The 57,492-nt window shown below is 61.3% G+C and carries 53 protein-coding genes (1 of these 53 cut by a window edge); 20 read left to right on the forward strand and 33 right to left on the reverse strand.

What is annotated here, in order from left to right; all coding sequences use genetic code 11:
• Positions 1-188: 188 nt before the first annotated feature.
• The 3 genes from NL154_RS18535 to NL154_RS18545 form a co-directional block, all read right to left on the reverse strand.
• Positions 189-1,136, reverse strand: a complete 948-nt coding sequence (locus tag NL154_RS18535) for a substrate-binding domain-containing protein (RefSeq protein WP_011426857.1) — start codon at positions 1,134-1,136, stop codon at positions 189-191.
• Between the two features lie 87 nt (positions 1,137-1,223).
• A complete protein-coding gene (locus NL154_RS18540; protein ID WP_434733168.1) occupies positions 1,224-2,228 on the reverse strand; it encodes an ABC transporter permease in 1,005 nt (334 codons plus the stop codon).
• A 77-nt stretch (positions 2,229-2,305) separates the two neighbouring features.
• Positions 2,306-3,832: a sugar ABC transporter ATP-binding protein gene (locus NL154_RS18545; protein ID WP_434733169.1), complete on the reverse strand. Its 1,527-nt coding sequence runs from the start codon at positions 3,830-3,832 to the stop codon at positions 2,306-2,308.
• 256 nt (positions 3,833-4,088) lie between these two features.
• Here NL154_RS18545 and NL154_RS18550 point away from each other — a divergent pair, with 256 nt between their 5' ends.
• Positions 4,089-5,120, forward strand: a complete 1,032-nt coding sequence (locus NL154_RS18550) for a LacI family DNA-binding transcriptional regulator (protein ID WP_097597195.1) — start codon at positions 4,089-4,091, stop codon at positions 5,118-5,120.
• 61 nt (positions 5,121-5,181) lie between these two features.
• On the opposite strand, the gene xylA is transcribed toward NL154_RS18550, so the two are convergent.
• From xylA to NL154_RS18575, 5 genes are all read right to left on the reverse strand, one after another.
• Positions 5,182-6,492, reverse strand: a complete 1,311-nt coding sequence (gene xylA / locus NL154_RS18555; RefSeq protein ID WP_434733170.1) for a xylose isomerase — start codon at positions 6,490-6,492, stop codon at positions 5,182-5,184.
• A gap of 202 nt (positions 6,493-6,694) precedes the next feature.
• Positions 6,695-8,149, reverse strand: coding sequence for a xylulokinase (gene xylB, locus NL154_RS18560; protein ID WP_434733171.1), 1,455 nt, complete (start codon positions 8,147-8,149; stop codon positions 6,695-6,697).
• Positions 8,150-8,169: 20 nt separating this feature from the next.
• Positions 8,170-9,192: a LacI family DNA-binding transcriptional regulator gene (locus NL154_RS18565; protein ID WP_210629779.1), complete on the reverse strand. Its 1,023-nt coding sequence runs from the start codon at positions 9,190-9,192 to the stop codon at positions 8,170-8,172.
• Between the two features lie 201 nt (positions 9,193-9,393).
• Positions 9,394-10,995, reverse strand: a complete 1,602-nt coding sequence (locus NL154_RS18570) for a DHA2 family efflux MFS transporter permease subunit (RefSeq protein ID WP_210629778.1) — start codon at positions 10,993-10,995, stop codon at positions 9,394-9,396.
• 44 nt (positions 10,996-11,039) lie between these two features.
• The gene (locus tag NL154_RS18575) at positions 11,040-12,248 is read right to left on the reverse strand and encodes an HlyD family secretion protein (protein WP_221124202.1); all 1,209 of its coding nucleotides are present in this window, start codon (positions 12,246-12,248) and stop codon (positions 11,040-11,042) included.
• Positions 12,249-12,400: 152 nt separating this feature from the next.
• On the opposite strand from NL154_RS18575, the gene NL154_RS18580 reads away from it, so the two are divergent.
• From NL154_RS18580 to lysS, 5 genes are all read left to right on the forward strand, one after another.
• Positions 12,401-13,081, forward strand: a complete 681-nt coding sequence (locus tag NL154_RS18580) for a TetR/AcrR family transcriptional regulator (protein WP_221124201.1) — start codon at positions 12,401-12,403, stop codon at positions 13,079-13,081.
• A gap of 107 nt (positions 13,082-13,188) precedes the next feature.
• Entirely contained in the window at positions 13,189-14,028 is an 840-nt protein-coding gene (locus NL154_RS18585) for an AraC family transcriptional regulator (protein ID WP_221146362.1), read from the forward strand.
• A 99-nt stretch (positions 14,029-14,127) separates the two neighbouring features.
• Entirely contained in the window at positions 14,128-14,877 is a 750-nt protein-coding gene (locus NL154_RS18590) for a TerC family protein (protein WP_210629774.1), read from the forward strand.
• Positions 14,878-15,119: 242 nt separating this feature from the next.
• Positions 15,120-16,586, forward strand: coding sequence for a glutamate--tRNA ligase (gltX, locus tag NL154_RS18595; RefSeq protein WP_221146361.1), 1,467 nt, complete (start codon positions 15,120-15,122; stop codon positions 16,584-16,586).
• A gap of 22 nt (positions 16,587-16,608) precedes the next feature.
• Entirely contained in the window at positions 16,609-18,105 is a 1,497-nt protein-coding gene (gene lysS, locus NL154_RS18600; RefSeq protein ID WP_210629772.1) for a lysine--tRNA ligase, read from the forward strand.
• A 67-nt stretch (positions 18,106-18,172) separates the two neighbouring features.
• Here lysS and NL154_RS18605 read toward each other — a convergent pair whose 3' ends face one another.
• Positions 18,173-18,934, reverse strand: coding sequence for a hypothetical protein (locus tag NL154_RS18605; protein WP_210629771.1), 762 nt, complete (start codon positions 18,932-18,934; stop codon positions 18,173-18,175).
• A gap of 179 nt (positions 18,935-19,113) precedes the next feature.
• Here NL154_RS18605 and NL154_RS18610 point away from each other — a divergent pair, with 179 nt between their 5' ends.
• From NL154_RS18610 to NL154_RS18640, 7 genes are all read left to right on the forward strand, one after another.
• Positions 19,114-20,022: a LysR family transcriptional regulator gene (locus NL154_RS18610; protein WP_210629770.1), complete on the forward strand. Its 909-nt coding sequence runs from the start codon at positions 19,114-19,116 to the stop codon at positions 20,020-20,022.
• 118 nt (positions 20,023-20,140) lie between these two features.
• Positions 20,141-21,301 (forward strand): ABC transporter substrate-binding protein, encoded by a 1,161-nt coding sequence (locus tag NL154_RS18615; protein ID WP_210629769.1) that lies wholly within the window; start codon positions 20,141-20,143, stop codon positions 21,299-21,301.
• Between the two features lie 215 nt (positions 21,302-21,516).
• Positions 21,517-22,503, forward strand: a complete 987-nt coding sequence (locus tag NL154_RS18620; protein WP_210629768.1) for an ABC transporter ATP-binding protein — start codon at positions 21,517-21,519, stop codon at positions 22,501-22,503.
• Positions 22,500-23,462, forward strand: coding sequence for an ABC transporter permease (locus NL154_RS18625; protein WP_210629767.1), 963 nt, complete (start codon positions 22,500-22,502; stop codon positions 23,460-23,462). The genes NL154_RS18620 and NL154_RS18625 overlap by 4 nt, the downstream gene beginning before the upstream one ends.
• Positions 23,452-24,264 carry an ABC transporter permease gene (locus NL154_RS18630; protein WP_210629766.1) on the forward strand — a complete coding sequence of 271 codons (813 nt, stop codon included), beginning with the start codon at positions 23,452-23,454 and terminating at the stop codon, positions 24,262-24,264. The genes NL154_RS18625 and NL154_RS18630 overlap by 11 nt, the downstream gene beginning before the upstream one ends.
• Positions 24,265-24,277: 13 nt before the next feature.
• Positions 24,278-25,705 carry a gamma-aminobutyraldehyde dehydrogenase gene (locus NL154_RS18635; protein ID WP_434733172.1) on the forward strand — a complete coding sequence of 476 codons (1,428 nt, stop codon included), beginning with the start codon at positions 24,278-24,280 and terminating at the stop codon, positions 25,703-25,705.
• 118 nt (positions 25,706-25,823) lie between these two features.
• The gene (locus NL154_RS18640) at positions 25,824-25,997 is read left to right on the forward strand and encodes a DUF1328 domain-containing protein (protein WP_004678026.1); all 174 of its coding nucleotides are present in this window, start codon (positions 25,824-25,826) and stop codon (positions 25,995-25,997) included.
• An 82-nt stretch (positions 25,998-26,079) separates the two neighbouring features.
• Here the strand turns inward: NL154_RS18640 and NL154_RS18645 are convergent, their stop codons facing one another.
• The 3 genes from NL154_RS18645 to NL154_RS18655 form a co-directional block, all read right to left on the reverse strand.
• Complete coding sequence (locus tag NL154_RS18645; RefSeq protein WP_434733173.1) at positions 26,080-26,523, reverse strand: DoxX family protein; 444 nt, start codon at positions 26,521-26,523, stop codon at positions 26,080-26,082.
• A gap of 62 nt (positions 26,524-26,585) precedes the next feature.
• Positions 26,586-27,050, reverse strand: coding sequence for a tetratricopeptide repeat protein (locus NL154_RS18650; RefSeq protein WP_221122968.1), 465 nt, complete (start codon positions 27,048-27,050; stop codon positions 26,586-26,588).
• A gap of 20 nt (positions 27,051-27,070) precedes the next feature.
• Complete coding sequence (locus NL154_RS18655; protein WP_221122967.1) at positions 27,071-28,045, reverse strand: MBL fold metallo-hydrolase; 975 nt, start codon at positions 28,043-28,045, stop codon at positions 27,071-27,073.
• Positions 28,046-28,345: 300 nt separating this feature from the next.
• On the opposite strand from NL154_RS18655, the gene NL154_RS18660 reads away from it, so the two are divergent.
• Positions 28,346-29,089: a sigma-70 family RNA polymerase sigma factor gene (locus tag NL154_RS18660; protein WP_434733174.1), complete on the forward strand. Its 744-nt coding sequence runs from the start codon at positions 28,346-28,348 to the stop codon at positions 29,087-29,089.
• Positions 29,086-29,883 carry an anti-sigma factor family protein gene (locus NL154_RS18665; RefSeq protein ID WP_434733175.1) on the forward strand — a complete coding sequence of 266 codons (798 nt, stop codon included), beginning with the start codon at positions 29,086-29,088 and terminating at the stop codon, positions 29,881-29,883. The genes NL154_RS18660 and NL154_RS18665 overlap by 4 nt, the downstream gene beginning before the upstream one ends.
• Here NL154_RS18665 and NL154_RS18670 read toward each other — a convergent pair.
• Together NL154_RS18670 and tal are read right to left on the reverse strand one after the other, a co-directional pair.
• On the reverse strand, positions 29,880-30,554 hold the full coding sequence (locus NL154_RS18670) for a DUF1345 domain-containing protein (RefSeq protein WP_210629760.1): 675 nt from the start codon (positions 30,552-30,554) through the stop codon (positions 29,880-29,882). The genes NL154_RS18665 and NL154_RS18670 overlap by 4 nt on opposite strands.
• A 92-nt stretch (positions 30,555-30,646) precedes the next feature.
• The gene (gene tal / locus NL154_RS18675; RefSeq protein WP_210629759.1) at positions 30,647-31,612 is read right to left on the reverse strand and encodes a transaldolase; all 966 of its coding nucleotides are present in this window, start codon (positions 31,610-31,612) and stop codon (positions 30,647-30,649) included.
• A gap of 426 nt (positions 31,613-32,038) precedes the next feature.
• Between tal and NL154_RS18680 the strand changes: the two genes are divergently transcribed.
• A complete protein-coding gene (locus tag NL154_RS18680; RefSeq protein WP_434733176.1) occupies positions 32,039-33,022 on the forward strand; it encodes a sugar-binding transcriptional regulator in 984 nt (327 codons plus the stop codon).
• 65 nt (positions 33,023-33,087) lie between these two features.
• Here NL154_RS18680 and NL154_RS18685 read toward each other — a convergent pair whose 3' ends face one another.
• Both NL154_RS18685 and NL154_RS18690 read right to left on the reverse strand, forming a co-directional pair.
• Positions 33,088-33,960 (reverse strand): methylated-DNA--[protein]-cysteine S-methyltransferase, encoded by an 873-nt coding sequence (locus tag NL154_RS18685; protein WP_210629757.1) that lies wholly within the window; start codon positions 33,958-33,960, stop codon positions 33,088-33,090.
• Positions 33,961-34,038: 78 nt separating this feature from the next.
• Positions 34,039-34,536: a DUF2244 domain-containing protein gene (locus NL154_RS18690; RefSeq protein ID WP_210629756.1), complete on the reverse strand. Its 498-nt coding sequence runs from the start codon at positions 34,534-34,536 to the stop codon at positions 34,039-34,041.
• On the opposite strand from NL154_RS18690, the gene nth reads away from it, so the two are divergent.
• Positions 34,535-35,332, forward strand: coding sequence for an endonuclease III (gene nth, locus NL154_RS18695; RefSeq protein ID WP_434733177.1), 798 nt, complete (start codon positions 34,535-34,537; stop codon positions 35,330-35,332). The genes NL154_RS18690 and nth overlap by 2 nt on opposite strands.
• Here nth and NL154_RS18700 read toward each other — a convergent pair.
• Entirely contained in the window at positions 35,297-35,875 is a 579-nt protein-coding gene (locus NL154_RS18700; RefSeq protein WP_210629754.1) for a TetR family transcriptional regulator, read from the reverse strand. The two genes, nth and NL154_RS18700, sit on opposite strands and share 36 nt — an antisense overlap.
• 78 nt (positions 35,876-35,953) lie before the next feature.
• Between NL154_RS18700 and NL154_RS18705 the strand changes: the two genes are divergently transcribed.
• Positions 35,954-36,379 carry a VOC family protein gene (locus NL154_RS18705; protein WP_210629753.1) on the forward strand — a complete coding sequence of 142 codons (426 nt, stop codon included), beginning with the start codon at positions 35,954-35,956 and terminating at the stop codon, positions 36,377-36,379.
• 3 nt (positions 36,380-36,382) lie between these two features.
• On the opposite strand, the gene NL154_RS18710 is transcribed toward NL154_RS18705, so the two are convergent.
• Positions 36,383-37,096 carry a sulfate transporter family protein gene (locus NL154_RS18710; RefSeq protein WP_210629752.1) on the reverse strand — a complete coding sequence of 238 codons (714 nt, stop codon included), beginning with the start codon at positions 37,094-37,096 and terminating at the stop codon, positions 36,383-36,385.
• A 230-nt stretch (positions 37,097-37,326) separates the two neighbouring features.
• On the opposite strand from NL154_RS18710, the gene NL154_RS18715 reads away from it, so the two are divergent.
• Entirely contained in the window at positions 37,327-38,181 is an 855-nt protein-coding gene (locus tag NL154_RS18715) for a MurR/RpiR family transcriptional regulator (RefSeq protein WP_011426888.1), read from the forward strand.
• A 10-nt stretch (positions 38,182-38,191) separates the two neighbouring features.
• Here NL154_RS18715 and NL154_RS18720 read toward each other — a convergent pair whose 3' ends face one another.
• From NL154_RS18720 to NL154_RS18760, 9 genes are all read right to left on the reverse strand, one after another.
• Positions 38,192-39,775: an FGGY-family carbohydrate kinase gene (locus NL154_RS18720; RefSeq protein WP_434733178.1), complete on the reverse strand. Its 1,584-nt coding sequence runs from the start codon at positions 39,773-39,775 to the stop codon at positions 38,192-38,194.
• Positions 39,775-40,464 carry an HAD family hydrolase gene (locus NL154_RS18725; RefSeq protein ID WP_210629750.1) on the reverse strand — a complete coding sequence of 230 codons (690 nt, stop codon included), beginning with the start codon at positions 40,462-40,464 and terminating at the stop codon, positions 39,775-39,777. The genes NL154_RS18720 and NL154_RS18725 overlap by 1 nt, the downstream gene beginning before the upstream one ends.
• A 98-nt stretch (positions 40,465-40,562) precedes the next feature.
• Positions 40,563-42,044 (reverse strand): mannitol dehydrogenase family protein, encoded by a 1,482-nt coding sequence (locus NL154_RS18730; protein WP_434733179.1) that lies wholly within the window; start codon positions 42,042-42,044, stop codon positions 40,563-40,565.
• An 80-nt stretch (positions 42,045-42,124) separates the two neighbouring features.
• Positions 42,125-43,123 carry an ABC transporter ATP-binding protein gene (locus tag NL154_RS18735; RefSeq protein WP_210629748.1) on the reverse strand — a complete coding sequence of 333 codons (999 nt, stop codon included), beginning with the start codon at positions 43,121-43,123 and terminating at the stop codon, positions 42,125-42,127.
• A 16-nt stretch (positions 43,124-43,139) separates the two neighbouring features.
• Positions 43,140-43,970 carry a carbohydrate ABC transporter permease gene (locus NL154_RS18740; protein WP_085860523.1) on the reverse strand — a complete coding sequence of 277 codons (831 nt, stop codon included), beginning with the start codon at positions 43,968-43,970 and terminating at the stop codon, positions 43,140-43,142.
• Position 43,971: 1 nt separating this feature from the next.
• On the reverse strand, positions 43,972-44,844 hold the full coding sequence (locus NL154_RS18745) for a carbohydrate ABC transporter permease (RefSeq protein ID WP_434733180.1): 873 nt from the start codon (positions 44,842-44,844) through the stop codon (positions 43,972-43,974).
• Between the two features lie 135 nt (positions 44,845-44,979).
• Positions 44,980-46,290, reverse strand: coding sequence for an ABC transporter substrate-binding protein (locus tag NL154_RS18750; protein ID WP_434733181.1), 1,311 nt, complete (start codon positions 46,288-46,290; stop codon positions 44,980-44,982).
• Positions 46,291-46,435: 145 nt separating this feature from the next.
• Positions 46,436-47,389, reverse strand: a complete 954-nt coding sequence (locus NL154_RS18755) for a sugar-binding transcriptional regulator (RefSeq protein WP_064805109.1) — start codon at positions 47,387-47,389, stop codon at positions 46,436-46,438.
• A 113-nt stretch (positions 47,390-47,502) separates the two neighbouring features.
• Positions 47,503-48,081, reverse strand: a complete 579-nt coding sequence (locus tag NL154_RS18760; protein ID WP_434734115.1) for an exopolysaccharide biosynthesis protein — start codon at positions 48,079-48,081, stop codon at positions 47,503-47,505.
• 306 nt (positions 48,082-48,387) lie between these two features.
• On the opposite strand from NL154_RS18760, the gene NL154_RS18765 reads away from it, so the two are divergent.
• On the forward strand, positions 48,388-49,305 hold the full coding sequence (locus NL154_RS18765) for an ROK family protein (RefSeq protein ID WP_221122965.1): 918 nt from the start codon (positions 48,388-48,390) through the stop codon (positions 49,303-49,305).
• Here NL154_RS18765 and NL154_RS18770 read toward each other — a convergent pair.
• From NL154_RS18770 to NL154_RS18795, 6 genes are all read right to left on the reverse strand, one after another.
• Positions 49,302-51,212, reverse strand: coding sequence for a beta-N-acetylhexosaminidase (locus tag NL154_RS18770; RefSeq protein ID WP_434733182.1), 1,911 nt, complete (start codon positions 51,210-51,212; stop codon positions 49,302-49,304). The genes NL154_RS18765 and NL154_RS18770 overlap by 4 nt on opposite strands.
• Positions 51,213-51,393: 181 nt before the next feature.
• The gene (locus tag NL154_RS18775) at positions 51,394-54,537 is read right to left on the reverse strand and encodes an efflux RND transporter permease subunit (protein ID WP_434733183.1); all 3,144 of its coding nucleotides are present in this window, start codon (positions 54,535-54,537) and stop codon (positions 51,394-51,396) included.
• An 83-nt stretch (positions 54,538-54,620) separates the two neighbouring features.
• Positions 54,621-55,760 carry an efflux RND transporter periplasmic adaptor subunit gene (locus NL154_RS18780; RefSeq protein ID WP_210629743.1) on the reverse strand — a complete coding sequence of 380 codons (1,140 nt, stop codon included), beginning with the start codon at positions 55,758-55,760 and terminating at the stop codon, positions 54,621-54,623.
• Positions 55,761-55,809: 49 nt separating this feature from the next.
• Positions 55,810-56,418 carry a TetR family transcriptional regulator gene (locus tag NL154_RS18785; protein ID WP_085860528.1) on the reverse strand — a complete coding sequence of 203 codons (609 nt, stop codon included), beginning with the start codon at positions 56,416-56,418 and terminating at the stop codon, positions 55,810-55,812.
• A 202-nt stretch (positions 56,419-56,620) separates the two neighbouring features.
• Complete coding sequence (locus NL154_RS18790) at positions 56,621-57,052, reverse strand: OsmC family protein (RefSeq protein ID WP_011426902.1); 432 nt, start codon at positions 57,050-57,052, stop codon at positions 56,621-56,623.
• 145 nt (positions 57,053-57,197) lie between these two features.
• Positions 57,198-57,492, reverse strand: partial view of an SDR family oxidoreductase gene (locus tag NL154_RS18795; RefSeq protein ID WP_434733184.1) — the 3' portion only. 485 nt of this gene lie beyond the right edge of the window; only the last 295 of its 780 coding nucleotides appear in the window; its start codon lies off the right edge, out of view; the stop codon is at positions 57,198-57,200.

The raw sequence follows: 57,492 nt of genomic DNA on the forward strand, positions 1-57,492 counted from the left end.
GACGGGTGCAAGGCGCTTCCTTGTCCTGCCTCGCGGATTTGGCGCGAGGCCAGATGCGATATGGTTGCGAGCTAATCATGATGGGCATTGGCGGGCAAGAGGTACGTGCAGCATTTTCAGCGCCGCGCCGCATGCGCGCATAAAAATGCGCCCGTCCTTTCGAACGGGCGCGTCTTTCGGTCGTCGGATCAGAACGGAGAATCCGGGAAGTAGAAGTTCTTGGCATTCTCCTTGGTGACGAGCGTTGCGTCGAGGATGTAATTGCCGTGAACCGGGACCTGATCGTAGAGCGCCGCCGCCGTCAGCTCCATTGCCGTGCCGACCATTGCCGGCGGATAGAGAACGTCGACCGGGATCAGCTTGTCGCCGTCCATGACCTTCTTGACCATGTCCTTGGAGCCGGCGCCGGCGACGACATATTGAATGTCGGTGCGCTTGGCCTGCTCGATCGCCTGCAGTACGCCGACGGCCATATCGTCGTCCTGGCACCAGACGACGTCGATTTTCGGGTACTTCGTCAGGTAGTCCTGCATTACTTTGAAGGCGTCGTCGCGGTTCCAGTTGCCGTACTGGCGGTCGAGAACCTTGACCTTGGAGCCGGCGATACCCTTGTCGAAGCCATCCTGGCGCTGCTGATCGATCGGGATCGGCAGACCGCGGATAACGACGACCTCGGCTTCCGGCGTCTTTTCGGCAATGTACTTGCCGGCGACTTCGCCGAGTGCCGGGTTGTTGCCGGCGACGTAAAGATCACGCACGGAATTATCGTTGTTCGACGGCGCGCGGTCGACAAGTGCTACGAACTTACCCTTGTCCTTGACTTCCTTGATGGCGTTGACGAGCGGATCCGGGTCCGACGGCAGGATGACCAGCGCGTCGATGCCCTGTGTATCGAGGTCCTGCACGGCGTTTGCCTGCGTCGCGGCATCCGGTGAAGTCTTGACGATGACGTTCAGGCCCGGATGTTCGGCCATCAGTTTCTTGGCGATACGCTCGGCATGGAACACGACGCCAGAAGTCCAGCCGTGGTCGGCGGCCGGAATGGACACACCGATCGTGTAGTTCTTGTCCTGGGCGTAGGCTGCGCCGGCAAAAGCCACCCCCGCAACAGCCAGACCCAACATGAGCTTGCGCATGCTTATTTCCTCCCAAAAATATCAGGGACTTGTCCAATTCGAGCCGGGTGCCCCGTGAAGCCCGGCCAATCCGAGAAGCTCTTTGCCTTAGGATTTGCGAACCAGCGACCGCTGCACCAGCATGGCGATGATGATGATTGCACCCTGGATCGCGCCGATGAGATACTCGCTGATGAAGTTCGAAAGCAGCATGATGTTGCCGACGAGTTCGAGAATGAAGGCGCCGCAGATGGTCCCCCAGACCCGGCCGGCGCCGCCCTTGAGCGCCGTGCCGCCGACGACGACGGCGGTGATGGCCTGCAACTCCCACAGGATACCGGTCGTTGCCGAGGTGGAACCGAGACGCGGTACATAGAGCAGCACAGCGATCGCCACGCAGAGACCCTGGATAACGAAGGCAATCGTGCGCACGCGGTTGACTGCAATGCCCGAATAGCGCGCGACGTCGCTGTTCGAACCGACAGCCACGACATGGCGGCCGTAACGGGTGCGATAGAGGATAAAGGCTGCAATCGCGGTGACGACGAGGATTACCACGATCGGCACGGGAACGCCGAGAATATTGCCGAAATAGGCTGGGCGGTAGAGCGTCTGGATTTCACTCGAGCGCAACGTGATCGCGCCGCCCTGCGACAGCCAGGTGGTCAGGCCGCGATAAATGCCCATTGTGCCGAGCGTGGCAATGAAAGGCTCGATCTTGCCGACGGTGGTGATGAGGCCGTTTGCGAGGCCGCAAAGAGCCCCCGCCATCACCGTAAAGACCACCGCTGCCGTCAGCATCAGCACCGGATCGGCAATGACGCCTGAATTAATGAGCAGGATCATCAGACTGGCGACGAAGGCGACCATCGAGCCGACGGAAAGGTCGAGGTCTCCGGACGAGATCACGAAAGTGGCGCCGACCGCGATGATGGCGATGAAAGCGCAGCGCGTCGCGACGTTGGCAAGATTGGTGATGCCGATGAAGTTCGGATTGACCAGTGCGCCGACGACGAGAAGCAAGGCCAAGGCGGCAAACGGTGCAACCGCGCGCAGATCAACGTCACGCCAGGACCTGCGCCGGATCGCCTTGGTCTCCTCGTTAATGCTCATGTCCAAAACCAACCTCCCGTCCCAGATCGTCTGGGTATCCTATTTATTGTCCGCGTCGGCGAAGTCTTGCTCCGCCCTCACGCAGCCACCTTCTTTTTGAGCCCGGCGGCGTAACGCATGATCTCCTGCTCGGAAATCTCGTCGCCCTCGAGCACGCCGACGATCCGCCCCTCGCGCATGACGGCCACTCTCGTGCAGAGGCCGATGACTTCAGGCATTTCCGACGAAACGACGATGATCGACCGGCCGTCCCGGGCGAGCGCCGAAATGAAATGATAGATCTGCTGCTTGGTGCCGACATCGATGCCGCGCGTCGGCTCGTCGATGATGATGATGTCGGGATCGGTCTCCATGACTTTGGCGAGCAGCAGCTTCTGCTGGTTTCCGCCCGACATGCGGCCCGCGACGATAGCGCTGTCGCGAACCCTGATGTCGAAACGACGTTTGGCTTTCGCCAGTGCGGCCGCCTCGCTGCTCGGGCTGAGATAGCCGTGGCGCGAATGCCGTCCGAGCGATTGCAGCGTCAGATTGGTCGCCATGCCGGAGCGCAGCAGCAGACCCTTCGACTTGCGGTCTTTGGTCATATAGGCGAGGCCGCAGCGATTGGCCGCGTGCACGTCGCCGGAGGGAACCGTTTGCCCTTTGATGACCACCTCGCCCTCGAGGCGGGGCCGCAGTCCCGCAATCGCCTCCATCAGCTCGGTACGGCCGGAGCCGATCAGGCCGGAAAACCCGATGATCTCGCCCTTGCGCACTTCGAAGCTCGCATCCCTGACATATCCCGTCGACACCGAAGAGACGCTGAGGACGATCTCCTCGTCGACATTGGGCTCGACCTTGGCCGGATAGAGGCTGGAAAGCTCGCGGCCGACCATCAGCTGCGCGATCGATTCGCCATCCAAAATGGCGGTCGGCGACGTCTTGATCCACTGGCCGTCGCGCAGCACCGTCACCCGGTCGGTCAGCTCCATCACCTCGTCGAGCTTATGGGACACGAAGACGAAGCTCGTGCCCTGGTCGCGAAGCTTGCGGACCTGCTTGAACAGCATATTGGCCTCTTCCCGCGACAACACGGCGGTTGGCTCGTCCATAAAGACGACACGGGCATCGCGACTGATCGCCTTGGCAATCTCGACCATTTGCTTGTCGGCGATGGAAAGCGTGCTGATCAAGGCATTCTCATCGACATGCGAACCGAGCACGTCGAGGACCTTGCGCGTTTCAGCCCGCATATACCTACGGTCGAGCACGCCGAGACGCGTAACCTCGCGACCGAGGAATAGGCTCTCGGTCACGGTCAGATGGTCGGCGAGGTTGAATTCCTGATGAATGATGACGATGCCGAGCGCTTCCGCAGCGCCATTCGCCGGCAGCACCAAAGGCTTGCCGTCGAGCAGGATTTCGCCGGAACTCGGCTGTTCGAAACCCGAGAGCACCTTGACGAGGGTGGATTTGCCGGCGCCGTTTTCGCCCATGAGCGCATGGATTTCGCCGGCGCGGAGATCGAAGTTGACGCTGAAGAGGACCTGCACGCCGCTGAAGGATTTACATATGCGCCTGGCGGACAGCACCACGGGTGCGGTGTCGGCGATCTCCACGGTCATTATGCCCTCCCCTAGAGCGCCGCACCCGGCAACGCTCCGCTTTGAACTAGCGCACATTTTCCTTGTGAAAACCGCCTTGGGCTCTCAAACAGGCACGCGCATGCGGCTCCCGACCGCTTCGAGCCTTATGTAAACCTTTACATAAAGCATGTAAAGGTTTACATCGTGGATTAACACAGATGAGTTGACGCTTACCTTTGACCTCTCGACAAGTCTGTGTAGTGTCGCGGCGAAGACAGCCTTAAGGCAGAGCCCAGTGTCGAATTCCACGCCCGCAACAATCGAAGACGTCGCCCGGATCGCCGAGGTCTCTATCGCGACGGTTTCCCGGGCGATCCACACGCCGGAGAAGGTCGCCAACTCGACGCGGCTCAAGGTCAACCAGGCGATCGCCATCACCGGTTATACGACTAATGCCATGGCGCGCAGCCTGAGGCTCGGCCGCTCCAACATGATCCTCGTGGTGGCGCCCGACATCGGCGATCCCAATTTCTCCAACATTCTCGTCGGACTGGAGAACGAGGCTCGCGCCCACGGCTACGGCGTCCTGATCGGCCACACCCAGAACGATGCCCAGCGCGGCTTGGAATATCTGAAATTCTTCAACTCCAACCAGGCGGCTGGGCTCATCCTCTTCACCGGCATCCTGCCCTTCGGTCACCAGACCATGACGGCGCGCCTACCGCCGAGTGTCGGGGTCTTCGAACCGGTCTTCAACGGCGGCATTCCCTATGTCGGCGTTGACGATACCGAGGGCGCGCGAAAGGCCGTGGATCTGCTGCTGGCCGAAGGCCATCGCAAGATCGCCTTCATCGGCGATTCCCGCACTCGGCTCGCCTATACCAGGCGCCGCATGGGTTATGATGCCGGTCTCGACGCTGCCGGCGTCCCGCCCGATTTGCGGATCGTGCTCGAAGGCGACGGCACGATCGAAAGCGGACGGCATGCGGTCGAGCAGCTTTTCATGCGCGACACGCTTCCGACCGCCTTTATGTGCGTGAACGACCAGACGGCGATCGGCGTCATGATCGGACTCGGCGCGCGAGGCTATGATATTCCGCGGGATTTCTCGGTGACCGGCTTCGACGATGTGCCGCAGGCCGTCTTCATATCCCCATCGCTGACGACGATCCGTCAGCCGAGAACGGCGATCGGCAAACAGGCGATGGCGCTGCTGCTGGAGCTCCTGTCCGACGGACAGCCAGCCGAGACGGAAATCCTGCTTAGGCCGGATCTGGTGGTGCGAAACTCCGTCTCAGCGCCGTCGCGCAACTGGTTGAAGCGCTGAACGGAGATGGCATAGCCGGCTAACAAATGCGCCGGCGACCGATGGCCGCCGGCGCCTGTCATCAGACGTAACGGTTGACGACGTTTTCGAGCAGTTCCTGCTTGCCGGATTTCGGCTGCGGGTTGACGTCCTTGCTCTCGACCCAGTTCGTGATCTCATCGAGCGAATACTCGCCGCGGAAGAGCTTCTGCGCCTCGGCCGTTTCCCAACCGGCATAACGGTCGGCAAGCGGCTGCGACAGAGCCTTGTCCTCGATCATCTTGGCAGCCGCCTTCAGGCCGCGGGCGCAGCAATCCATGCCGCCGATATGACCGATCAAGAGGTCTGCCGGATCGAGCGACTGGCGGCGCAGCTTCGCATCGAAGTTGGTGCCGCCGGTCTTGAAGCCGCCGCCCGCCAGAACGTGGTAATAGGCGAGCGCCATTTCCGGAACGTTGTTCGGGAACTGGTCGGTGTCCCAGCCGGACTGGTAGTCGTTGCGGTTCATGTCGATCGAGCCGAAGATGCCAAGCGCATTGGCAAGCGCCAGCTCGTGCTCGAATGAGTGGCCGGCAAGGATCGCATGGCCCTGCTCGATATTGACCTTCACTTCGTTTTCGAGACCGTGCTTCTTGAGGAATCCGTAGACAGTCGCAACGTCGTAATCATACTGGTGCTTGGTCGGCTCCTGCGGCTTCGGCTCGATCAGGATCGTGCCCGTGAAGCCGATCTTGTGCTTGTATTCGACGACGAGGTTGAGGAAGCGGCCGAGCTGGTCGAGCTCGCGCTTGAGATCGGTGTTGAGCAGCGTCTCGTAACCTTCGCGGCCGCCCCAGAGCACGTAGTTCTCGCCGCCGAGCTTCTGCGTAGCGTCGATGCAGGTCTTGACCGTCGCAGCTGCGAAAGCAAAGACGTCCGGATCGGGGTTGGTCGCCGCACCCGACATGTAGCGGCGGTTGGAGAAGAGGTTCGCTGTGCCCCAGAGCAGCTTGGTGCCGGTGGCTGCCTGCTTCTCGGCGAAATAATCGACGATCTCGTTGAGGTTCTTGGTGTTCTCGGCAAAGTTCTTGCCTTCAGGGCGCACGTCGGCGTCGTGGAAGCAGTAATAGGGCGCACCGAGCAGCGAGAAGAATTCGAAAGCGACGTCGGCCTTGAGCTTGGCGGCCTTCATCGTGTCTTCGAACCAGGGACGCAGGAAGGTCTGGCCGCCGAAGGGGTCGCCGCCGGGCCAGGTGAAGGTGTGCCAATAGGCCACCGCAAAACGCAGATGGTCTTCCATGCGCTTGCCGAGAACAATCTCGTCCGGCTGGTAATAGCGGAAGGCCAGCGGATTGGTGCTGTCAGGGCCTTCATATTTGATCTTCTGGATATCGCCGAAAAATCCGGTGCTCATATTGGGGTCTCCTTTGGGTTCGTATCTCTTGGCAGTTCTGAATTCTTGTCTGCGGAGGCAGCCCCTCATCCGCCTACCGGCACCTTCTCCCCGAGGGCAGAAGGGACTTGCCGCTACGTTGCAGCTCTTTCAAAGCCATTGCTGCGAACTCCCCCTCTCCCCCGGGGAGAGGGTAGGGTGAGGGGGCCGCCGGCTCGAGTTCTCAATGCGCCAGCGACTTGATCGCCGGATAGAGCGCCCGATAGCGCTTGTAAGCGTCCTCGTAAGCGCCCTTAAGCGCCGCGACCGGTTCGATCGTGCCTGCCGTCATCGGCGGCGTGCAGACGGCGATCGGATCCGCACCCGTCGCCGCGATTAGGCCGAGACGGGCCGCACCGAAAGCTGCGCCGAAATCGCCGTCGGCCGGTAGATCGACCGGAACGCCGAGCGCCGTCGCGATCGACGCCAGCCAATAATGCGAGCGCGAACCGCCGCCGATTGCCGTCACGCGGGAGATGCCGGTGCCGGCCGAACGCAGCGCTTCGAGATTGTCGCGAATGGCGAAAGCCACGCCTTCGAGCACGGCCTGGGTCAGCGCCGCGCGGCTGCTTTCATGCCCGAGCCCGATAAAGGCCCCGCGGATGACGGCATCATTGTGTGGCGTACGCTCACCGGAGAGATAGGGCAGGAAGGTGACGCCGCTCGGCGCCTTCAGTGTCTCGCCGAGTTCGCCTGTGAGATCAGCGGCCGATTTACCGGTCACACCGGAATGCCAGTTGAGCGCATCGGTGGCCGAGAGGATGACGCCCATCTGATGCCAGGTGTTGGGCAGCGCATGGCAGAAGGCATGCACGGCGCTTTCCGGCTTCGGCAGATAGGAGCCGTTGGCGGCAAAAAGCACGCCCGAGGTGCCGAGTGAGACGAAGGCCGCGCCATCGCTGACCGTGCCCATGCCGCAGGCCGAGGCTGCATTGTCGCCCGCGCCGCCGGCAACGACGACCGAGCCTGATATGCCCCACTGGGCCGCGAGTTCGGACCGCAGTCTGCCGGCCTGATCGGTCCCTTCGACAAGCGCCGGCATCTGCTCCCTCGAAAGGCCGGTGGCGGCAAGCAGTTCCGACGACCAGCCGCGCTTGCCAGTATCGAGCCAGGAGGTGCCTGCCGAATCCGACATTTCGGAGATATATTCGCCGGTCAGCCAGAGACGCAGATAATCCTTCGGCAACAATACCTTGGCGACCTTCGCGAAAGTCTCAGGCTCATGCTTCCTGATCCAGGCGAGCTTGGGCGCCGTAAAGCCGGGAAACACGATATTGCCGGTCAGCGCCCGGAAACGCGGGTCGGCGTCGAGTGCGGCGGCTTCGACGTGACTGCGTGTATCGTTCCAGAGAATGCAGGGCCGCAATACCTTGTCGCTCGCGTCGATCAGCGTGGCGCCGTGCATCTGGCCCGAAAGGCCGATGCCCGTGACTGCGGCGAACTCCTTTGGATGTTTCGCCTTGAGGCCGGCCACGGCCTCCTCGGTCGCGCGCACCCAGTGAGCCGGTTCCTGTTCCGACCAGCCGGAATGCGGGCGCGAGACGTCGAGCGCACCGTTGGCCGAACCGGCGATCTTCTGGTCGCCGTCGATCAGCATCGCCTTGACGCCGGAGGTTCCGAGATCGAGACCGAGATACATGTGGCATTCTCCCTTTGCCGTTACGGCAGATTGTCCTTCAGGAATATGTCGAGGCGGATACGCTCCTGCGCTTCGATGACGGCGAGCCCGTCCGCCTTGGCCTTCAGCACGCGAATGGCGCTGCGCACCTCATGACCGGCATTCTGATTGAGGATCGCATCAATCGTGTTGTCGATGAGCGCCGTCCGCGTGTGGGCGGTCAGCTCGTGGGCAATGACCGTCAGCGTCCGATCGACGGCCTTCTCCTTCAGCGCCCGGATAAGGCCGCGATTGCCTGCCCCGAGACTATAGACGCCGATAATGTCGGCATTCCCAAGTGCCTCGGCGACGAGCATATGGGCGATCTCAGGATCGTCACGCCCTTCCAGAACCGGAAGGATCGCAAGATTGGGAAACTCCTCCGCCACGACCGAGGTGAATCCTTCCAGCCGCTCGCGATGGTCGCGCACCAGCATGGAGCCGGCGAGCACGGCGATCTCGCCCTTTCGCGGCCCGAGGAATCGGCCGAGCAGGCGGGCCGCCGTGCGGCCTGCCGCGATATTGTCGACGCCGGCGTAGTGATGGCGCAGCGATCCGGTAAGATCGGACACCAGCGTGACGATGGGAAAGCCCGCATGCACCAGCCTGTCGACGACGGCATGCACTTCAGGCGCATCGGTCGCAACCATTGCGATGCCGCAAGGTTTTTCGCGGGAAAGCCCGTCAAGCACGGCGACAAGAGCGGCCGGATCGAAGGCAGGCACCTCGATGGTGCGAATATCGGTGCGTTCGGCCGGCGAGCGAAGGATCGCCTGCCGGATTTCGGCATTGAGCCCGTGCATGAAGGAATTGTCGCTGGCCGGCAGGATGAAGACCAGCGGATAGGTGCGACCCTTGGCGAGATTGGCGGCGGCGACGTCCCTGACATAACCGAGTTCGCGGATTGCGGTCTCGACCTTCTCCCGCGTGACATGGCGCACACCAGGACGCTGGTTGAGCACCCGGTCGACAGTCGCGAGACTGACGCCCGCCGCAGCGGCGATATCGTGAACAGTTGGCCTCATCATTCCTCCTGACGAGACCATTAGCGCCAAATTTGATGTACGTAAATCAAAAAATCCAGCGGCGCGATTTCCGCATTATTTTACCGGCATTACCGCCCGTTGGCATCGATTCGATCAGCGCCCCCCTGATGACACAGAGGCCTGAAAACCGCAACAAAAAGGCCCTCCGAAGAGGGCCTTTTCAAGGGACGGGGCCGGAGGTCAGTGGCCGCCGCCACCTCCTCCGCCGCCTTGCGGCGCGGGTTTCTTGATCATGGCGACACCGAGGATCATCGCAACGAACAGCGCAGTCAGGATGAGGAACACATCGCTGAAGGAAAGGATGACCGCCTGCTTGGTGGCGAGGCCGACCATCTGCTTGATCGCGACTGAAGTGCCGTCCATGCCGTAACTGCTGAAATTGGCAGTCATGTTGTTCATCTGATCGATCGCCGCCGGATTGCCCCAGTCCATATTCTCCCGCAGCCGCTCGTAGTGCACATCCTGCCGGCTGGTGAGCACGGTATTGATGACCGCGAGACCAACGGCGCCGCCGAGGTTTCTAGTCAGGTTGAATAGGCCGGACGCGCCGCGGATGCGCGACGGCGGCATCGTGCCGAGCGCGATGTTGTTGATCGGCACCATGCACATCATCAGGCCGAACCCGCGCAGGATCTGCGGAATGAACAGTTCATAGAAATCCCAATCCGCCGTCAGGTGGATCATGATGTATGTGCCGGCGGCGAAGCTGATGAAACCGATCACCATCATCAGGCGCAGGTCCATCTTGGTCGACAGCCGCCCGGCGATCGGCGCGGTGAAGAACATCGCAAGGCCAGAGACGAACATCGTCTCGCCGATCATCAGCGAATCATAGCCGCGGATACGCCCGAGATAGACCGGGTAGATATAGGTAAGGCCGTAAAGGCCGATGCCCATGACGAAGGAAAACACCGAGCCGAAGGAGAAATTCCTGTTCGCAAAGGCCTTGAGATCGACTACGGGAAACTCCACCGTGAAGGCGCGATAGAAGAAGACGATGGCCGCGACGCCGGAAGCGACGGCAGCCAGCGCAATGGAATTGTCGTTGAACCAATCGTTCGAGTTGCCCTCTTCGAGCACATATTCCAGCGCGCCGAGGAAGACGCCCATCGAGATCAGCCCCCACCAGTCGAACTTCTTGAAGAGCGACAGTTCCGGCTTGTCGAAGTCGATGAAGTTCCAGGTAACCAGCGTGACGATGATGCCCGGAACGATATTGACGAGGAACAACCAGTGCCAGGAGAAGGCGTGGCTGAGATAGCCGCCGACGGTCGGGCCGATGGTCGGCGCCAGCGTCGCGATCAGGCCGATGATCGGCGAGACGATGCTGCGCTTCGACGGCGGAAAGATGGTGAAGGCGGCCGCGAAAACTGACGGGATCATGCCGCCGCCGATGAAGCCCTGGATGGCGCGGTAGACGATCATCTGGTCGATATTCGTCGCCGTCGCCGCAAGCGCACTCGCCATGGTGAAGCCGGCGGCCGAGATCGCGAAGAGGTAGCGCGTCGAGATGATGCGCGCCAGCGTTCCCGAAAGCGGGATCATGATCACTTCCGCGATCAGATAGGCCGTCTGCACCCAGCCGATTTCGTCGGAACCGGCCGACAGGCCGGCCTGAATTTCGGCAAGCGAAGCAGAGACGATCTGAATGTCGAGGATCGACATGAACATGCCGAGCACCATCGCGAAGAAGGCGATGAGCTTCCTCGGATCCATGCGATCTCCGGCGTGGGCAGGCACCGCCGGCATCGTTCCCGCTGTTGCTGTCGCGCTCCCGGCCATCGGACCACCTCCGCCTTTCCTTTTGCTGGAATTGCTCCGAAGGTTTACTTGTTCGGTGCCGTGCGGGTATCGACGTCGACGACGACGCTGAGGCCCGCGCGCAAACGCCCGCTGTCGAGCGCATCCTGCGGCAGCGCAATGCGCACCGGCACACGCTGAATTACCTTGGTGAAGTTGCCCGTGGCGTTTTCCGGTGGCAGCAGCGAAAAGACCGAACCGGAGGCCGGCGAGATCGATTCGACGGTACCGACGATCGGATGGTCGTCATAGGCATCAACATGGACGTTGACCTTCGAGCCTGGAACGAGATGCTGGATCTGCGTTTCCTTGAAATTGGCGTCGATATAAAGCTGGCGCACCGGAACGAGCGCCATCAGGCGCTGGCCGGGCGAGACCAGATCGCCTTCCTGGATGGAACGATTGCCGACGATGCCGTCATAGGGCGCCTTGAGCACAGTGAAGGAGAGGTCGCGGGCGGCCTTGTCGCGCTGGATTTCCAGCGTGCGGACGGAACCTTCGGCTTCCCTGCGTTGGGCTTCGAGGATGGCGATATTGGCCTGTGCCGCCACGATATTGGCGTCGCCGCCGGCAAGATTGGCCTTGGCCTGATCGAGGGCCGTATTAGCATCATCGAGATCCGCGGTGGTGCCGACCGACTTCGCCTGCAGGTCGCTCTGGCGCTTCTGCTTGATTTCCGCGCCGCGAACCGTCGCTTCGAGGGCCGTCTTCTGGGCCTGAGCCTGCACGAGGCTCGCCTTGGCGCCTTCAATCTGCGCATCAATACGGCTCAGCGAAAGCTGCTCGGTCGCGATCTGGGCATTCGCCTGATCGAGGGCATTTTGGTAGTCGCCGTTATCAAGGGTAGCAAGAACGTCGCCTGCCTTGACTTCCTGGTTGGCGACAACATTCACCTTCGCGACATAGCCGGTAACCTTCGGCGAGATGGTCGCGATATCGCCTTCGATATAGGCGTCGTCGGTCGACACCATGAACCGGCCGTTCATCCACCATTCGTATCCATACCAGCCGCCGCCCGCAAGCAGGGCAAGCACGACGATCGGCAGCACCGGGCTGCGGCGCTTCTTTGCCGAAGCAGCAACCGGGGCCTCGGCCGGCGCCGATTGCGCGGGAGCAGCCGGCTTTTCCAGGGCTTCCGCCGTCGGAGCCTCTGCAACCACCGCGACCTTTGCCTCTTCGGCCTCGGCGTTTTCGCTGACGATACGCGCGACGTTGCTTTTCTGGTTGCTCGACATGGCCACTTTACCGATCTTTGGAGTAATAATCGAACTGAACGGTTCGGTTCAGTTGACATAAACCTGTTTTATCGTCATATCAAGATGTATAGAACCAATCGGTTCGATTTCTTTTAAGGAAAATGCGAAACCGTAAACACGGTTAAGGAGACATGACGTTAAAACCCGACCACGCCGCCGTATTCAGCCCTCCCGCTGCCGGAGGCCGATTTGCTGCGGGCGAAGATCCGGCCAAGCGCCAGCAAATTCTTGCCGGCGCCAAGCGCGTGTTCATGAAAATGGGCTTCGACGCCGCCAGCATGAACGACGTGACGCGCGAGGCCGGAGTCTCCAAGGGAACGCTCTACGTCTATTTCACCAATAAGGAAGAACTGTTTTCGGCGATGATCGAGACCGAGCGCGCCGCTTTCGTGGCGGCCGTGCGCACGGCGCTTGCCGAGCATGACGACCCCGAAGCCGGCCTGTACGAGTTCGGGATAAGCTTCGTCACCCACATGACCGATGAAAAGGTCATCAGCGCGATGCGCACTGTTCTCGGCGTTCGCGACCGCATGCCCGTGCTCTGTCAACGCTTCTTCAAAGGACCGGTAAACCTGCGCACCATCATGCGCGACTTTTTGGAACAGCATGTCGCCGAAGGCCGGCTCGAGATCGACGACATCGATCTGGCCGCGGGCCAGTTTCTCGATCTTGCCAGCGGCAGCTTCTTCAAGCTCCGTCTGTTCGGCAGCATGGAAGAACCGCCGACTCGTGAGGAAATCGACCGCGTCATCCGCGGTGCGATCAAGGTCTTCATGGCAGCCTACGGCGTGCGCCGGCACGAGACTGCCTAACCCCGCACCGTTGACTGCCGCTCTCCTTCGGCCAAAACTCCGCAAGAACGATCAAACCCGGCTGCCGGCTTTTCTCTAAGGAAGAAGCCGCAACCAAGGGAGTGAGGATGAGCGCCGTCGCAAGGGCGATCTGGTTTATAGAGAGCCATTTCGAGAGCGATATATCGCTGGAAGAGATATCGGAAGCCGCCGGATTGTCACGCTATCATCTGTCACGCGTCTTCGGGCTCGTCACCGGCCACTCGATCAGCAGCTATATCAGGGGGCGGCGCCTCAGCCGCGCCGTGCCCGCGCTGGTCGGCGGCTCATCCACCATTCTCGAGGTTGCGCTTTGCGCGGGCTACGGCTCGCACGAGGCTTTCACCCGTGCCTTCCGCGACCAGTTCGGCATGACGCCGGATGCGGTGCGCAGACAGGGGCACGCCCGCAATCTTGTCTTGCTGGAGCCGATCAGAATGGACCCCGCCCACCTCAACGACCTCGAACCGCCCCGCTTCGAAAAGCGTCAACCGATGCTCCTTGCCGGCCTGCAGGAGACCTATCCCTATGGCGGTAACGCCGCCATCCCCTCTCTCTGGCAGAAATTCAACGCCCATTTCGGTCATGTTGCAGGCCAAAAAGGCAATGTCGCCTACGGCGTCTGCACCCATATCGATGGCGAAGCGGAGAAGTATCGCTATATGGCCGGCGTCGAGATCTCCGATGCCAGCGACCTTCCGCCGGATTTTACGACGCTCAGGCTTCCGGGCCAACGCTACGCTGTCTTCACCCATCGCGGCCATGTCTCCGGCATTTCCTCGACCATGAACCGAATTTTCGGCGCATGGTGGCCAACGTCTGGCCTGGAACACGGCGAGACGCCCGACATGTTCGAACGTTACGACGAACGCTTCGATCCCTATACCGGGATGGGCGTCACTGAAATCTGGCTACCTGTCAGGGAATAAAAGTCACATCGATTTCGTATATCCCCTTGCGGCGCTTGTGCAGCAGGCCGCGGACACTACATTGCGGGCGTCATCGGTGACGCAAGGGGATATAAGCTAATGCAGGAAATCATGACGCTCATTCAGGACCCGGCCGCCTGGGTGGCGCTCATCACACTGGTGGTGATGGAAGTCGTTCTCGGTATCGACAACCTGATCTTCATTTCCATTCTCACCAACAAACTGCCGTCCGAGCATCGCGAGAAAGCCCGCCGGATCGGCATCGGCCTTGCCCTGGTCATGCGCCTGGCGCTGCTCGGCACCGTAGCCTGGATCGTACAGCTGACCGAACCGCTGTTTACGGCCTTCGGGCACGGCTTCTCCTGGAAGGATCTGATCCTGATCGCCGGCGGCCTGTTCCTCGTCTGGAAAGCCACCAAGGAAATTCACCACACGGTCGACCCGGTGGATCATCAGGAGGATTTCATCGCGAAGTCCGCCACCACGGGTTTTGCATCGGCCATCGGCCAGATCCTGCTGCTTGACCTGGTCTTCTCCGTCGATAGCATCATCACCGCCGTCGGCATGACGCCGCATCTGCCGATCATGGTGATCGCCGTCATCGCCGCCGTCACCGTCATGCTGGTTGCCGCGACCCCGCTCGCCAACTTCATCGAGAAGAATCCAACGATCGTCATGCTGGCGCTCGCCTTCCTGCTGATGATCGGTACGACGCTGATCGCCGAAGGCATGGGTTTCCATGTGCCGAAGGGTTACGTCTACGCCGCCATGGCCTTCTCCGCACTGGTCGAGGTGCTGAACATGTTCGCACGCAACGCCCGCAAGCGGAAACGCGAAGGCGCGCATTGAGGCTGATACGGGAGAGCGCGCCGCAACCGGTGCACTCTCTCAGCGCCGGCAAGCCGTTGCGGACGCGGTTTTTCTTGACGCGCCCGGTTGAATATGGCCTAAGGCCAGCCGAACGGACGATCGGCGAATGGTGCGGGCGAATGCCCTTTTTCGGCCGGTTTGCCGATGAAGATATCTGCATCCTTCCGGCCGAACCTTGCTTTCCCGTGAAAGCAGTCCGGCTTCATTGACGGGCACATACAATGACAAATTCCGGGACAGCTTCCGGCGTCCGCGTCCGCATCGCTCCCTCGCCGACCGGCGAGCCGCATGTCGGCACCGCTTACATCGCTCTCTTCAACTACCTCTTCGCCAAGAAGCACGGTGGCGAGTTCATCCTGCGCATCGAAGATACCGATGCGACGCGCTCGACCCCGGAATTCGAGACGAAGGTGCTCGACGCGCTGAAATGGTGCGGGCTGGACTGGAAGGAAGGCCCCGATATCGGCGGCCCCTACGGCCCCTATCGCCAGTCCGACCGCAAGCCGATGTATCAGCCCTATGCACAGGAATTGCTGGACAATGGCCATGCCTTCCGCTGTTTCTGCACGCCCGCGCGGCTGGAGCAGATGCGCGAGGCGCAGCGCGCCGCCGGAAAGCCGCCGAAATATGATGGCCACTGCCTCAATCTGACGGCGGAAGAGGTGACGTCACGCATGGCGGCGGGCGAAGCCGCGGTCATCCGCATGAAGATCCCGGCGGAGGGTTCCTGCGACTTTACCGACGGCGTCTATGGCGACGTGTCCATTCCGTGGGATTCCGTCGACATGCAGGTCCTGATCAAGGCCGACGGCATGCCGACCTATCACATGGCCAACGTCATCGACGACCATCTGATGAAGATCACCCATGTGGCGCGTGGCGAGGAATGGCTGGCTTCGGTGCCGAAGCACATCCTGCTCTATCGCTATTTCGGCTGGGAGCAGCCGGTCTTCATGCATCTGTCGCTGATGCGCAATGCCGACAAGTCGAAGCTGTCGAAGCGCAAGAACCCGACCTCGATCTCCTATTACTCCGCGCTCGGCTATATCCCCGAGGCGCTGATGAACTTCCTCGGCCTGTTCTTCATGCAGATCGCTGAAGGTGAAGAGCTGTTGACGATGGATGAGCTCTCCGAGAAGTTCGACCCCGAAAACCTTTCCAAGGCCGGCGCGATCTTCGACATCCAGAAGCTCGACTGGCTGAACGGCCGCTGGATCCGCGAGAAGCTCTCCGAAGAGGAATTCCAGGCGCGCGTGCTGACCTGGGCGATGGAGAACGACCGCCTGAAGGCTGGCCTGCGCCTGTCGCAGACCCGCATTTCCAAGCTCGGCGAGCTGCCCAGTCTCGCCAGCTTCCTGCTGAAGTCCGATCTCGGCCTGCAGCCGTCCGACTTCGCCAAGATCAAGTCGCCGCCGGAGGAGATCCTCGAGATCCTCAACACCGTTCAGCCGGATCTCGAAAAGATCCTGGAATGGAATGTGGAGACGATCGAAGCGGAATTGCGCGCCATCTCCGATCGCATGGGCAAGAAGCTGAAGGTCGTGGTCTCGCCGCTCTTCGTCGCCGTCTCCGGCTCGTCGCGTTCCCTGCCGCTCTTCGATTCCATGGCCATCCTCGGCCGCTCCGTCGTGCGCCAGCGCCTCAAACTCGCCGCCCAGGCGGTCGCCGCCCTCGTCGGCTCGAAGTAAGAATAGTCAGAGGATTTCGACAGTGGCTGACAACAAGACCGAAAACACCCTCTCCTCCGACGCGACCGAAGTGCGCGCCCAGAAGCTGAAGCTGCTGCGCGAGCAGATCGGCGAGGTCTATCCGGCGCATTTCCACCGGACGCTGACCAATGCCGAGCTTGGCGCCAAGTATGAATCTCTGGAACCGGACGTCGAGACGCAGGATGTCGTCACCGTCGCCGGCCGCGTCTATTCCTCGCGCAACTCCGGCATGTTCATGGATATCCGCGACGCTTCCGGCAAGATCCAGATCTTCAGCCACAAGGACACGACGCCGGAAGAGGCCCGCGACCTGCTGCCGATGATCGACATCGGCGACATCATCGGCGTCACCGGCATCGTGCGCCGCACCAAGCGCGGCGAACTGACGATCAACGCCCAGAAGATCGAAATGCTGACCAAGTCGCTGCTGCCGATGCCCGAGAAGTGGCACGGCCTCTCCGACATCGAGCTGCGCTATCGCAAGCGCCATCTCGACATCATGACCAATGAGGATTCGAAGCTGCGCTTCCAGCAGCGCTCGAAGATCGTCTCCGGCATCCGCCGTTTCATGGAAAATGACGGCTTCATGGAAGTCGAGACGCCGATGCTGCATTCCGTCTATGGCGGCGCCACCGCCGAGCCGTTCAAGACGCATCACAACACGCTGAAGCTCGACATGTACCTGCGCATCGCGCCGGAATTGTTTCTGAAGCGCACTCTGGTTTCAGGCCTCACCGACAAGGTCTTCGAGATCAACCGCAACTTCCGCAACGAAGGCGTTTCCACTCGGCACAATCCCGAATTCACCATGATGGAGTGTTATTGGGCCTATGCCGATTACGAGGACATGATGGATCTCGTCGAGCGGCTGTTCGAGACCCTGGCGCTCTCGATCCACGGCACCACGGAATTCGACTTCGTCGACAAGCGCCTCTCCTTCAAGGGACCGTTCAAGCGCGTGCCGATGCCGGATGCCGTCAAGAAAGCGACCGGCATCGATTTCCTCGCCATCAAGACCGATGAGGAAGCCCGCGCCGCCGCCAAGGCTGCCGGCTTTGCGGTCGAGAAGGACTGGACCTGGGGCGAATGCCTCGCCTTCATCTTCGAGGAAAAGGTGGAAGCGACACTGATTCAGCCGGCTCACGTCACGCATTTCCCAAAGGACATCTCGCCTTTCGCCAAGGAAGTGCCGGGCGAGCCGCGGCTTGTCGAACGCTTCGAGACCTATTGCAACGCCTGGGAACTCGGCAACGCCTTCTCCGAGCTCAACGATCCCGAAGAGCAGCGCCGCCGCATGGTCGAGCAACTGGAACAGGCGCTCGCTCGCGGCGAGAAGGAAAAACAGCTGGACGACGAATTCCTCGACGCGATCGACCAGGGCATGCCACCTGCCGGCGGCCTCGGCATCGGCGTCGACCGGCTGATCATGCTTCTGACCAACGCTCCGTCGATCCGCGACGTCATTCTCTTCCCGGCCCGCCGCAACAAGGCCGACTGACAGGAAAAAAATCGGAAAAAGCAAAGCGGGGTGCCGGCCGGCGCTCCGCTTTTTACATGCCGCCCGTTCAGTGGGCCTTGGGGGCTTGCGCCGGCGGCTCTTCGGCCGGCGCCTCGGCCACCGCATCGGCGCCGTGACTCTCTGCAGTTGGCGGCGCTTCGCTTTCGGCAGCCGGTGCCGCGCCGTGTCCGCCGCCCTCGGCCTTGTTGTCCTTATCCTCAGTCTTCTTGCCCGTCGCCTCGCCCTTGGTCGATGCAACGGCGACCGGATCGACACAATCCTCGGGATCCTTGAACGAAGCGCTGATCATCGCGATCTCGTCGGCCGGCAGTTCGATGCGCTCGCCGAAGAACAGCCCGTTTTCGCTGGCCTTGCCGTCATAGTAGCGTGCGGTATAGCGCTTGTCGTCGAGGCCGGGAACGGTCTTGTCCGGATGCGGGATGAAGACGACATCAGCTCCGATCGCCCGACCGCGAATATCGGCACGCAGCGTCGGGCCGTTCTCATCAAGCACCACCACCTGTACCAGATCCGGTTTCTGCGCGGCATAGACGGCCTGGGCAACACGAAGTGCAGTCCTGACCCGCGTCATGCCATCGGTCGGTTCGGTCTTGATGTATTTGCGGACCCAGACATGATCCTGCTTCCTGATCGTCACGAGGTTGACGTCGCTGCATTCGAGCCCATGACCGCCACCAGAGACGCCGACCAGCCTGTCCTTGCCGACATAAAGCGCCGCGCCGCCGGAAACGCCCGCCAGAAGCGCGACTCCGCCGATGATGATTGCCAATTTCCGGGAAGGCCGGAATATGCGCAGTAAGGCCTTCACGCCAACTGCTCCGCCATCTCAAACTCCAACGCAGGACAGGTGCTGAGAATGCTAGGGAAATGACGTTTCGGAAAGTTTAAGTGGCTGCGCCGAGCTCGCTCCATTTCAGGAAAATCCCAAAAAAGGTCCGAATTTATCGGCTGCTTGCCACGGCACATTCCGCCATGCTCTAAACGCCCATGGCCTTCACGCTTCGCCAGATCCAATACTTCGTGGCCGTCGCCGAACAGGGTTCGGTGACGCGAGCCGCGCAGAACCTTTCGATCTCCCAATCCTCGGTGACGGAAGCGCTGAAGGAGCTCGAAACTGATCTCGGCGTCGAACTCTTCGAGCGCCATCCGCGCGGCCTGACGATCACCCACAACGGACATCAGTTCCTCCGTCACGCGACCAAGATTCTCGCCTCCGTCTCCGATGCGCGAACCAGCTTCTCCGGCCAGCAGAGTGCTCTCTCCGGCACGTTGAACATCGGCGTCACCTCGCTTGTCGCCGGCTATGTGCTCTCCGATCTGCTGGCGCGATACCGCCGCGCCTGCCCGGGCATCGAAGTCAGCGCCATCGAGGACAATGGCGGCTACCTCGAACATCTCCTGGTCGGCGGCGAACTCGACGTGGCGGTGATGGTGATATCCAATCTGCGCGACCGCATGGCGCTGCAGGCGGAAATCCTCGAAACCTCGCCCTATCGCCTCTGGCTGCCGATGGGCCATCCGCTGGTGTCGGCCGATATCATCTCCGTCGCCGATATCGCCCGCGAACCACTGATCATGCTGACAGTCGACGAGATTGAGGAGAATACCGGCAAGCTGCTCTCCGCACTCGGCGCCCGCCCGCATGTCGCCTTCCGCACCCGTTCGGTGGAAGCGGTGCGCAGCCTGGTGGCCACGGGCGCCGGCGTGGCGCTGCTTCCCGATCTCGTCTACCGCCCGTGGTCGCTCGAAGGTGACCGCATCGAGAGCCGCGACGTCTCCGGCTCGCTGCCGGTGGTCCAGGTCGGCATGGTCTGGCGCAAGGGCTCCAGCCTGCCGCAGGCGGCGCGCGATTTCGTCGGCATCGCCGAAACTCTGCGTTCCGGTCGAATCCGCTGATATCGGAATTCCCGATATCGTCTTTCTGATAAATGAATTTGCGAAACCGGGCTTTTCGCGTCACTTTTTCAGCCGGGAACAAATTGCCACAAAGTGGCACCAAACCGGGAGACGAACGATGACGAATCTGTTGAAATCCTGCACGGCAGCGCTCGCCTGCCTGAGCTTCGCGACACAGGTGGTCGCCGCCGAACCGCTGAAGGCCTTGGGCAAGGGGGAAGGCGCGGTCAGCATCGTCGCTTGGGCCGGCTACATCGAACGCGGCGAAACCGACAAGAATTACGACTGGGTCACCGGCTTCGAAAAGGAGACCGGCTGCAAAGTGTCCGTCAAGACGGCCGCCACGTCCGATGAAATGGTGTCGCTGATGAACGAGGGCGGTTTCGATCTCGTCACCGCATCTGGTGACGCGTCGCTCCGCCTCATTGCCGGCAAGCGTGTCCAGCCGATCAATACCGATCTGATTTCGAGCTTCAAAAATGTCGACAAGCGCCTGCAGGAGGGCCCGTGGTATACGGTCGGCGGCGTACATTACGGCGTGCCCTATCTCTGGGGACCGAACGTGCTGATGTACAATACCGATGCCTTCAAGGACAAGGCGCCGACCAGTTGGGGCGTCGTCTTCGAGGAGCAGACCCTGCCGGACGGCAAGTCGAACAAGGGCCGCGTGCAGGCCTATGACGGCGCGATCTATATCGCCGATGCGGCCATGTATCTGATGGCCCACAAGCCGGATCTCGGCATCAAGGACCCGTATGAACTCACCGAAGACCAGTACAAGGCCGCTCTCGACCTTTTGCGCGGCCAGCGCAAGCTCGTCTCGCGCTACTGGCACGACGCGATGATCCAGATCGACGACTTCAAGAATGAAGGTGTCGTCGCCTCCGGCTCCTGGCCCTTCCAGGTCAACCTGCTGCAGGCCGACAAGCAGAAGATCGCCTCCACCTTCCCGGATGAAGGCGTCACCGGCTGGGCCGACACGACAATGCTGCACGCCGACAGCGAACATCCGAACTGCGCCTACATGTGGATGGAACATTCCCTTCAGGCCAAGGTCCAGGGCGACGCCGCCGCCTGGTTCGGCGCCGTGCCCTCCGTTCCCGCCGCCTGCAAGGGCAACGAGCTGATGGGCGAAACTGGCTGCGCCACCAACGGCTTCGATCACTTTGATAAGATCAAGTTCTGGAAGACCCCGGTCGCCAAATGCGCAACGCAGAACGAATGCGTGCCCTATCACCGCTGGGTGTCGGATTACATCGGCGTGATCGGCGGACGGTGAGCCGATCCGATCGTATGCGTAAGAATCCCTCCCCAACCCCTCCCCACAAGGGGGAGCGGCTAAGAGTGGCACCGCCAAATCTGCCGAAACACCAAGGTATTTGCGAAGGGGTACGGCGGGTTAAGCCCCTCCTCCTTGTGGGGAGGGGCTTGGGGCGGGGTCTATATTGGCCAGGACCAAGCCCTCTTTAAACACACAAGACCCGGAGTCCTCCCATGACGTCAGCCGTCCGTTTCCAGCAGGTATCGCGCCATTTCGGCCAGGTCCGCGCCGTGGACGGTGTCGATCTCGAGATCGCGCCGGGCGAGTTCTTCGCCATGCTCGGGCCGTCCGGTTCCGGCAAGACGACGTGCCTCAGATTGATCGCCGGCTTCGAACAGCCGACATCAGGCCACATCCAGATTTTCGGCGAGACGGCCGACGGCATTCCGCCCTACCGCCGCAACGTCAACACCGTCTTCCAGGATTACGCGCTCTTCCCGCATCTCAACATTCTCGACAATGTCGCCTACGGGCTGATGGTCAAGGGCGTCGGCAAGGCGGAGCGGAAGAAGGCGGCGAGCGATGCCCTCGAACTTGTCAAGCTGCCGGGCTACGGCGCTCGCCGCCCCGGCCAGCTCTCCGGCGGCCAGCGGCAGCGCGTGGCGCTCGCCCGCGCGCTGGTCAATAAGCCGAAGGTGCTGCTGCTCGACGAGCCGCTCGGTGCGCTGGACCTGAAGCTGCGCGAGCAGATGCAGGAGGAATTGAAGAGCCTGCAGCGCGCGCTCGGCATTACCTTTGTCTTCGTCACCCATGATCAAGGCGAGGCGCTGTCGATGGCCGATCGCGTCGCGGTCTTCAACAATGGCAATATCGTCCAGCACGGCACGCCGCAAGATATCTACCGCTGCCCGAAAACCCGCTTCGTCGCCGATTTCGTCGGCTCGTCAAATGTGATCGCGCCTGATCTGATGGCCGCGCTCGGCGGCGAGAAACGCTGGGCGAGCCTGCGCCCCGAGGCGATCCGGCTGGCAAGCGATGGCATCGAGGCGAAGGTCAAGCATGCGAGCTTCCTCGGCGCCGCCACCCGTCTCAGCGTCGATCTGAGCGGCAGCCGGCTGCATGTCACGCTGCCGGCAGGCACGCCTGTGCCGGATGTCGGCGCCGGCATCCGGCTCACCTGGCAGCCCGCCGATATCCACTACATGGACGATGTGGCATGACGGCACTCATCATCTCCGACGGCAAGACATCGATCCTTCCGGCACGCAGCGGCGTCTTCGGCCGAATGTCGGATGCCTTCTGGCGACACCCGAAACTGCTGCTCTTCCTGATGCTGACGCCACCGCTGCTTTGGCTCGGCATCATCTATATCGGCTCGCTGATCGCCCTGCTTCTGCAGAGTTTCTTCTCGATCGACGATTTCTCCGGACTGGTGAATTACGAATTCACCCTTGCGACCTACGCCCAGCTTCTGAGCCCGACGAACTTCGACATCATCATCCGCACCGTCATGATGGCCGCGTTCGTCACCATCGCTTCTGCATTGATCGCCTTCCCGATCGCCTACTACGCGGCGCGTTATGCGCAGGGCAAATGGAAGGTGCTGTTCTATCTCGGCGTCATGCTGCCGCTCTGGTCGAGCTATCTCGTCAAGATCTACGCCTGGAAGCTGATCCTCGCCAAGGAAGGCATCCTGACCTGGATCTTCGAACAGCTCCATCTCTCCTGGCTTCTCCAGGGCGTCTTGAACCTGCCCGTCGTCGGCGGCAATTCGCTTTCGGTCAGCTACCTCGGCACCTTCATCGTCTTTGTCTATATCTGGCTGCCCTACATGATCCTGCCGACGCAGGCCGCGCTCGAGCGTGTGCCCGGCAACCTGATCGAGGCCTCGGCGGATCTCGGCGCGACACCGCGCCAGACCTTCCGCACCGTGCTGTTGCCCTTGGCGCTGCCGGGCATCGTCGCCGGTTCGATTTTCACCTTTTCGCTGACCCTCGGCGATTACATCATCCCACAGATCATCGGCTCGTCCAGGCTGTTCATCGGCCAGGCCGTTTATGCGCAGCAGGGAACCGCCGGCAACGTGCCGCTGGCGGCCGCCTTCTCGGTCGTGCCAATCGTCATCATGGCGCTTTATCTGTCGCTCGCCAAAAGACTGGGGGCCTTCGATGCGCTCTGACCTCAAGACATCGCCGCTGCCCCTGAAGATCGCCGCCGCAGGCGGGCTGCTCTTCCTGCACCTGCCGATCCTGCTGATCTTCGTCTATGCCTTCACGACGGAGGAGAAGAGCTATCAGTGGCCGCCACCCGCGTTGACGCTGCAATGGTTCGCCGTTGCCTGGAATCGGCCAGACGTCTGGTCGGCGCTCGGCCTTTCCGTGCAGGTCGCCGTCATCGCCACCGCGATCGCGCTCATCCTCGGCACGCTCTGTGCCGCGGCCGTCAGCCAGACGAAGTTCTTCGGCCGCGAGGCGATCTCGCTGCTGGTCATCCTGCCGATCGCGCTTCCCGGCATCATCACCGGCATAGCGCTGCGCTCCGCCTTCAGCCTCTTCGACATCCCGTTCTCGGTCTGGACCATCGTGCTCGGCCACGCCACTTTCTGCGTGGTGGTCGTCTACAACAACGCCGTCGCCCGCTTCCGCCGCACCTCCGGCTCGCTGATCGAAGCCTCGATGGATCTCGGCGCCGACGGCTTCCAGACCTTCCGCCATGTCATCCTGCCGAATATCGGCACCGCCTTGCTTGCCGGCGGCATGCTCGCTTTTGCCCTGTCCTTCGATGAGGTCATCGTCACCACCTTCACCGGCGGTCAGCAATCGACCCTACCGATCTGGATGCTCGAAGAACTCATCCGCCCGCGCCAGCGCCCCGTCACCAATGTGGTCGCCATGGTCGTGGTGCTCGTCACCTTCCTGCCGATCCTGGCAGCCTATTACCTCACCCGCGACGGCGACCAGATCGCCGGCGCCGGCAAATAACAGGGAGAACATCATGGATACGCAAATGTTGATCGGTTCCCGCTTCGAAAAAGGCACGGAGACGGAAGAGCACATCCTGAACCCGAAAACTGGCGAGACGGTCACCGACCTTCCCGAAGCCTCGCTCTCCCAGGTCGATGCCGCCGTCGATGCCGCCGAAAAAGCCTTCAAGAGCTGGTCGCAGACGACGCCTTCCGAACGCTCGAGTTACCTGCTGAAGATCGCCGACGCTATCGAGAAGGATGCCGCCGGTTTCGCCGCGCTGGAAGCGCTGAACTGCGGCAAGCCGATCAATTCAGTGCTGAACGATGAAATCCCGGCGATCGTCGATTGTTACCGCTTCTTCGCGGGGGCAGTGCGCAACCTGCACGGACCGGCCGCGGGCGAATACCTGCCCGGCCACACCTCGATGATCCGCCGTGATCCAATCGGCATCGTCGGCTCGATCGCGCCGTGGAACTATCCGTTGATGATGATGGCATGGAAGCTGGCGCCGGCAATCGCCGGCGGCAATACCGTCGTCTTCAAGCCGTCGGAGCAGACGCCGCTGACCGCGCTGAAGATGGCGAAGCTGCTTTCCGACATCCTGCCCGAAGGCGTCGTCAATGTCATCCTCGGCCGCGGCGAAAGCGTCGGCAATGCGCTGATCAACCATGCGAAGGTCAACATGGTCTCGATAACAGGCGATGTCGCCACCGGCAAGAAGGTGCTGCAGGCCGCCGCCAAGACCGTGAAGCGTACTCATCTGGAACTCGGCGGCAAGGCCCCAGTTATCGTCTTCGACGACGCCGACATCGATGCCGTCGTCGCCGGCATCCGCACCTTCGGCTATTACAATGCCGGTCAGGACTGCACCGCGGCCTGCCGCATCTATGCTGACGCCAAGGTCTACGACAATTTCGTCGCAGATCTCTCTTCGGCCGTCTCAAGCATCCGCTTCAACCAGGCCGACGATACCGAAAACGAGATCGGTCCGCTGATCTCCAGGCGCCAGCGTGACCGCGTCGAAAGCTTCGTCGCCCGCGCTTCCGAGCACAAGCACATGGAAATCACCACCGGCGGCAAGGTCTCCGGCGACAAGGGCTTCTTCTTCACCCCGACCGTCATATCAGGCGCCCTGCAGGACGACGAGATCGTCCGTCGTGAGGTCTTCGGCCCGGTCGTCTCGGTCACCCGCTTCTCCGACGCCGATGATGCCATCGCCTGGGCGAACGACAGCGATTACGGCCTCGCCTCCTCGGTCTGGACCAGGGATATCGGCCGCGGCATGAAGACCGCCGCCCGCCTGCAATATGGCTGCACCTGGATCAACACCCATTTCATGCTGGTCAACGAGATGCCGCATGGCGGCCTCAAACAGTCGGGCTACGGCAAGGACATGTCGGTCTATGCGCTGGAGGATTATACCGCCGTGCGTCACGTGATGATCAATCATGGCTGACGGTGAAACCGGCAGGATTATAGAAGCCAATGGCAGAGAACATCATCCGATTTCGCGCGTAGTGGAACAATTTCCCGGTTGCCGCGTCTTCTCAGGCAAACGCAAAGGATGATGTGTCATGCTGAAATGGGCTCTGATATTCTTCGTTATTTCGATCATCGCCGGCTTCTTTGGCTTCTCCGGCGTTTCCGCCGCCACAGCGACCATCGCCCGCGTGCTCTTCGGTATCGCGCTGGTGATTTTCCTGATCTTCCTGGTTCTGGCGTTGATGGCCGGCCAGGCGGTCTTGTAACCGAGCACCGCACAAGCCGGAGCAATTCCGCGGCTCGGAGCCGCGGAATGTTCATGGCGCGCAAAAGCTTGCAGCCAATTGGCTACATCATCGCCCTCAGCCAGGGATGAAGGCTGCTACCCCGCTTTCTCAGCAGGTTGTCGATCGATATCGACCCCGCCCCCGAAGCCACCAGGACGAACATGCCGCCGGCAATCGCCAGATCCTTCTCGAAATGCAGGAGCTCATTCTGGCTGTCAAGATTCGTGTGAAACATCAAGGCGGTCGCCAGGCAGAAGAAGGCCAGCGCTAACGCGCCAAGCCGGCTGAGGAAACCCGCGGCAATGGAAAGGCCGGCGCCGAGCTGAAGTGCTATGACAGCAAATGCAACCGGCGTGGCAAGCCCCAGTTTTGCGAAAGTGTCGACGGTCGCGCTGATATCTGATGCGAGCACCGAACCTTCATGCAGGAAGATCAGCGACAGGAGCAGCCTGCCCAGGAGAAGAATGAAATCGGCCAGTTGAGACCGGCTTGCGGCGCTATCCATTACACCCTCCGATTTGCAGAGAACAGGCGGCTTGGCCGCCCGTTCTCACGTTCATGGACTCGTCAGTTGCCACCCTTGGCAGCGATGGCCTTTTGCAGGTCTTCGAGTTCTTCGCAGCCGCTTGGGCAAAGTTGCTTCAGCGATGATAGCTGCTCCTCCGCCTTCGCCATCTCGCCCGTTTCGGCAAAGAGCTCGCCGAGATATTCACGCGCAGCCTTGTGATCGGGTTGAAGCTCAAGTGCTTTGGTGTAGTAGGTCAGCGACGATCTGTAGTCGCCGGTCTTGCGCAGCGTATACCCCATAAGATTATAGACATCTGCCTGTTGATTGTCTTCGGCAAGACCGCGAAGCTCCGCCAGGGCGCCGGCATAATCCTTGGCATCGATCTTGGCGCGTACCGACGTCAAATCGGGAGCGTCCGTCGATTCCATATTATCGACAGCAAAAGCGGGAAGCGCCGTCACCGCGGAGAAGCCCGCGGATATGGCGCAGAGCCAGATGAATCCGAGAATGAGATATTTCATCATGATGATCTCCATTCGGCCTTTCAGGCCTGGACTGTCGGCGTAAAGCCATAGGCGCTTCCGTCCTTGACGAAGGTGCCCGAGCCGGGGAAGGGGAAATGCGAGCCGCAAATGGCGATATTGTCGGCAATGATGCGGTCGATGAGACGGCGGCGGGTGTCGATGGCCGCCGGCCCATCCTGATCATAACTGCCCTGCCAGTCGGGGTGCGGCGCAAGCAGCGCCGGCACGTACATGATATCGGCCGAGACAAGCAGTTGCTTGCTGCCGGAGGCGACAAGATAGGTCGAATGACCCGGTGTATGGCCTGGCGCAGCAAGAAGCCGAACGCCGGGCGCAACCTCGGCACCCTCGTCCACCAGTTTCCAGTTCTTCCATTTCGGAAAGACCTCGGCGATGCGCTTGCCGGCCGGCCTGCGGCCTTCGGCAAGCTTCTCGACCCGGCCGGGCTCCGTCCACCAGTTATATTCGATGGCATTGACGATGAGTTCGGCGTTCGGAAAGACGGGATCGTTCGTTCCCTTTTCCATCAATCCCCAGACGTGATCCGGGTGGAAATGCGAGAGCATGATCGTGTCGATCCTCTTATAATCGATTCCGGCGGCTGCCATATTCGCCGGCAGGTGTGTGGCATTTGCCTGCCATTGACCGACGCCCGAGCCGGCGTCCATCATGATCAGCCGGTTGCCGAGTTTCAGGACGACCACCGTCAGCGGGATCGGCATGAATTCGGTCGTAAGCCCTGCCTTGAAAAGCGCTTCCTTGGTATCCTCGATCGAGGCATTCTTGATGAAGGTCGGGTCATGCGGTTTTTTCCAGATTCCGTCGTAGACCGCCGTGACCTCGACATCGCCGACCTGATATTTGTAGAAGCCGACGGTCGGCTCCAGCGTTGTTGCGGCGAGCGCCGGCCCGACGAATTCGAGCTTCGACGACAGCCCGAATGCAGCTGCCGCGGCAGCCGATCCAAGGACGGCGCGACGTGACATGTTAAACATGGATATGCCTCCTCTTGTCGATGAGATTTCAGCTGGCGAAGACCGCAATTATTCGGATTCCCTCGCTGATGAACTAGATCGCCAGCCGGACGCGCTTATTCCCGATCTCGAGCGTCGTTTGTTCAAGCGCTTGAAAAGACATCGTCATTTCTATCGCCCCGGCCGGCTGTCCGGCCACGTGCCAATAAATTGGCTTCGGTTGGAATAAAACCGCGTGCCGGTCGGTCTAGACGGCAAGGGACCGCACTCCATGCCTGAGGATCTCGCTTTTAAATTCGGCTACTATTGAGGCAGGGGAGGATGATGACAGACGCTCAGATCACCAATCCCATCGGATCAAACGAGTGGTTGCCGTTGGCGTGGCGACATTGGAAGGACCGTCTTCGACCATCGCCGCTGGCCTTGCTTCTCGACAGCGCAGCGCGGTTGTTCCACCCTATGGTCTCGGAAAAGTCGAGGGGCGAGCAGGTTGCTTCGGCGGCCGATGTGAGCGCGCAGCGTGAACTCATGCAGCGCTTTCAGAACTTGATCGTTCCGCACCTTGACGCTGCCTATAATTTTGCCCGCTTCCTCAGCCGCGACGCGGATGCGGCGCAAGATATCGTCCAGGATGCATTCCTGCGTGCCTTCCGCAACTTCGATAGCTATCGCGATGGCGATCCGCGCGCCTGGCTCTTTGCCATCGTGAGAAACTGTTGCCATGCCTGGCGCCAGCAGGATCGCCGCAAGGCGCGGTTCGAGCGGCATCTGAGTGATGGCGACGACGATGAAACAGGTGAGAACGAGATCGCCTCGGAGGAGGATTCGCCAGAGGCGGCGACGATCCGGCGAAGTGAACAGCAGCGCGTGCGCGCTGTCATTAGTCGGCTCCCCGAGGCAATGCGGGAAATCCTCGTCTTGCGGGAGCTTGAGGATCTCTCCTACCGGCAGATCGCCGAAATCATCGACGCGCCGATCGGCACTGTCATGTCGAGGCTTGCAAGGGCGCGGCATGAATTTGGTGAAGCCTGGCACGCATGCGACAAAGGCGAGATTGCAGGATGAGCGACACGCACCAAAAAGGCTGCCCGGAATGGCGTGTCATGCTGCATGGCTTTGTCGATGGCGAACTCGATTCAGACCACGCGGCACAATTCGAGGATCATCTTGCTGCCTGTACGGATTGCAGAGCGGAGGTGGAAAGGGTTCAGGCCGTGAGAGAGATCATCGATCAAGATGGCGTCAAATGGCGGCCGCCCGAAGCGCTGCGTTCACATGTCCTGTCGATGCTGTCGTTTGAACAGGCGACAACATCCGGCCTGCCGTTGCCACGCCGGGTGGCCGGATGGCGCCGCGCCCTGGTTTTCTTCCGGCAATGGAGCTTCGTTCCTTCACTCGCGGCATTGACGGTCGGCGCCTTCCTGTTCGTCAACGCACCGTCTCAGACCGCGCTTCTGCAGGAACAGATCCTTTCAAGCCATATCAGGTCGATGATGGCCGACCATCTGACCGACGTGCTGACCTCGGATCAGCATACGGTAAAACCGTGGTTCAACGGCAAGCTCGATTTTTCACCGCCGGTCAGCGACCTATCCAAGGACGGCTTTCCACTGATCGGCGGTCGGGTCGACTATCTCGGTGGTCGCGCCGTTGCGGCCCTCGTCTATCGGCGCCACGGCCATGTCATCAACCTGTTCGTTTGGCCCGCAGGATCGGCCGCAGAGACGACAGCCGTGCATGACGGCTACAATATGGAGCAATGGTCGGATGGCGGGCTCGTTTTCTCAGCGATTTCAGATGTCGCCGCCGGCGATCTGGCCGAGTTCGAGGCGCTCTTCAGGAAGGCGGCAAGGGGTTAAAGCAGGCTTGCGCCGACATTGATCGCCAGCGCCAGGATCGTCGTGTTGAACAGGAACGACAGCACGGCATGCAGCAATGTTAGCTTGCGCATGCTGGTCGAACTGACCCCGACATCCGCGGTCTGCGCGGCAACGCCGATGGTGAAGGAGAAATAGAGGAAGTCCCAATAGCCGGGCTCTTCGATTCCGTCGGGAAATTTGAGGCCGCTCTCTTCGTCCGCCCCGCCATAAAAGTAATGGGCATAGTGGATGGTGAAAAGCGTATGCAGAAAAATCCAGGAGATCAGGATCGTCAGCACCGCGGCACCCGCCCGCGTCAGCGCGACGTCAGGTGGCGCCTCCTTGATCGAATGAAGCTCGGTGCCGATGCCGGCGATGCTCGCAAGCGCAGCGCCGATCGAAAGGGACAGCAAAACGGTATCCGAAAAATCGAGATCGGCGGAGCGTTTCCGGATCGTTTCGACCGTCGCCCGCAGCATCTTGCGCCAGCTGAGCGCGACAAAAACAATGGCGCTGATATTCCAGCCGAACAGGATATTGCCGGCGCTGACCTCCCGCGAGGTGACAGCCAAGAAGACCACCAGTCCAGCAACAGCGGCGATGATGAAGCTTGCGTGCTTGCGGGCAAGTGCAAGTGCCACAGGCGAACTTGCCGGTTCCTCCTCCGCCATATCGGTCTCCGACAGCATATGTCATTGATAAGAGCATGAAAAAGGCGCGGTTGCCAGCCGGCATCCGCGCCTTCGATCCTTGAGGTGCTCTATCACGCGGCGGCGAGCTGCAGTTCCTTCTGCACCATGGTGCGCAGCGTCGTCAGGTCTTTGGCGAAGGCGCGGATGCCTTCGGCGAGCTTTTCCGTCGCCATCGCGTCCTCGTTCATCATCCAGCGGAAGGTCTTTTCGTCGACCGAGACCTTGGCATCGGGTTTGCGGCTTTCCGGCGAGAGCTTGCGCTCCAGTTTGCCGTCATCCTTGGAAAGTTCGTCGAGCAGCGCCGGGCTGATGGTCAGCCGGTCGCAGCCGGCAAGGGCTTCGATTTCGCCGGCGTTGCGGAAGGAGGCACCCATGACGATCGTCTTGATATCGTTCGCCTTGTAGTAATTGTAGATCTCGCGAACGGAGATGACGCCCGGATCTTCCTCGGCGGTGTAGTCCTTGCCGGTCGACTTCTTGTACCAGTCGAGGATGCGGCCGACGAAGGGGGAGATCAGGAACACCTTGGCATCGGCGCAAGCAATCGCCTGGGCCTTGCTGAACAGAAGCGTCAGATTGCAGTCGATGCCTTCCTTCTGCAGCACTTCCGCGGCACGAATGCCTTCCCAGGTGGAAGCGAGCTTGATGAGGATGCGGTCCCGATCGATGCCGCGGTCCTTGTAGGCGGCGATGATCGAACGTGCCTTGGCAAGCGAAGCCTCGGTATCGAAGGAGAGATCGGCGTCGACCTCGGTCGAGACGCGGCCCGGGACGAGCTTCACCAGCGCGGCGCCGACGGATATCGCGAGGCGATCGGCGACGGCCGAGGAGACCGCTTCCGGATTGCCGCCCTGCTTCTTGCCCCAGGCGACGGCTTCCTTGATGGCGTCGGCAAACATCGGCGTACCCAATGCCTTCAGCACGATGCTCGGATTGGTCGTGCAATCCACAGGCTTCAGGCGCGCGACAGCCTCGATGTCGCCGGTATCCGCGACGACGGTGGTAATCTCGCGAAGTTGGTCAAGCTTGGATGTCATGGTCAATAATCCTTGTTGAACTTGGGCTGCGGGGCCGGCGCGTTCCGCCCGGCAAAGGTGATCTGGGGACAAACGGCCTGCATCCAGCGGTGAAGGACAGGCGCAACCGTCACGGATGATTCATAAACGTGAAGCACACTGGCCATGTTCCTGATGCAGTCGAACGGCTCCTCGAACACAAGCGGGGTCGCCTGCGGCTCGGAGACCGATCGTGACTTTCGGCATGCCCGCACTATGTCCTCCTCGAACGGGACAGGGACGACTTCGTGTCGCGAGGACTATCGCCGTTCGCGCAAGGAAAAGTCAAGGACATTTGTGCATTCCGATTGACATAAGTGTCACACCCGTCATTATCCCGGCGACAAACGCACAGGCGCAGCCTTTCGTCCCACAAGGGACTTAGGCGAAAATCCTGCGGGAGGAGACGTGGTCAAGCTCAAACGCGGCACCCATACCGCCTATTCGGAAGCGTCCTCGCTGCGGCTGAGGGCCGCATGGCTCTATTACAATGAAGGCCTGACCCAGAAAGACGTCGCCGAACAGCTCGGCATCAGCCGGACAACGGTGATCCGCCTGCTCGACGAGTCGATGAAACGCAGCGAAGTCCAGATCTGGATCAACGATTCGATCGGCGAATGCGTCGAGCAGTCCGTCAAGCTGGAGCGCGCCTATGGCCTTGACGAGGCGATCGTCGTGCCTGCGCCGGTTCATTGCGATGTCGATTCGCTGGCAAAGAATGTCGGCTTGGCGCTTGGCCAGTTCCTCTCCGAAGCCATCCCCGACGACTATACAATCGGCGTCGGCTGGGGCCGCACCATGACCGCTTCGCTGGCGAGCTTCCGGCCGCCACGCCGCGCCAATTGCAAGGTCGTTTCGCTGCTCGGCGGCATCGTTGCCGTGCACCAGACGAACCCGATCGATTACACCTGGCGGCTGGCCAATCAGCTCGGCGCCGAATGTTACATGTTCCTGGCGCCGCTTCTCGTCGATTCCATCGAAACCAAACGCAATCTGATCGACAAATGCGGGTTGGACACGATTTACCGTCTCGCCGAGAACCTCGATCTCGCGATCGTCAGCTGCGGTGATATCGGGCCGCACTCGACCTCGCTATCGGAAGGCTGGATATCGAAGGCCGAGTTGCGCGAGCTGATCAATGCCGGCTGCGTCTGCGACACCATGTTCAACTTCCTCGACAGGGACGGCAATTCGGTCGACCACTCGATCAACCAGCGCGTGATGTCCGTCGACCTCGATATGTTGAAAGAGGCCAAGCACATCGTGCTTTCCTCCGGCGGCGCCCACCGGGCCACCGCCATCCGCGCCACGATCAAGCGCATCGGCTGCAATACGCTGATCACCGATGAAGGTGCGGCGCGAGCATTGCTTGATCTGGCCGAACAGGCCTGAAGCGCGCCGTGATCTTTCAGGTCGGCTTGCCGCGCCTCATGCCGTGCTTTTTAGCAAGGCATGCTTTACGCATGCGCCGATTCCCAGCCGAGCATCGCCCGTTTGCGTGTGAGGCCCCAGTGGTAACCCGTCAACGCCCCGTTCTTGCCGAGCGCCCGGTGGCAAGGCACCACGAAGGAGATCGGATTTGCGCCCACCGCCGCGCCGACAGCGCGCTGCGCCGTCGGCCGGCCGATATCGTTGGCGATGTCGGAATAGGTGACCGCCTTGCCGAACGGTATCTTCATGAGGCTCTGCCAGACGCGCACCTGGAAGTCCGTGCCGATCAGTACGACGCGGAGCGGCTGCTCGGAAGACCATTTTCCGGGTTGGAAGATGCGGGCGGCATAGGGCATCGTCGCCTGCAGGTCTTCGATGTATTCGGCATTCGGCCAGCGGCCGGTCATGTCCTCGAGGCAAGCCCTTTCACCGCCGGAATCGCTGAAGGCAAGGCCGGCAAGACCGCGATCGGTCACCATGATCAGCGCCACGCCGAAGGGGCAGATGTGGAAGCCGTAGCGGATGGAGAGGCCGCCGCCTTTTGCCTTCCATTCGCCAGGTGACATCGCCTCATGGGTCACGAAAAGGTCGTGCAGGCGGCTTGGCCCGGAGAGGCCGACTTCGATCGACGTCTCGAGCAACGGCATGTCTTCCTTGCGCAGCAGCCGCTTGGCGTGGTCGAGCGTCACCGCCTGCAGGAAACCTTTCGGCGAGAGGCCAGCCCAGCGGGTGAAGGTCTTCTGCAATTGCGTCGGCGACTGGTTGAGCCTAGCGGCGATCGCCTCCAGCGACGGCTGATCGCGATAATCCTCGGTGATGAGTTCGATGACCCGACGGACGATATCATAATCAGGGCCGTCAGGCGTGATGTCGGTCTGCAGGTTCGCAATCATATCCATGGTCTTTCTCCTTGTAACAAGGAGATAATCAATAGGCGGAGCGTAAACCACCCGATTCTTGCGCGCTCGCCTATAGGCTCAGATACGCTGTTTGACCGTGGCGAGCGCGCCTTTGAAGGCCTTGGCGAAACTTTCGCGGTCGTCAGGATTGAGGAAGGAGCCGATATCCGTGCGCCGGCCCTCGCCGAAAATATGCATGGAGAGGATGCCGATCTCCTGGTGCCTTCGGACGAGGAACCGCGCCCAGAACGGGTTGAAATGATGCTCCACGATCCGCCCCGATGGGGCAACCTTGCGCACCGATACGTCCGTGCGCGACACGGTGACCTGTTCGCGCACCCGTCCGGAGCGGTAATTCAGCCAGAAGGCGCCGTAAAGAAGCGCGAAATCCAATCCGAAGAAGAAGCCGATCGGCCAGGCGCCGCTGGCGATGAAGAACATCCCGTAGAGGAAGCATACGGCGCCGGACAGAATGAGCAGCACCTTGAAGCCCCGGCGGCCGAGCGACCGGTGGGGGAAGAGCTCGGCGGCGAAAACAGGCTGCTCGTTGGAGCTGTTGGCGTTGCTTTCCATCATGACCGCTGAGTATAGAGTTTCTATGGCGAATCCGAAACTCAAATCCCTGCCGCAAGGCACGAACATGATCACCCGCCGCAAACCGGCGGCGGCGGTCAAAACCGCCTATTCGCCGGCTGAACGCGAGGAAATCTTCCGTCGCTTTTCGGTGCAGCGGCCCGAGCCGCGGGGCGAGCTGGAGCACACCAACCCTTTCACCCTTGTCGTGGCGGTGGCTCTCTCCGCCCAGGCCACCGATGCCGGTGTCAACAAGGCGACGCGGGCGCTCTTCAAGGTGGCCGATACGCCGCAGAAAATGCTCGATCTCGGCGAGGACAAGCTTCGCAATTACATCAAGACGATCGGCCTTTACCGCAACAAGGCGAAAAACGTCATCGCGCTCTCGCAAATGCTGGTCGACGACTTCGCCGGCAAGGTGCCGGAAACGCGTGAGGAACTGGTTCGCCTGCCTGGCGTCGGCCGCAAAACTGCCAATGTCGTGCTGTCCATGGCCTTTGGCCAGGCCACCATGGCCGTCGACACGCACATCTTCCGGATCGCCAATCGCATCAGGCTTGCTCCCGGCAAGACACCGGATGAAGTCGAAGCGCGATTGATGAAAGTGGTGCCGAAACACTACCTCTATCACGCCCATCACTGGCTGATCCTCCACGGGCGCTACGCCTGCAAGGCACGCCGACCCGAATGCGAGTGCTGCGTCATCGCCGACATTTGCAAATCGTCGGAGAAGAGCTCGGACGTGCCGGCCCCACTCGTCGAGCTACCGCCGCAGGTGATTGGCGAGGCCGTCGAGTAAAGCAGCGATTGCCTGCTCGTAACTCCGCCGTTCGGCACCCGCTTCGATCGCCAGCGCAGCGCGGTCGAAGGCCGCCGATAGCAGCAATGCCAGAGGCTCGAGCGCAGCGCCGGCTCTCGGAAACATGGCTGCAAGTCCTGCCCGCAAGGTCGTTTCGGCATTGTCAGCATCGATCGCCTGAGTCGCCGCCAGACCAAGAACGGCGGGCGCTTCGATCAGCAGCAGCCGCGTGCGGCCCTCTGCCATCATCGCATTGAAATAGGCCGCAGCGCCCGCAGTCAGCGCGTCGCGCGGCGTATCATCGGGTGTCGAAGATGCCGCGATCGCTTCGGCAACTGCGCGCGCCTCGGCTTCGACGACCGCGCGAAACAGCGCCTTCTTGTCCTCGAAATGATGATAGAGCGCTCCGCGCGTCATACCCGCCGCCGCTGCGATCTCCGGCGTCGCCGTTTCGGCATACCCCTTTTCGACGAAGAGGCGTCGTCCGGCATCGATCAGCGCCTTTTTTGTCTGTTCCGTTCTTTGGCGATTGCTGCGGCTCATTTCTCCCATTTACATACAAACAGCCTGTATGTTAAGAGCAAAAAACATACAGGCTGTATGCATCCAAGGAGGAAAGGGATGAAATCGACGAGCTATTACCCTGTCATCATGACCGACGACGTCGCCGGTTCCGCCCGCTTCTACTGCGCGCATTTCGGCTTCAGGGCAGTGTTCGAGAGCAACTGGTACGTACATCTGCAGTCGGAAGAGGAGAAGCATGTCGCTCTCGCCGTTCTCGATGGCAACCACGAAACCATTCCGGCTGCGGCTCGGGGCAAAGTGTCCGGATTGCTCCTCAATTTCGAGGTTGCCGATGTCGATGCGGTCTACGCTGCTTGCCGTAGCGCAAACCTTCCGATCCTGCAGGAGATCCGCGACGAGGATTTCGGCCAGCGGCATTTTATCACCGCCGATCCGAACGGCGTGCTGATCGACATCATCAAGCCGATCCCGCCGAGCGCCGAATTCGCGGCAATGTACGAGACATCTGAATTACCTGGCTGAGCCTCAGGCGCGGAAACCGGCGTCCTTTGCGGAAATCAGCTTGTGCAGATGCACCATCATACCCGCCGCGAAGAGGGGCGTCAGCAGGTTGACCACCGGGATCGCCAGAAAGAGGGCGATCACCAGCCCGCCGAGAAAGACCGTCGGCGCATGTTTGGTGCGGAAGAGCCGCGCCTCATGAGGCGGACGGAAGCGCATGGCGGCGAATTCGAAGAATTCCCGTCCGAGCAGGTAGCCGTTCACCAGAAAGAACGCGACCAGATTGACGCCGGGAACGAACAGTAGCAACAACGCCACGATATTGCCAAGGATCACAACCCCGAGAAATTTGATCGAGCTCGCCATCGCCGGGCCGAGCGGCATTGCGGCACCCGGCGCGTCGCCGGGATAGTCACGTTTTTCGATAACGTCGGCGACATCGTCGAGGAAAAGGCCTGCGATCAGCGCCGTCACAGGCGAAAGCAGCAGCGCCAGCACGAGCGCAAGGCCGATCCCGGCGAAGATCGCGAAAACCAGCGCGAACCACCCCGCCCAGTCCGGCATCTCGGGAAAGAAGCTGGTGAGCCAGGGAAAGAGAAAGGCCATGAAGGCCCCGCGTAGCGCGAACCAGAGGCCGACGAGGACGAGAAGCGTCAGGCCGAGCACTTTCCAGAAGACCGAGCGTGTCTCCGGCGCGAACAGATTGGCGAGCGAAAGGCGTGCGGCATCAAGAATCATTTCTTCAGCGTCTCCGGTTACGCAGAAGATGTAGGAAAGGCGAATGCTACCGACAAGAGAGAATAAAATTGCATGCTTTAATAGAAACTTGTCGCAATATTAGAACGAATATAATATTATCGGACGCAGAAATACGAGCCTGAGAAGCAGCTTCCGAAAATAGTTGCAAAGACAAAGGGGCGCGTTAGCGCATCCACGGAACGCCTCTGAGGAAATACGGGGAGGCTGATGTGGAAGACTTTGTGCACAAACTCAGGCAATACGTAAAAAGCGGCACACCGGCCGAGCGTCGCATCGCGAAATATTTCTCCGAGCACCTCAACGACCTGCCGTTTGAGACGGCAGCATCTGTCGCCGACAGGCTGGACCTCTCGCCGATGACCGTTGGGCGCTTCCTGCGCGCGCTCGGCTACCAGGGTTTGGACAGCGTCAAAGTGGAAATTCGCGAGACCGTGACGACATCGCCGGCGCAATTGCAGAGCGCCATGAGCGAGCTGCATGCGGACGCCGCGGAGGGCAAGCCGCTTGCCGTGCTGGTTGCCGAGCAGATCCAGGCCCTGCATCACATCTATCATCTGACGGCGCAGCCGCTTTGGGCCGAAGCCGTCCGCCTGATCAGCACGGCCCGCGAAGTATCGATCGCCACCCATGCGCGGCTCGCAAGCCTTGCCAATCACTTCTGCCAGCGGCTGACGCAGGCCCGCGATGGCGTCCGCACGCTCGATGCCACCGACAACCGTTTTGCCGAACTCTTCGCCCGGCAGGCCGTGGACGACGCTTTGCTCGTCATCATCGATTGCCGCCGTTTCGCCAAGGCGCGGCTGCTTGCCAGAACCGCGCGGCGCTACGGCTACAAGGTCGTGCTAATTTCGCCGCAGCAAGCAGACTGGATGGCGGATCAGTCAAACGTCATGCTGTCCTTGCCGCCGGCACGCGCCCCTGATCTCGACAATCTTCCGCCGCTGATTGCGCTGCTCGATTGCCTGTCCGAATCCGTCATTCTCGAAGTCGGAGAGGAGGCAGCCCTCCGCCGCCGCCGCATGCTGGAATTTGCGACCGTCCTCGGTGAAACCGCGAACCATTAGATGTGAGCTTTCAGAACATCGCTTCCAGTTCGGCGCGGTGCCGGTGCATGGCCAGAAGACGGCGATAGTCGCGGTCGTAAAGCGCCTGTTTTGCCTTGTCTGGAAGCCGTTCGTCGCCACCCGGATACATCGCTTCGCCGGCTGCCGCCAAATTCTCGTGCAGGCCGCAGGCGACGGATGCCGCAATCGCCGTGCCGAGCAGCACCGCCTCGTTCATCTTCGGCACCACGACCTTGCAGCCGGTGGCGTCGCTATAAAGCTCCATCAGCACCGGGTTCTTCACGTGTCCGCCCGCGATATGCAGCGTATCGGGCACGTGGCCATATTCCTTCATCGTCTCCAGGATATGGCGGATCCCGAGAGCGATCGCGACTGCAGACCGCCAGTAGAGCGCGCAGAGCCCGTCGAAGGAGGTGTCGAGCGTCAGCCCGCTGATCACACCGACGGCATGCGGATCGGCAAGCGGCGAGCGATTGCCGTGAAAGTCTGGCAGCACAAAAATGCGCTCGCCGAAAGCGTTGCCCTCCTCTGCCCGCAATTCGGCGATGCGCGCGACGATCTTCTGGTGCAGCGCCGCCGTCGGCTCGCCGCCGGCCGCATGCATGCGCACGATATGGTCGAGCAGCGCACCGGTCGCAGATTGCCCCGCCTCCACCAGCCAGGACTGCGGGAAGACAACCTCATAATAAGGCCCCCACATGCCGTGGCTCGGCTTACACTCCTGCGAGAAGGCGACGATGCAGCTCGACGTGCCGGCGATCAGTGCCAGCTTAAGCTCACGTGTTACAGGATCGGCGGCATAACCGCCGAGCGCCCCGAGCGCGCCGGCATAGGCGTCGATCATTCCCGCCGAGACATGGCACTCCGTGGTCAGCCCCAGCGCCTCGGCCGCATGAGCCGTCAGCCGGCCTATACTGCCGCCGACCGGCACAGTCTCATCCGGTAGCCCGCCGCGGGCCTGAAGATCGTCGAGCCCGATCCGCTGCAGAAAATCCTGCTGCCATCCCTTTTCGAGATGGGCGAGATAGTTCCATTTTGCCGTCAGCGTGCAGCGAGAACGGGCAGTCGATCCCGTCGATTTCCAGGTCATGAAATCGGCAAGATCGAAGAAATAGCCCGTCTTTTCCCATGTCGCCGGCAGCTTCTTCTTCAACCACATCAGCTTCGGCATTTCCATTTCCGGCGACATGACGTGCCCGGAATGTTCGAGCACCCTGTGCTCCGTCGCCGTGCAGAAGTCGGCTTCCTTCAGCGCCCGATGATCGAGCCACACGATGGTGTCGAAACGCTGCTCGCCGCTGGTGGATACACTGATCTGCCGGCCTTCGACATCGCGGACGACGAGCGAACAAGTCGCGTCGAAGCCGATTGCTCCGACCGAGGCGGCGGCGATACCGGATTGCTCCATCGCCCTGCGCACCGCGGTGCAGGCGGCCGACCAGATGTCTTCGGAATCGTGCTCGGCGTGGTTTTCACGCGGCCGGTTCATGACGATGGGATGTTCCGCCTTGGCCAGCAGACGGCCGCTGGCATCGAAGACGCCGGCGCGCGCGCTGCCGGTGCCGACATCCACCGCAACCACATGATCACGCATCAAATCTCGGTCCCGTCCAGCTTATGGTTGCGGACAAGGTGTATCAAATCCGGCATGGCGTCAAACACCACATCAGGCGAAAGCCGGTCGAGTTCGGCCCGGTATCCGGCGAAATTCGCATGCGATCCGCCGGTGAAGGCAAAGACCGTCATGCCCGCCGCCTTGGCGGCGGCAATGCCGGCCGGACTGTCCTCGATGACAAGGCAGGATCCCGGCTCGACATGCATCTGTCGCGCCGCGTGGAGGAAGAGATCGGGCGCCGGTTTGCCGCGCTTGACCATCGTCGCGCTGAAAATGTCGGGGAGCCTGTCGAGAAGTCCGGTGACGGACAGCGACAGCCGGATTCGCTCCATCTGGCTTGATGAAGCGACACAGCAGGGAATGCCGAGCCCGTCGATCGTCGCCGCGATGCCGTCCATCGGCTTCAGCTCGGTGCGGAACCGCGCGTAGAGATCGGTGCGGATGCGCTCGAGGAATTCTTCGCCGGCGTGAATATTGAACTCGGTTTCAAGCGTATCGATGAGGGTTGCCAGGCTGCGACCGAGAAAACGCTCATAGGCCTGGTCTTCGGTGATCGAAACGCCGAGATCGCTCATCGCCCGGACGAGTACGCTGATCGAGATCGGCTCGCTGTCGACGAGCACCCCGTCGCAATCGAAAATGACCAGCCGTGGTTCAGCATCAGCCATGAAAGACCCAACCTGACTTCAATTCAGACGCGTGATCGTGCCGCTTCGCCCGCAAAGCGGGATGGATGGCGCCAGCCGATGCCGCCATCCGCATTCCCTTACATTGCGAGCTTGTCGTCGAGATAGAGCTGCAGCGTTTCCCGCGTACCCTTTTCCCACAAGGTTTTAAGAGCATGAGCGAACCGTCTTCGGAAAAGGTCCGATTTCGCCACCTCGCCGAAAATATCATCAAAGGCAAGGAAGGCCGACGGATCGTCCTTTGCCTTCAGGGCCGCCGCGTGCAGGCGCTCGGCGCTGGCGTCGTTGAAGACGATATCCTTGCCGCTGTCGGTCTTGCCGGCGAAATAACGGCACCAGAGCGCCGAGACCAGCGCCAGGCCGATGACGTCCCTGCTCTGGCGCAGATTGTCGAGCGTCGACGGCAGGATGAACTTCGGCTGGCGGTTCGAGCCGTCCTGCGCCAGACGCGGGATGGTGTCCGCGATCTTCGGATTGAGAAGCCGATGCTCGATGAGAGCAAAATAATCCGTCAGCGAGGTATTCGGCACCGGCGGTACGATCGGAATGATCTCGTCCTTCTCAAGCTTGGCCAGGAAAGCCCGGATCAGCGGATCTTCCATCGCATCATGCACGAAATAAATGTCCATCAGCGCCGCTGGATAGGCGATCGCGGCATGTCCACCATTCAGGATGCGGATCTTCATATGCTCGTAAGGCGTGACATCGGGAACGAAGGTGACGCCAACCTTTTCCAGGGCCGGGCGGCCAGCCGTGAACTTGTCTTCGAGCACCCACTGCTTGAATTCTTCGCAATAAACCGGCCAGTTATCCTCGATGCCGAAATTGTCCCTGAGGAAATCGATCTCCCGCTGGCCGGTCGCCGGCGTAATGCGATCGACCATCGCGTTTGGGAAGGCGACGTTAGCCCTGATCCAGTCGGCAAGGGCGGCATCCGAAAGGGCGGCTGTGCCGATCACGGCATTGGCGGTGACGACGCCGTTATGAGGAATGTTGTCGCAGGACATCACGGTGAAGGGCCCGATGCCCTTGTCCTTGCGCGCCTTCAGGCCGGCAACGATCAGACCGAAGACCGTCTTCGGAGCACCGGGATTTTGTCCGTCGGCGGCGATAGCAGGATGGGCCGGATTGAACGTGCCTGACGCATCGATGAAATAACCGCCCTCGGTGATCGTCAGCGAGACGATGCGGATCTCAGGATCGGCAAGCCTGGCGATGATGGCGGCGGGATCGCCCACCGGCAGAATATCGATCATCGGGGCGGTCACTCGCGCCGCCGTTTTGTTGTTGTCCTGCTCCACCACCGTCGTCAGGAAATCCTGCGCCGCAAGCTTCTCGCGCATGGCGGCATCCGCTGGCAGAACGCCGGCACCGACAATTGCCCAGTCGTGATCGACGCCGTGGTTGAAGAGATCGTCGAGATAGATCGCCTGATGGGCGCGGTGGAAATTGCCGACGCCGAAGTGCATGATGCCGGCATTCAGCGACGCCCTCTCATAGGAAGGGATGGCGGCAGTGCGCGCCGCGTCCGAAAGCGTTGCCAGCGATAGTTTGCACGTCATGTTTCAGTCCTCTTGAAGGTCTTGCCGAGACGGCCGGGCGCCATCGCCCGGCTCGCATGCCTGCCCACCCGGCCGCCTGCTCAGATGGCAAGGCCGCCCTCGTTGAATTTATGAATGCGCGAACGATCCGGCGTCAGATAGACCATATCGCCCGCCTTGGCGGCGAAATCGCCGCTGCCGCGCGCCGTCACCATGCCGATCCCCTCGACATCGATATGCAGGAACGTATCGGAGCCGAGATGCTCGGCGACCACGACCCTGCCCTTCCAGTCGCCGCTCTCCATCGACAGCAGCATGTGTTCGGGGCGGATGCCGATCGTATGCGCGCCAAGCACGGCAGCATTCTGACCCTTGATGAAATTCATCTTCGGCGAACCGATGAAGCCGGCGACGAAAAGGTTGCGCGGGCGGCTGTACAGTTCGAGCGGCGAGCCGACCTGCTCGATATTGCCCCTATTGAGCACGACGATTTTGTCGGCCATGGTCATGGCCTCGACCTGGTCATGGGTGACATAGATCATCGTCGTCTTCAGCTGCTGATGCAGTTCGCTGATTTCGAGGCGCATGTTGACGCGCAGAGCGGCGTCAAGGTTCGACAGCGGCTCGTCGAACAGGAAGGCCGAAGGCTGGCGCACGATGGCGCGGCCGATCGCGACGCGCTGGCGCTGACCGCCGGAAAGCTGGCGCGGCTTTCGCTCCAGATAGTCCGTGAGATTGAGCACCCGCGCGGCATCCGTCACCTTGCGGTCGATCTCCGCCTTGTCGACGCCTGCCATCTTCAGCGGGAAGGCGATGTTGTTGCGCACGCTCATATGCGGATAGAGCGCATAGGATTGGAACACCATGGCAAGGCCACGCTCGGACGGCGCTTTTTCGGTGGCGTCCTTGCCGTCGATGACGATCTTGCCTCCGGAGACGTCCTCGAGGCCGGCGATCAGCCTGAGCAGGGTGGACTTGCCGCAGCCGGACGGACCGACGAAGACGACGAATTCGCCGTCGTTGATATCGAGATCGATCGAAGGGATGACCTTGGCTTCGCCGAAGACCTTGGAAACCTTCTGAAGGGTAATGCTGCCCATGTTTGTCTCCCTTTTCTTATTTCACTGCGCCGAAGGTCAGGCCGCGGACGAGTTGCTTCTGGCTGAACCAGCCGAGGATCAGGATCGGCGCGATCGCCATAGTCGAGGCCGCCGAAAGCTTGGCGTAGAACAGGCCTTCCGGGCTGGAATAGGAGGCGATGAAGGCCGTCAAGGGCGCTGCCTTTGAGGCGGTGAGGTTGAGCGTCCAGAACGCCTCGTTCCAGGCAAGGATGATGTTCAGAAGCAACGTCGAGGCAATGCCGGGCACCGCCATCGGCGTCAGCACGTAGACGATCTCCTTCATCAGCGACGCTCCGTCCATGCGGGCTGCTTCCAGGATCTCGCCGGGGATTTCCTTGAAGTAGGTGTAGAGCATCCAGACGATGATCGGCAGGTTGATCAGCGTCAGCACGATCACCAGCCCGGTGCGCGTGTCGAGCAGACCAGAATTGCGGAACATCAGATAGATGGGGATGAGCGCGCCGACGGGCGGCATCATCTTGGTCGAGAGCATCCACATCAGCACGTCCTTGGTCCGCTTGGTGGGCGCGAAAGCCATCGCCCAGGCGGCCGGAATGGCGATGACCAGCCCGATCAGCGTCGAGCCGAAGGAAATGACCACCGAGTTCATGAAGTGGCTGAGATAGTTCGACCGGCTCTGCACTTCCGCATAGTTTTCCGTCGTCCAGTGGAAGAACAGGAACTGCGGCGGCGAGGCAATGGCATCGGCTTCCGATTTGAAGCTGGTCAGGAACGTCCAGAGGATTGGAAAGAAGATCAGGATGCCGAGCGTCCAGGCAATCGCGGTCATGATGACCTTGCGCTGAGTTGTGACTTTTCTGGCCATCTCAAGCCTCCAGATTCTTGCCGACGAGGCGGACGAGGAAGATCGCGACGATGTTGGCAAGCACGACCGCGACAATGCCGCCTGCCGAAGCGCCGCCGATGTCGAACTGCAGGAGTGCCTGCGCATAGACGAGATAGGTGAGATTGGTGCTGTCGGTGCCCGGCCCGCCATTGGTGGTGACGAGGATTTCGGCGAAGACCGAAAGCAGGAAGATCGTCTGGATCAGGATCACCACGGTGATGGCGCGCGCCATGTGCGGCAGGATGATATAGATGAATTTCGAGATTGCTCCGGCGCCGTCCATTTCGGCGGCCTCCTTCTGCTCTTCGTCGAGCGACTGCAGCGCCGTCAACAGAATGAGGGTGGCAAAGGGCAGCCACTGCCAGGCGACGATGAGGATGACGGACAACAGAGGCGCATTCGCCAGCCAGTCGATCGGCTGCAGGCCGAGCGCCTTCGCCAGATGCGCAAACAGGCCGTTGACCGGGTTCATGAACATGTTCTTCCAGACGAGTGCCGCCACTGTCGGCATAACGAAGAACGGCGCGATGACGAGGATGCGCACGATGCCCTGGCCGTACATCGGCTGGTCGAGCAACAGCGCAAAGGCAATTCCGCCGACGACGGTAACGACGAGAACGCCGGCGACAAGCAGCAGCGTATTGATCAGCGCGGCGATGAAGGCCGGATCGGACAGGAAATATTCGTAGTTCAGCAGGCCGACAAAGCTCTCCATGCCGGGGCTGAGCAGATTGTAGTTCAGCAGCGAGAAGTAGATCGTCATCGCGAGCGGAACGATCATCCACGCAAAGAGGAACAGCAGGGAGGGCGCAATCATCAGGCGCGCCGCGGAGCGAGTATGTGTTGTTGCCATGGCAATCACCGATCTGATCTGAAGCAGGGAGCGGCCGCAAGGCAGCTTTAATCTGGAAAGAGGCCGCCGATGCGGTTCGGGCAATCGGCGGCCCAGAGGGCGGATTGTCAAGGATCCGCCTCTTCTCAGGAGGTTTTATTTAATGTAGCCGGCTTTTGTCATTTCGCGGGTTGCCAGCTGCTGTGCGCTCTTCAACGCCTGATCGACCGAAATCTGGCCGGCAAGGGCTGCCGAGAACTGCTGGCCCACCGCCGTGCCGATGCCCTGGAATTCCGGGATCGCCACGAACTGGACGCCGACATAGGGGACCGGCTTGACGGTCGGCTTGGTCGGGTCGGCCGAGTTGATCGAATCGAGCGTCATCTTGGCGAAGGGGGCAGCCTTCTGATACTCCGTATTCGCATAAAGCGAGGTGCGGGTGCCGGGAGGTGCATTCAGCCAGCCTTCCTTCTCGGCAACAAGGTTGGTGTAGTCCTTGCTCGTTGCCCAGGCGACGAATTTCTCGGCGGCTTCGACCTTCTGCGAGCCTGCCGGAATAGCGAGGTTCCAGGCCCAGAGCCAGTTGCCGCGCTTGCCGAGGCCCTTGTCCGGAGCGAGCGCGAAGCTGACCTTGTCGGCGACCTGCGACTGCTTCGGATCGGAGACGAAGGACGCGGCGACCGTTGCATCGATCCACATCCCGCACTTGCCGGTCTGGAACAGCGCCAGGTTCTCGTTGAAACCGTTGGAGGAGGCGCCCGGAGGGCCGGCTTCCTTCATCAGGTTGACGTAGAAGGTCAGCGTGTCCTTCCACTCGGGCTGATCGAACTGCGGCTTCCACTTCTCATCGAACCAGCGCGCCCCGAAGGAGTTCGACATCGCCGTCAGGAAGGCCATGTTTTCGCCCCAACCGGCTTTGCCGCGCAGGCAGATGCCGTAGATTTCCTTGTCCTTGTTGGTGATCTTCTTCGCAGCGTCTGCGATGAAGTCCCAAGTCGGCGCATCGGGCATCTTCAGACCGGCGGCGTCGAAAAGATCCTTGCGGTACATGACCATCGAGCTTTCGCCATAGAACGGCGCTGCATAGAGCTTGCCGTCCATGCTGATGCCGCTGCGGATGGCCGGCAGCAGGTCGTTGACGTCATAGGCGTCGCCGAGGTTGTCGAGCGGCAGCAGCCAGCCCTGCTTCGCCCAGATCGGAACTTCATAGGTGCCGATCGTCAGAACGTCGTACTGGCCGCCCTTGGTCGCGATGTCGGTCGTGACCTTCTGGCGCAGCACGTTTTCTTCGAGGGTGACCCATTCAAGGTCGATGCCGGGATTCTTCGCCTTGAAATCATCCGTCAGCTTCTGCATCCGGATCATGTCGCCGTTGTTCACGGTCGCGATTGTCAGCGTTTCGGCCGAAGCCATGCTGGCAAACGCCAATGCTGAGCAGGCGCCCAGCAGGAAAGTTCTCAATGTCATATCTTCCTCCCAGAAGACGAGATGTGAGCATTCGCTTTGCTCATGAGCAATTACTCACCACTCGACGAAAAATGTCAATCGGCAATCGTTGCTGCGATGCCGAAGACAAAGGTCTTCCCTTTGATTTGATTGAGATATTTTTTGCTCAGCTTTTGAGCAAAAATTCGGCCGTCTCTTCGTCGGTGATCAGAGCGTTGATCTGATGGCCGACAACGGCCGCTCTGATCGCCTTGAATTTGCGCTTGCCTTTGGCGAGCCCGATGACCATCGATGCCTCGCGGGATGGGATCGGCGCCGAGGCGACGCGCTCGTTGATCGGGTTGTCGAGCAGCTTGCCGTCGACATCGAAGATCCAGCCGCAAATTTCACCGACGGCGCCCCCGCGCATCAGTTCCATCATCTCGTCCTTTTCCAGAAAGCCGTCGACGCAGAGCGGCCCGTCGATGCCGAGCTCGCCGATGCCGACGAAGGTGACGTCGGCCTGCGCGCTCATGTCGAGCGTCGAGCGCACCAATTGCTGGCCATGCAGCAGCTCCCGTTCTTCGGCCGAGGTGACGAGCACCGGCAGCGGCATCGGATAGTGCCGCGCCTTCACCGCATCCGCCATGCTGAAGATGACGTTGTAATAGGCGGCCGAACCGTCCGGCGCGATATTGCCGGTCAACGAGACGATCCGGTGATTGGGACATTCGATCGCCGGAAGCTGGTCGACCGCCGCCTTCAGCGTGCGGCCGGTGCCGACCGCCAGCACGATCGGTTCCGGCCGCTTCAGCCAGCGCTCGATCTCGGCCGCACCCGCCTCGGCGATGCCGACGGTGGTCGATGAGGAACCCGCGTCGCTCGGCACCACCTCCACATGTTTCAGCCCGAATTTTCGCCGCAGCTGGTTGGCAAGCTCGAGGCAGGCGGCGATCGGATGGTCGAGCCGCACTTTGATCAGACGCTCGGCGACCGCAAGCGAGACCAGCCGCTGCGCCGATTGCCGTGAAATGCCCATCGCGGCGGCGATTTCATCCTGCGTGCGTCCGGCGACGTAATAAAGCCAGCCGGCACGGGCTGCATCGTCGAGCCGTGCAGGGGTCTCTGATCTTTTTGCCATCTACTGCCTACCGCGCAAAATGAGCCGGCTTGCCGCCGCCGGCTTGATGTGAGTCTCTATGCGCCAGATCAAAACAAAATTCCCGAAAATGTCGAGCCTGTTGACGCCACCGCTCAGGCAAACCATTGCATGACGAAATAAATCGACGCCTTTGCGAGACCGTAGATCACGCTGCCGGCAATGACGAGCGACACGGTCGTCATGATAAAGCCGATGAGCGCGAAGAGCCCGTCACGCCCCATGATGCCGAAAGCGAAGACCGAGATGGTGATCGCCGGCAGGATGTTGCCGAGCGGAACCGGCAGAACCAGCACGATCGAAAGCAGCAGACAGGCAGGGCCGGCGAAATATTCCGCCGGCGGCTCGGCGAAGATCGCAAGCCGCGGCTTCAGCATGCGCTCCGCCCAGGCGAGCCAGCGGTGGATGCGGCCGACGATGGTCTCGAAGTCTTCCCGCCGCATCGACCGGTTTGCGATCGCCTTCGGCAGCCAGGGTTTCAGCCCGAAGGTCAATTGCACCGCCAGGAGAACCAGCGGCGCGCCCAGCACTGCCGAGGTGCCGGGCGGGGTGGGAAAGGCGTTCGGCAGCGCGAAGATCAGCATCAGAGCACTGATCGCCCTGTCACCCATCGTCTCGCACAGATCGCCGATCGAGATCCACTGCCGGCTTCGGTCGCCTGCCAGCTGCCGCAGGACCGCTGAGAGGCGGCGGCCTTTGGGACGTGGCGGACGGGGTCTTCTGCGTCTATTGGAATCGGCGTTTTCGATGGTCATGATACCGGTAGATGATGGAGGTGCGGATTGCGATTTTGGCCGCGCAATATGCCAATTGAATGACTTAAGGGACAGGAAATCAATGAAAGACCTGTCGGCGGCGATTCACGTTCGACCGTCGCTCCTTTGCGCCGCAAGCGCATGGCAGGCAGATGCATGAAGGCTTGAAATTCCCGGCCAACAGTGCGAGCAGACGCTGAAGGCCAGAGAAACGGCAGGCAGGCAATGATTATTTCATTCGACATCGGCGGCTCCGCCATCAAGGGTGGCATCGCCCGCTCCGAGACAGACGTCGTCCCCCTCGGCCGCCGTCCGACGCCGAAGGAGGATTTTGCCGCTTTCGTCGAGACCCTGTGCAGCATTATCGCCGAGACCGGCGAACAGCCGAGCCGCATTGCCCTGTCGATCGCTGGCGTCGTCGATCCCGATACCCAGCGCCTGACCTGCGCCAACATTCCCTGCATCCACGACCGCACGCTCGCAGCCGACCTAGAAGCCGAACTCGCCCTGCCTGTTTTGATCGCCAATGACGCCGACTGTTTCGCCATGGCTGAAGCCGGTCTCGGAGCCGGCCGCGGCCACCGTATCGTCTTCGGCGCCATTCTCGGCACCGGTGTCGGTGGCGGCCTGGTCGCCGATGGGCGCCTCGTCAACGAGGCCGGAGGTTTTGCCGGCGAATGGGGTCATGGACCGATCATCGCATCGGCGGCCGGCAATCCTCCCGTCGCCATTCCCGCCTATGCCTGCGGCTGCGGCCAGAAGGGCTGTGTCGACACCGTTGGCGGCGCGCGCGGCCTGGAGCGCCTGCACAAGACGCTGCATGATCTCGACCTTGCGAGCGAAGAAATCATCGATCAGTGGCGGCGCGGCGAGGAGAAGGCAACCCGCACCATCGACGTCTATGTCGATCTCGTCGCCTCGCCGCTCGCCCTGACGATCAACATCACCGGCGCGACCATCGTGCCGGTCGGCGGCGGGCTTTCCAATGTCGAGCCGCTGCTGGCCAAGCTCGACCGGGCGGTGCGCACCCGCACCCTGCGCAAGTTCGACCGTCCGCTGGTGGTGCCGAGCGAATGCCGCATCGAGCCAGGCCTGATCGGCGCAGCGCTGCTGGGACTGAAAGCCGATGCCGCTGCATCCTAAAGCACCGGCCACATCCGTACGATCGCTGCGAACCGGTCCCAGTCCTTGCGTTCCAGGGGCGTCCAGGCGGCTTCGGCGACGGCCGAAAGGCGCGGGAAGACCAGCCGGTTGAAATAGGCGCCAGAGAGGAAGTTTTCAGTCCAGATGCAGGCTTGGACGCCGCGCATCTTCTCGCGTAGCGTATCCGGCAACTCGCCCTCGGCCTCGTAAGCATAGCTATGTTCCGGTGGCGCATGGCCCGCCCAGCTCGCACCAGGCTCGGACCAGGCTTCCGCCTGCGCCATGTCGAGATAATAGGCTTGGCCCGGCGTCATCACCACATCGTAGCCTTGCTGCGCCAGCTCGATGCCGACAGCGTGCTTTTCCCAGGCCATCAGCAAAGTACCGTCGCGATCGACGCCGCCGCCATGTGAGACTTCGTTCCAGCCAGCGAGCTTCCTGCCGCACTCCGACAACATGGCCTTAATCCGTTTCAGGAAATAGGATTGCAGCTCCGCGGTGCCGGCAATTTTCTCCCGTTCCATCAGCGCCTTGCAAAGCGGCGAGGAAAGCCAGGCGCCGCTTGCGACCTCGTCGCCGCCGATATGAATATATTCGCCGGGAAACAGCGTGACCATCTCGTCGAACACCTTGCCGAGAAATTCATAGGTGAATTCGATCGCCGGGTTGAGGGCATTGTTGGAATAACCCTGCACGGCGCGGTAGCTGTCCGGCGCCTCCTGCCCGTCGACGAGGCCGGGCAATGACAACAGCGTCGCGGTGCTATGGCCGGGAACATCGATTTCCGGCACCACCTCGACATGCAGAGAGGCGGCATGCGCGACGATCCGCCTGACATCCTCCTGCGAGTAATGGCCGTAGCGCGGTTTCGCCCCGTCACCAAGCTGCGGCACGAGCACCTCGTCCGGGCCATGCCGCGCGCCGATCTCCGTAAGCTGGGGATAGGCCTTGATCTCCAGCCGCCAGGCTTCGTCGTCGGTCAGGTGCCAATGGAAGACGTTGAGCTTGTTCCAGGCGAGGATATCGATTAGCCGCATGACGTCAGCCACCGGATAGAACTGTCTGGCCACGTCGAGATGGCAGCCGCGCCAGTCATAACGCGGCTGGTCGGCGATCGTGCCGAAATTCGGAAATCTGAAGCTCTCCCGATCGGCACGCGCGCCGTGCATGAGTTGCGCCAGACTGATCAGGCCACTGTGTCGACCCGTCGCATCCGCGCTGGAGAGCACGACCTCATGCGTGGTAAATCGTATTTCATAGGCGAACGCAGCGATCGATGATTCGGTAACGAAACGAATAGCGCGCCCGCCCTTTACGCCGCAGAGCGAGAACGGCACGTTTTTGGCCGGATAGAGCCGCTGGTAAAGCGAAAGAACCAGGGACAACGCCTTGACCGCGTCGGGTCGCGTGCTCTCGGCCGGATAAAGGACGACCGGCAGTTCCCCCGCCTTCAGCGCGAGCGCCAGCGGCCAGGGCAGCAGCGAATACGGTTCCTCCACCCGGCCCGGCGGCAGAAGCGGCGGCGCAATGCCGCCATCCCGGCCTTCGAGAAGGAGATCGCCGAAACCGACAGGAACATGGCGCCCGTCGCCAAGTGTCAGAAAGGCCGATTTGACCCCTGATGTCACATGTTTCGGTTCTCGGGTCAGCCCCTCGACGGTGAACCGCCAGTGGCCGCCCGGCGGCACGCTCAGTCCCTCGGGCGGGCGGAATTCATGGAAATGCGCGAGCTGTCGCTCCAGGCTGCCGCCATCGCAGACATATTTGTCGGCAACCCGCGTCTCCGACGTATAGGCGAGCGAGAAGCCGGAGAGAGGCTCGGCTGAAAGATTGAAGAGAGTGAAGATCAAGCGCCCGAAACTGCCTTCGACCGGGTGCCAGCTTGTTTCCAGACGATAATCGGCCATGGTCGCGCCTCCCCTGTCAATGGACGGCCGGGATTACGGCTCGCGCCCCGGCATGCTTTCAAAAGCTTAGCTTTTTCGAGACGGCAATGGAATCGGCGCGAGTCGAGACGAAGCGGGCAGTGATGAGAACCGTGAGAGTGTGACCTGCAAGGAAAACGGCGCGGCTTTCGCCGCGCCGTCCTCACTCGGCTGCCAACGCCGGCGGATGTCTGTCATCCGCCTCTTCCTGGATGGCGTCGGCATCCCGGCCTGGCTCGTCCTTTGCCTTCGGCTCGCGGCCGAAGAAAAGAGCGTAACCGGCCGGCAGAACCAGAATGGTGAGCACTGTCGCGACCAGGATGCCGCCCATCATGGCGAAGGCGAGCGGACCCCAGAAGACGCCGCGCGAGATCGGGATCAGCGCCAGCACAGCCGTCAGCGCCGTCAGCATGATCGGCCGGAAACGACGCACGGCAGCCCCGACGATCGCCTCCTGCCGGTGCATGCCGGCCTTGATATCCTGGTCGATCTGGTCGACCAGGATGATCGAGTTGCGCATGATGATGCCGAGCAGCGCAATGACGCCCAGGATCGCCACGAAGCCGAAGGGCGCGCCGCTGATCAGCAAGGCGGCCGCAGCCCCGATGATGCCGAGCGGACCGGTGGCAAGCACCAGCATCGCCTTGCCGAAATGCTGCAGCTGCACCATCAGCAGCACGATGATGACGGCAAGCATGATCGGCGCCTTTGCGGCGATCGACATCTGGCTTTCCGCCGCATCCTCGGCGCCGCCCTGGATCTCGACGTTGTAACCGGCCGGCAGGCTGTCGCGCAGGTCCTTCATGTCGGCATACATCTTCATGACGACGTCGTTCGGCTGCACGCCATCCGGCAGCGTCGCGCGCACCGTGATCGTCGGCAGCCGGTCGCGCCGCCATTCGATGCCCTGCTCCATGACGGGCACGACCTTGGCGACCTGCGAGACTGGCACGAAGCCGCCGAAATCGGTCGGGACATAGACGGAATTCACCGCCGACAGCAGCGAGCGGCTGGCGTCCGGCTCGCGGGCGACGATCGAGACCGTCTCCTCGCCGTCACGGAAATCATCGAGCGGCGCCCCGGACATGGCGGTCTGCAGCATCTGGCGCACACGCTGCGAGGTCACGCCCAGCGCCCGGGCGCGATCCTGGTCGATCACCAGCTTCATCGCCGGCACCGGTTCCAGCCAGTCGTCGTGAATGGCGCCGAGCGTCGGATTGGCTTCGAAACGCGCCTTCACCTGATCGGCGATCGCTCGCACTTCCTGACGATCAGGCCCCATGATGCGCATCTGCACCGGCCAGCCGGTGGGCGGGCCGAGGAAGAGGCGGTCGACCTTGCCGCGGATCGATGGGAAGTCTTCGGCAAGAATGGTGCGCAGCTTGACGATCAAGCGTTCGCGCGCCGGCTCGTCCTTCGCCATGACCAGCAGCTGGGCGAAATTCGGATTGCGCAACTGCTGATCGAGCGGCAGGAAGAAGCGCGGTGCGCCTTCGCCGATATAGGTGGCGATGAACCGCTTGTCGGGATCATCCATCATCTTCGCTTCGAGCGCCTTTGCCTGCACCTCGACTTCTTTGATGCTGGTGCCCTCGGGCAGCCACAGATCGACGAGAATCTCAGGCCGCGACGACTGCGGGAAGAAATTCTGCGGAATGAACTGGAATGCCCAGAGGCTGGTGACGAAGGTGCCGAGCGTCAACAGCAGCACGATCACCCGATGACGAACCGCCCAGCCGACCGTGCCGCGCAGTCGGCGGTAGAAGCTCGTGTCGAAAGCATCGCGGTGCTCGCCGGCGTGATGGCGCTGCTTGAGGATCATGTAGCCGAGCCATGGCGTGAAATAGACCGCGACGAACCACGAGGTGACGAGCGCGATGCCGACGACATAAAACAGCGAACGCACATATTCGCCGGCCGTCGATGCGGCGAAACCGACGGGAATGAAGCCGGCCGTCGTGATCAACGTACCGGTCAGCATCGGGAAGGCCGTCGAGGAATAGGCAAAGCTTGCCGCCTCGATTTTGACCAGCCCCTCCTCCAGCTTTCGCTCCATCATTTCGACGACAATCATCGCATCGTCGACGAGCAGGCCGAGCGCGATGATCAGCGCGCCGAGCGAGATGCGCTGCAGGTCGATGCCGAGTTCGTACATCAGTGCGAAAGTGGCGGCGAGCACCAGCGGAATGGCGATGGCGATGACGAGGCCCGAGCGCCAGCCGATCGACAGGAACGAGACGACGAGCACGATGACAAGCGCTTCGCCGAGCGCATGCATGAATTCGCTGACCGCGTCCGTCACGACGTCGGGCTGGTTGGCGATCTGGTCGACCGCGACGCCGTAAGGCAGAGCTTCCTCGAAGCGCTGATAGGTCGCTTCCACGCCCTTGCCGACATCGGTGACGTTGAAGCCCTTGGCCATGACGACGCCGACCTGAACGCTGTCATGGCCATTGAACCGGTATTTGCGCTGGTAGGGATCCTCGAGCCCGGAACTGACGGTGGCGATATCGCCGAGGCGGGTCACCTGGCCGCCAGCGCGAAGGCGCAGCTCGCGGATATCGGCCACCTTCTTCATGTCGCCTTCGACCGAAATGCGCACCGAGCGCAGACCGGTATCGACCGAGCCTGCCGGATCGACATTGTTCTGGCCCTTGATGGCGTTCTGCAGGTCGAGGACCGTCAGGCCGCGCTCGGCAAGCGCCTTGGACGAAACGTCGATATAGATCTTCTCAGGCTGGTCGCCGATGATGACGGCCTTCTCGACGCCCGGTGTCGTCAGCAGCATGTCGCGCGCCTGGATCGCGAATTTCTTCAGTTCCGGATAGGAATAACCCTCGCCGCTGATCGAATGCAGCGTGATGAAGGTATCGCCGAACTCGTCGTTGAAATAGGGACCGAGCAGGCCCTGCGGCAGTTCGCTGGAAATGTCGCCGACCTTCTTGCGCACCTGGTAGAAGGCATCCGCCACCTCCTGTGAATTGGTGTCGCCCTTGACCTGCAGGGTGATGATCGCACTGCCCGCCCGCGTATAGGACTTGACCCAGTCGATATGCGGCGTCTCCTGCAGCTTGCGTTCGATCTTGTTGACGACCTGATCTTCCATTTCCTGAATGGAAGCGCCCGGCCAGATTGCCTGCACGACCATGACGCGGAAAGTGAATTCCGGATCTTCGCGCTGGCCCATGCGCATCAGGCCGAGCACGCCGGTGATGATGATCAGCCCGAAGAGGAAGCGGGCGATGCTTGGATGCCCGATCGCCCAGCGCGACAGATTGAAGGGCCGCTTTTCGGTGTTGGCGTCCATGGTCATGTTTCCTTTGGAGCATGATGCCGAAAAGTGTCAGCGGTTTTCGGGAACATCATGCTCAAATTGCTTTAATTGCGCGATCAACGCACGGTCTGGTCGGTATCGGCCGAGGCCGATTGCTGCTCCGGCACCTTCACCTTCAGGTTCTCACTCATGAACTGGGTGCCGGCGGCAACGACGAGATCGCCGCTATCGAGGCCCTCGGTCACATGCACGCCATCGCCGGTGAAATCGGCGACCTTGATATCGCGGCCATGTACCGTCGCCGTGTCGCGGTCGACCGTCCAGACCATTTGCTTGCCGTGCTTCTCGGCCAGCGCGGTAAGCGGGATCGAGACATAGCTGTTATCGTTGTTGACGTCGGTTTCGATCGTCGCGGTCATGCCGAGCAACACGCGAGGATCGTTCGGCAGGCTCACGCGAACGGCAAAGGTGCGCGACTGCTGGTCGGCGCTGCCGGAAACCTCCCGCACCTTGCCGTCGAGCACCAGCTTGTCATCCGCCCAGAAACGGGCCTTGACCGTCTTGCCGGGCTTGAATTCGGCAATGTCGTTTTCCGGAACCGCGATCTGCACTTCCTTCTCGCCTTCGACGGCAACGGTGACGACGGGGCTGCCGGAGCCGACGACCTGGCCGATATCGGCATTGATCGATGTCACGATGCCATTCTGCCCCGCCTTGAGATCGGTATAGCTCACCTGATTCTTCGCCTGGCCCAGCGCCGCGAGCGCTGCATCGCGCTGCGAGATCGCCTGATCATGGCTGAGCGCGGCCTGCTCCAGCTGCGACTTCGGGGCGACGCTCTTGTCGAACAGCTGCTCGGCGCGCTTGTTGGCGAGATCGGCGGTTTCGACGCCCCTTTCGGCCGCGGCGAGATTGGCCTCTGCCGTCTTGACCGCGAGCTGGTAGTCCGTGGCGTCGACGCGGGCGAGAACGTCGCCGGGCGTCACCCGGTCACCAATATCGACGAGACGCTCCGTGATCTTGCCCGCCACCCGGAAGCCGAGGTTCATTTCCGTCCGCGCCTTGACCGACCCCGAATAATCGAGCTTGCGGGTATCGTCGGCCTTGGCGATCTCCACGACCTTCACCGGCCGGATGACTTCCTTGACCTCAGCTTTTTCTTCCGAGCAGGCGGAAACGCCGATCCCGACGGCGCCGACGAGCGCGAGGCTCGCGACGGACGGCATGCGATTGCTGAGGATCTTGAGCGAAAACATCTTCCGCACTCCTGGAATGTTTCGGGGGATCGACGGCGGCTGCCGTCGGTTATTTCTTGAGCGCCCTGATGACGTAGTCGATCAGTTCGTCGACGCTTGCGCGGTTGGTTTTCGCAAGACATTGCGCCACCATCTGCGGATGACAGAGATTGATCGTCGCCGCGCCGAAACACCGTGAGGCGACGACCGGGTCCTGCTCGGCGAACTCGCCGGCTGCGATGCCTTCGGCGATGATCTCGGCGATGAGATCATGGACGCGATCGATATGTTTCTCGATGACATGCCAGTCGCGCTCGATCGCGACCACGATCATCTCATGCACCTTCATCTCGTCGAGCATCGTATCCATAGTCCATTGATACTGGGTCTCGACATAAAGGCGCAGGCGTTCGCTGGCGCTGAGCGGCTGGTGGCGGATGTCGTAGGCGAGCTGATAGCAGGTGGCGAGCATGCGTCCGCAGAGCGCCTGATGGATCTCCACCTTCGAAGCGAAGAAACGATAAATATTGGCCGGCGACATGCCGAGATCGCGAGCGATGTCGGCCACCGTCGTCTTGCTGTAGCCGTAGTGGCGGAACAGCCGCTCGGCCGCGTCGAGAATGCGCGTGACATTCTCCTGCCGCGTGACGTCGAGCGTATTTTCCGCGATGTCGTTCATGAGTTTTGGTACCTCGAGTTACGACTGACGATTTTCGAATTTCGTCAGTCGTAAAATATCATGCGTCATTTGTCAATGCCGCCTGCGTGGCGCGAGCGGCTGAGCGTGATGAATTTCGAAACGATGTGACGATGAGCGTCGGCCACAATTGGAAAGTGCCGCGACGTCAGACGCGCGGCACTTCCTCGGCGGCAGCAAATAATCAGGCGAGCTTGACGTCGAGCGTGATCGGAACGGCGGCGAGCGCCTTGGAAATCGGGCAGCCGGCTTTCGCCTTGTTGGCGAGTTCGGTGAAGGTCGCCTCGTCGGCACCGGGAATGCGGCCGGAAAGTGAGAGATGGATGGCAGTGACGGCGAAGCCACCCTCGACGCTTTCGAGCGTCACCTTGGCCGAGGTTTCCATATGCTCGGCGGTGAAACCGGCTTCGCCGAGGATGAGCGACAGCGCCATGGTGAAGCAGCCGGCATGGGCAGCACCAATCAGCTCTTCCGGGTTGGTGCCGGGAATGCCTTCGAAGCGGCTGGCAAAGCCGTAGGGATAGTCTGTCAGGGCGCCGCTCTGGGTCGAGATCAGGCCCTTGCCGTCCTTGAGGCCGCCGCTCCAATGAGCCGAAGCCGTGCGATTGATCTGCATGCCGTCCTCCTGTTTCGATGGTTTTGAGGAAGCGGCAGGGCGCCGCTCCATGCCTGAGGGAGATGGATAGGCTCCCGCCGGACAATATAACGCTCTATCCTGAGAAGACGACAGGCTCGTAAAAATCGGCGGAATAGAAAGCCTTTCAGGCGGGATGCTGCTGCACGCTGAGACCGCCGTCGATCGTCAGGCAGGTGGCGTTCATGAACGGGCATTCGTCGGAGATCATGAACACTGCCGCCATAGCGATCTCTTCCGGAGTTGCGATCCGCCCGGCCGGATGCAGCTCCATTGTCTCGGCCTTGGCGGCCTCCGGATCGGGGAAGCTGTTCCAGTAGTCGATCACCTTCTGCGTCGAGACATAGCCCGGCGCCAGCGCGTTGACCCGGATATTGCGGGGCGCGTACTCCAGGCCCAGGGATTTCGTCATGCCGAGCAGC

The organism is Rhizobium sp. YTUHZ044, assembly GCF_051123975.1.
In the GTDB taxonomy this organism is placed as follows: Bacteria; Pseudomonadota; Alphaproteobacteria; order Rhizobiales; family Rhizobiaceae; genus Rhizobium.

Coding starts and splice junctions, on each gene's coding strand:
- NL154_RS18535 (WP_011426857.1), bottom strand. CDS start 1,136: ATGCGCAAGCTCATGTTGGGTCTGGCTGTTGCGGGGGTGGCTTTTGCC.
- NL154_RS18540 (WP_434733168.1), bottom strand. CDS start 2,228: ATGAGCATTAACGAGGAGACCAAGGCGATCCGGCGCAGGTCCTGGCGT.
- NL154_RS18545 (WP_434733169.1), bottom strand. CDS start 3,832: ATGACCGTGGAGATCGCCGACACCGCACCCGTGGTGCTGTCCGCCAGG.
- xylA (WP_434733170.1), bottom strand. CDS start 6,492: ATGAGCACCGGATTTTTCGGCGATATCCAGAAGATCAAATATGAAGGC.
- xylB (WP_434733171.1), bottom strand. CDS start 8,149: ATGTATCTCGGTCTCGATCTCGGAACCTCCGGCGTCAAGGCGATGCTG.
- NL154_RS18565 (WP_210629779.1), bottom strand. CDS start 9,192: ATGAGGCCAACTGTTCACGATATCGCCGCTGCGGCGGGCGTCAGTCTC.
- NL154_RS18570 (WP_210629778.1), bottom strand. CDS start 10,995: ATGGCCGGGAGCGCGACAGCAACAGCGGGAACGATGCCGGCGGTGCCT.
- NL154_RS18575 (WP_221124202.1), bottom strand. CDS start 12,248: ATGTCGAGCAACCAGAAAAGCAACGTCGCGCGTATCGTCAGCGAAAAC.
- NL154_RS18580 (WP_221124201.1), top strand. CDS start 12,401: ATGACGTTAAAACCCGACCACGCCGCCGTATTCAGCCCTCCCGCTGCC.
- NL154_RS18585 (WP_221146362.1), top strand. CDS start 13,189: ATGAGCGCCGTCGCAAGGGCGATCTGGTTTATAGAGAGCCATTTCGAG.
- NL154_RS18590 (WP_210629774.1), top strand. CDS start 14,128: ATGCAGGAAATCATGACGCTCATTCAGGACCCGGCCGCCTGGGTGGCG.
- gltX (WP_221146361.1), top strand. CDS start 15,120: ATGACAAATTCCGGGACAGCTTCCGGCGTCCGCGTCCGCATCGCTCCC.
- NL154_RS18610 (WP_210629770.1), top strand. CDS start 19,114: ATGGCCTTCACGCTTCGCCAGATCCAATACTTCGTGGCCGTCGCCGAA.
- NL154_RS18615 (WP_210629769.1), top strand. CDS start 20,141: ATGACGAATCTGTTGAAATCCTGCACGGCAGCGCTCGCCTGCCTGAGC.
- NL154_RS18620 (WP_210629768.1), top strand. CDS start 21,517: ATGACGTCAGCCGTCCGTTTCCAGCAGGTATCGCGCCATTTCGGCCAG.
- NL154_RS18625 (WP_210629767.1), top strand. CDS start 22,500: ATGACGGCACTCATCATCTCCGACGGCAAGACATCGATCCTTCCGGCA.
- NL154_RS18630 (WP_210629766.1), top strand. CDS start 23,452: ATGCGCTCTGACCTCAAGACATCGCCGCTGCCCCTGAAGATCGCCGCC.
- NL154_RS18635 (WP_434733172.1), top strand. CDS start 24,278: ATGGATACGCAAATGTTGATCGGTTCCCGCTTCGAAAAAGGCACGGAG.
- NL154_RS18640 (WP_004678026.1), top strand. CDS start 25,824: ATGCTGAAATGGGCTCTGATATTCTTCGTTATTTCGATCATCGCCGGC.
- NL154_RS18645 (WP_434733173.1), bottom strand. CDS start 26,523: ATGGATAGCGCCGCAAGCCGGTCTCAACTGGCCGATTTCATTCTTCTC.
- NL154_RS18650 (WP_221122968.1), bottom strand. CDS start 27,050: ATGATGAAATATCTCATTCTCGGATTCATCTGGCTCTGCGCCATATCC.
- NL154_RS18655 (WP_221122967.1), bottom strand. CDS start 28,045: ATGTTTAACATGTCACGTCGCGCCGTCCTTGGATCGGCTGCCGCGGCA.
- NL154_RS18660 (WP_434733174.1), top strand. CDS start 28,346: ATGATGACAGACGCTCAGATCACCAATCCCATCGGATCAAACGAGTGG.
- NL154_RS18665 (WP_434733175.1), top strand. CDS start 29,086: ATGAGCGACACGCACCAAAAAGGCTGCCCGGAATGGCGTGTCATGCTG.
- NL154_RS18670 (WP_210629760.1), bottom strand. CDS start 30,554: ATGGCGGAGGAGGAACCGGCAAGTTCGCCTGTGGCACTTGCACTTGCC.
- tal (WP_210629759.1), bottom strand. CDS start 31,612: ATGACATCCAAGCTTGACCAACTTCGCGAGATTACCACCGTCGTCGCG.
- NL154_RS18685 (WP_210629757.1), bottom strand. CDS start 33,960: ATGGATATGATTGCGAACCTGCAGACCGACATCACGCCTGACGGCCCT.
- nth (WP_434733177.1), top strand. CDS start 34,535: ATGACCGCTGAGTATAGAGTTTCTATGGCGAATCCGAAACTCAAATCC.
- NL154_RS18690 (WP_210629756.1), bottom strand. CDS start 34,536: ATGATGGAAAGCAACGCCAACAGCTCCAACGAGCAGCCTGTTTTCGCC.
- NL154_RS18700 (WP_210629754.1), bottom strand. CDS start 35,875: ATGAGCCGCAGCAATCGCCAAAGAACGGAACAGACAAAAAAGGCGCTG.
- NL154_RS18705 (WP_210629753.1), top strand. CDS start 35,954: ATGAAATCGACGAGCTATTACCCTGTCATCATGACCGACGACGTCGCC.
- NL154_RS18710 (WP_210629752.1), bottom strand. CDS start 37,096: ATGATTCTTGATGCCGCACGCCTTTCGCTCGCCAATCTGTTCGCGCCG.
- NL154_RS18720 (WP_434733178.1), bottom strand. CDS start 39,775: ATGCGTGATCATGTGGTTGCGGTGGATGTCGGCACCGGCAGCGCGCGC.
- NL154_RS18725 (WP_210629750.1), bottom strand. CDS start 40,464: ATGGCTGATGCTGAACCACGGCTGGTCATTTTCGATTGCGACGGGGTG.
- NL154_RS18730 (WP_434733179.1), bottom strand. CDS start 42,044: ATGACGTGCAAACTATCGCTGGCAACGCTTTCGGACGCGGCGCGCACT.
- NL154_RS18735 (WP_210629748.1), bottom strand. CDS start 43,123: ATGGGCAGCATTACCCTTCAGAAGGTTTCCAAGGTCTTCGGCGAAGCC.
- NL154_RS18740 (WP_085860523.1), bottom strand. CDS start 43,970: ATGGCCAGAAAAGTCACAACTCAGCGCAAGGTCATCATGACCGCGATT.
- NL154_RS18745 (WP_434733180.1), bottom strand. CDS start 44,844: ATGGCAACAACACATACTCGCTCCGCGGCGCGCCTGATGATTGCGCCC.
- NL154_RS18750 (WP_434733181.1), bottom strand. CDS start 46,290: ATGACATTGAGAACTTTCCTGCTGGGCGCCTGCTCAGCATTGGCGTTT.
- NL154_RS18755 (WP_064805109.1), bottom strand. CDS start 47,389: ATGGCAAAAAGATCAGAGACCCCTGCACGGCTCGACGATGCAGCCCGT.
- NL154_RS18765 (WP_221122965.1), top strand. CDS start 48,388: ATGATTATTTCATTCGACATCGGCGGCTCCGCCATCAAGGGTGGCATC.
- NL154_RS18770 (WP_434733182.1), bottom strand. CDS start 51,212: ATGGCCGATTATCGTCTGGAAACAAGCTGGCACCCGGTCGAAGGCAGT.
- NL154_RS18775 (WP_434733183.1), bottom strand. CDS start 54,537: ATGGACGCCAACACCGAAAAGCGGCCCTTCAATCTGTCGCGCTGGGCG.
- NL154_RS18780 (WP_210629743.1), bottom strand. CDS start 55,760: ATGTTTTCGCTCAAGATCCTCAGCAATCGCATGCCGTCCGTCGCGAGC.
- NL154_RS18785 (WP_085860528.1), bottom strand. CDS start 56,418: ATGAACGACATCGCGGAAAATACGCTCGACGTCACGCGGCAGGAGAAT.
- NL154_RS18790 (WP_011426902.1), bottom strand. CDS start 57,052: ATGCAGATCAATCGCACGGCTTCGGCTCATTGGAGCGGCGGCCTCAAG.